The organism is Pseudoalteromonas sp. APC 3355, assembly GCF_030407615.1.
Classification (GTDB): Bacteria; Pseudomonadota; Gammaproteobacteria; order Enterobacterales; family Alteromonadaceae; genus Pseudoalteromonas; species Pseudoalteromonas distincta.
This window is the reverse complement of sequence record NZ_JASDDB010000014.1, coordinates 1-57,671: the sequence shown is the minus strand read 5'-3', so window position 1 is coordinate 57,671 and position 57,671 is coordinate 1. Positions and strand designations below refer to the sequence as shown.

The window sequence follows — 57,671 nt, the reverse complement described above, 5'->3', positions numbered from 1 at the left end:
TTAAGCTGTAACTACTTTTTTGCAGACTTTTATCTAGGTGAAGAATTTGCTAATGGCGAGTTTACTCATTACCCAAGCGAAAAATGGTTTAAAGTTGAAGGCGATGAAGTGCCAGAGGGCATTATGGATGAAAGCTTATGGGATTACTTTGACCCAGAGCGCGAACTAAACGCATCACACCTTTTTGATTTTAACTCAGGCAATATCGATCGTGGTATTTGTACCCTGCCATACACACGCCAACGCGATAACCAAGACGTATACATTCCGGTAAACGTTATCGGTAATATTTTTGTATCTAACGGTATGAGCGCAGGTAACACCAAGTTTGAAGCTCGCGTACAAGGTTTATCAGAAGTATTTGAACGTGCTATTAAAAACCGCATCATCGCCGAAGGTATTTGTTTACCAATCGTGCCTGAAGATGTTGTTAAGCAATACCCTAAAATTCACGAAGCGTGTGAAGAACTTCGCAGCCATGGCTTTCATTTACGTATTGCCGATGCATCACTTGGGGGCAAATACCCTGTAATGAGCGTAACGCTTATTAACCCAACTGATGGTTCTGTATTTGCTTCTTTTGGTGCTCACCCTTCATTTGAAGTTGCGCTTGAACGTACCGTGACTGAGTTACTACAAGGTCGTCGTCTTGATCAGCTAGATGTATTCCAACCTGCAACATTTGATAACGATGAAGTAGCAACACCAGAGAACATTGAACTGCACTTTATTGATTCAAGCGGTTTGATTTCGCATGATTTTTTCCGTGCAAAACCTGATTTTGAATTTGTACACTGGGACTTTAGCGGAACAACTGAAGAAGAATATAACTTCTGTACTGACCTAATTCATAGCATGGATCATGATATCTACATCATGGATTACACGCACCTAAACGTATACGCGTGTCGTATTTTAGTACCTGGCATGTCTGACATTTACCCTGTTGATGAGCTTATTTGGCGTAACAACAACGAAGGCGCTAAATTCCGCGAAACATTCCTATCGCTTGATCAGTACGATGCAGAGCAATGGATGGAAATTTACGACAGCCTTGAAGAAGCAGGCCACAGCGATATTATCCGCGCCGCAGAATTTATTGGCCTTGCAACCGATGCCGACACACCATGGCACACACTGCGCATAGGTGAGCTTAAAGCGCACCTATGTTTAGCTGCAGGCAGCGAAGAAGCCATTGATTGGGTTGATTGGATACTTCATACTGGCCAAGTAAATGAAGAGGCAATGCGCCACTTCCGCTGTTTAAAAGCAGTTCTTGAAATTAAATACGTTGACGAGCGCGAATACGCAGATTACCAAGATGCACTAGGCTTAATGTTTGGTGCTAATAATGTAGCGCTGGCTATAGAAATTGCCGAAGGTAAAAAGCAGTTTAACGGTTTAACTTTCCCTGGTTTATCGCTTGAAGGCTTTAAAAAGCATGCGGCGCTACTTGATGGTTACCGCAAGCTACATGTAGCAAAGCAAAATCACTGGGCGCGTGAAGTTAGCGACTCGTAACTCGCTAAACTACTAATTATAAAAAATAAACGGCGCATTTGTTAATGCGCCGTTTTCATTTGTGTAATAAATTAGCTATAGTTAATTTGCCTAAATTAACGCCACGATGTAGCTAATGCCACCATCTACTAACAATAAAAAAACGAACGTTCATAACTTTAAGTTGACCTTTTGGTTATCGCTTACGCTAACTGTACTAGTTGGTATCGTTCTTGATCGTATTAACTACAATCGTGTTAAAGATGCTCATCGCCTACAAATTCTTTCTGAAGTAAGTACATATCGAGCTCAATTAGAATCTATTTTAGTTTCTAATATCCAACTAGTTCGAGGTTTAGGTGTTGCCGTAGCGGCGCAGCCTGATTTACAGCAAACACAATTTGAACAAATTGCCCAACCACTATTTAAAACCTCAAATGAGCTTCGCAATATTGGTGGCGCTCCCGATATGGTAATTCGTATGACTTACCCCTTAAAAGGTAATGAAAAAGCACTCGGTTTAAACTTTTTAGAAGAAAAAAACCAACGCGCTGATGCTATTAGAGCTCGCGATACAAATACCATTGTAATGGCTGGCCCATTAAAATTAATCCAAGGTGACATAGCACTTATAGCCCGCGTTCCTGTTTACATACCGCCAGATAATCGCTTTTGGGGATTACTTTCAGTTGTTCTCAACATTGACAAAGTCTATGAAAATTCAGGTATTTATGAGCTAGAAAAAGAATACAACGTCGCTTTACAAGGCAGGCATGGACTTGGCAGCAAAGGGGAGTTTTTTTACGGTAATCAAAACATAATAGAGCAAGACCCCCTTGAGTTTACGTTAAGCTTTCAAGGTGGCAATTGGCAACTTTACGTAGCACCTAAAATAGGTTGGAGCCCACCAAATTCAGCTGTATGGCCACTTAGGCTATCAATTATAATTATTTGCGGGTTATTAATTTGGGCCTTTTTATTCTTTTTGAAAATGCTTAATCGTCAGCAACAAAACGAAAAAATGCTTGAGGCAATGAGTGATCTAGCCCAAATAGGCGCATGGTCATTTAATTTAGAAACGAAACAAGTGTATTGGTCCGATATGACCAAAAAACTATTTAAATACCCATTAAATAGCCAACCAGAATGGCCTAAAGATTTAAATTACTTTAAAAAAGGCACTAGCAGAGAAACAATTAAACCTTTAATTGAACGAGCTATAAAATATGGTGAAAGCTACGAAGTTGAATTAGAAGTAATGGATGAAGAAGGTGAATCTGTTTGGGTACTCGTTCATGGTGAAGCAGAACGAAAAAATGGACGATGCACACGTATTTTTGGCTCATTACAGAATATTGATACCCGTAAAAAGATTGAATTAGAAAATAATAAAACAGCATTACACAACGAAATTTTAGCTTCCCTTACCGTTAATAAATTAATATTAACTGGGCAACTGAGCCAATCAAAAGATATTATTACTAAAGCAATCTGCCAAGCATTTGATATTAAACGTGCTAGTATTTGGTTTTTTAATGAAGACAAATCCCAACTAAGCCCTTTTGCCATACATAGTAAACATTCGTCTAGTGATAAAATTGACTCTATTTGGCTAAGAAAAAATCTTCCCGGCTTTTTTAATGCAATAGATCACCAGCCTGTATTTAATGTGCCTGACGCCCAAGAACACCCAATACTCGAGCCAATTAAAGAACAGTATTTAATGACTCTCGAGATTAAATCCATGCTGTGCGTAATAATCCCTGCAGGAAGTGGCGCTATAGGAGTCGTTTGCGCAGAGCAATGCCAATCAAAACGCTACTGGTCTAAAAACGAAGAAAGCTTTTTAATTGCCGTTGCTGCGTTAATAGGCAGCTTGCACTCAAGCCAACAGCGAATTGAAACCGAACAAAAACTAGTTTCTGCCAAAGAAACCGCCGAACAAGCTGTTGAAGCTAAAAGTGAATTTTTAGCGAGTATGAGCCACGAAATTCGCACCCCAATGAACGGTGTTTTAGGTATGCTTAACATAATTAAGCAAACTCAATTGGACCTACAGCAAAAACATCATATTGAACTTGCTCAATCATCAGCTCAATCTTTGCTTAATATAATTAATGACATATTAGACTTTTCTAAAATTGAAGCCGGTAAGCTCGATATAGAAAACGTGCAATTTAATTTACCTCGGTTATTAGGCGAAGTGGTGGAATCCTTTGCTTTAAAGGTAGAACAAAACAATACAAAACTTATTCTAGATGCTACTCAAATAACTGTTAGCGAGATAATTAGTGATCCTAACCGCTTGCGCCAAATTTTAAATAACTTAATTGGCAACGCGGTTAAATTTACTATTGATGGCGAAGTAGTCATTACTGCCAGAATAGATGAAACAACGGATGGCTCGTTCCTACAGTGTTCGATTATTGATACTGGTATTGGTATTGACCCTAAAAAACAAGCGTCGTTATTTGACTCATTCACACAAGCCGATGCTTCAACAACACGCCAATTTGGGGGCACAGGGCTTGGCCTTGCCATAGTAAAACAATTGTGCGAACTGATGAACGGTGAAGTGAGTGTAAACAGTATGCAAGGTGAAGGAAGTACATTTTCTTTCACAGTACAAATACAACCGCGCTTAAGTAAAGAACAAGATTTACCGAGTCATTTAATTAAAAACAAACATATTTTAATTATTGATGAGTGCTCGTTAAATGCTAACACCGCTAATAAGCAGCTCACTGTTTGGGGTGCAAAAGTTAATTGTATACATAACTATCTTGAGGTTGATGATTACTTAAGTAATGTAACCACCCACCCTGGTGCTATTTTAGTTGATTACTACTTTTTTGAAAAAGCCCCACAAACGCATATCACCGCGCTCAAAAACTTTATAAATATGCATAGTTGTAAGTTAGTTATTATGGCGCCAATGAGTTATTCACCAGAGGAGTCTAAAGTAGGTATGGAGGTCGACTGTATGATTTTCAAACCTCTCACACCGTCTGATTTGTTTGACTCACTCACAAACGATAAATACATTGAACAACAGCAGCAACAAGCACAACTGCAAAACAAGCTAACTAAAGCGCCAGTACTCGATTCATCAGAACCACAACTATTGCTTGTTGAAGACAATAAAATAAACCAAGTGGTTGCCTCTGCGCTATTAAAGCAGGCGGGTGTTACTTTTGATATTGCCGAAAATGGGCTTGAGGCAATTGTAAAGCTTAATGCAAAACAAGGTAAACCATATAAGCTAGTTTTAATGGATTGCCAAATGCCCGAAATGGATGGCTACCAAGCCACTAAAGCCATTAGAGAAGGTGATGCAGGTAAAGATAATGAAAATATTACTATTATTGCGCTAACAGCCAATGCCATGCAGGGCGATAAAGAAAAATGCCTAGCCGCAGGCATGAACGACTATTTAAGTAAGCCTCTCGATTTAGCTGCATTACAACCAAAGCTTCAACAATGGCTTGGCATTCAATAAAGGTGTAAGCTAATAAAATACGCTTACTAATTTGAGATTATTTATGCAGTTATCAACAAATCAACAACGTATTCTTGGTTGCCTATTAGAAAAACAAAGCACAACGCCAGAGCATTATCCTCTATCGTTAAACGCTCTCGTGAACGCATGTAACCAAAAGTCTAATCGCGATCCTGTGTTAAGTCTTACAGATGAAGACGTGCAAAACGCACTTGATGAACTAATAGAAATGCGTTTGGTCACAATAGATGAAGGTCTTTCGGGTCGCGTAAATAAATACGATCACCGCTTTTGCAACACTGAATTTAGTAATCTGCAATTTTCTGCTCAGCAGCGTGCCATTGTTTGTTTATTACTTTTGCGTGGTGCTCAAACCCCTGGTGAATTAAGAACCCGCAGTGCTAGGCTTGCTGATTTTAATAACGTAAATGAAGTAGAGGCAGCGCTCAATAAACTGATTGAAAGCGAGTACGTCACAAAGCTAGAGCGTGAAGCTGGTAAGCGTGACAGCCGATATATTCATTTATTTGGCGAACAACAAAATAATCCCGCCGATGCCTTTGTTGCTCTACCAAGCGAAGTAATTAAAGACAAAGAATTAAGCGATTTACTTGAAGAAGTAGAAAAATTAAAAGCAGAGCTTCGCCAAATAAAAGCTCATTTAAAACTTTAATTAACTAAGACTAAATCACATAATAAGTTTATTGCGTATCACATATTAAATTTTATAAGGAGCTGGCAATGCGCGCCGAAATTATGGCTGAAATGAAGGTTCAGCCAACGATTGATGTAAATGCTGAGATAACTCGCCGAGTTAATTTTATTAAAACACGTTTGGTAGCAGCTCATTCACGCTCGTTAGTACTGGGCATTAGCGGTGGTGTTGACTCATCAACCTGCGGCCGCTTATGTCAACTTGCTGTAAACGAGCTAAATAAAGAACACGATACTGACAAGTATCAGTTTATTGCAGTGCGCCTACCTTATGGTGTACAAGCTGACGAAGATGAAGCACAAATGGCGGTTGATTTTATTCAGCCAAGTAAACGTATGACCGTAAACGTACAACCTGCGGCTGATGCATTGCATGAGCAAGCGATAGCTGCCGTAGTTGGCTGTGGTGAAGCACTGCCTGAGCAAGCTCAAATAGATTTTATTAAAGGTAATGTTAAAGCGCGTCAACGTATGGTTGCTCAGTACGAAATTGCAGGTTTTTGCCAAGGCTTAGTAGTGGGTACCGATCATAGTGCTGAAAACATTACTGGTTTTTATACTAAATTTGGTGACGGCGCTTGCGATTTAGCCCCTCTGTTTGGTTTATCAAAACGCCAAGTTCGTGCACTTGCTACTGCACTAGGTGCGCCAGCTTTATTGGTAGATAAAGCACCTACAGCTGATTTAGAAAGTGACCGCCCAGGTTTAACAGACGAAGAAGCACTTGGTTTGAGCTATGAGCAAATTGATGACTTTTTAGAAGGTAAACCTGTGTCTAATGATGTTGAACAAAAGCTTGTAAGCATTTACACGCGTACACAACATAAGCGTCAACCAATTCCGACAATTTACGATTAAGGTTTAGTAGCTAAAATAAAGCAATTAATGCCTTTGAGGATTAATTGCTTTTTTGATCGACAGATTAAGAAGCTGCGTATATTTTAATAAATTAACGCTTTGAATTTTATAATACCAATTGCATTAAATTAGTGAGCTATTATAGCCCTATGAAATAGCGATAGAGCGATGATATTTTTAATTATATTGGTATAACTACCCGCCAAAGAGAACACTGCCTTATATGACATCGCCCATTTTAATTACCGGCGCAGGCCAACGTATTGGTTTAGCACTCGCTCAGCATTATATAGCCCAAGGGCAGAGTATTATTATCACGTATCGTACTCGTCACGCCGCTGTTGATAAATTAGAGCAACAAGGCGCTGTATGTATTTATGCCGATTTTAGTACCGATGAAGGTATTAGTGCATTTATAAATACGCTTAAAGAGCATACAACATCGCTGCGCGCTGTTGTTCATAACGCATCAAGCTGGGACTGCGAAGCTAACAACCCTGACTTTGCAGCACTGTTTGATAATATGATGCGTATACATGCCAAAACACCGTATTTAATTAATTTAATGTGCGCAGAGCTGCTTTTAAACTATCAGCAAAATGAAAAAGTACCTGCCGATATAATACATCTTACTGATTATGTAGTTGAAACAGGCAGTCCTAAACACTTAGCTTATGCAGCAAGTAAAGCAGCACTCGACAACCTAACCAAATCGTTTAGCGCTAAATATGCGCCAAATATAAAAGTGAACTCGGTTGCTCCATCGCTCATTATTTTTAATGAACATGACGATGAGCAATATCGAGCTAAGACCCTTAAAAAATCATTAATGGGCATTGAACCCGGATGCCAAGAAATTATCAATAGCATTGATTTACTATTACAAAGCCACTACATCACAGGGCGCTCTTTGCCTATTGATGGCGGTCGTCATTTAAAGTAAATATAAATAAACTGAGATATTTATGCACAATGAATTAAAAGAAAGTTATGAAAAAATCATCACCGCTGTAGGCGAAGATGCTAACCGCGAAGGCTTACTTGATACGCCAAAACGTGCTGCAAAAGCAATGGAATATTTAACGCAAGGGTATCGTCAAACGCTTGATGAAATAACTAATAAAGCGGTATTTACATCTGACGCTGACGACATGGTGTTAGTACAAGACATAGAGCTCTACTCTATGTGTGAGCATCATTTACTGCCTTTTATTGGCCGTTGCCATATTGCTTATATACCAAACGGTAAAGTATTAGGCTTGTCTAAATTTGCCCGTATTGTTGATATGTTTTCACGCCGTTTTCAAATTCAAGAACAGTTAACGCATCAAATCGCTAAAGCAGTTGAAGAAGTTACTGGCGCTAAGGGCGTAGGCGTTATTGTTGAGGCAAAACACATGTGTATGATGATGCGTGGTGTAGAAAAGCAAAATTCAAGCATGCGTACATCAGTAATGTTAGGTAACTTTAGAAGCGATCCTAAAACACGTAACGAATTTTTGCAGCTTATAAAAGGTTAACCCTATGGCTAATGCAATCATTAACGTTACTAATTTACGCCTGCGTACGTTTATTGGCTTTAACCCCGATGAGCGTGAAAAAAAGCAAGATGTAGTGATCAATCTAGAGATTCACTACCCTGCTGATGACGCGTGTAAAACGGATGAAGTTGACCAAGCACTTAATTATAAAGTGATCACCAAAGAAGTTATTAGCTTAGTAGAGCAAGGGCACTTTTTACTGCTCGAAAAATTAGTTGCTGAAATTCTTGCCGTTTGTCACGCACACCCAAGCGTTCATTACGCTAAAGCACGTGTTGATAAACCACATGCACTGCGTTTTGCAGACTCAGTGTCGTTAACGCTTGATTGGGCTAAATAAGCACTTAAAAACTTATTTAAAAAAGCTTTTCGAATCCTACGGCAAGGGCGATAACCGCTAAATAGCGAGCGCCTTTGCCTAGTGTTACTAGTAATAAAAACATACTAAAGCGTACTTTAAATATCCCCCCAATTACAGTTAGCGGATCGCCTACTACTGGCAGCCAAGCAAACAACAAACTATACACACCGTATTTATTAAATTGCTTTTGTGCGCTATCAAGCCCTTTTTGCGATACAGGAAACCATTTTTTATCTTTAAAACGCAGTACCTGCGTGCCTAACCAATAATTAACACAGCTCCCTAACACATTTCCAACTGTTGCTACGCACCACATAAGCCATAAATTAACTTTACCTTGAGTAATCATTCCCACCATTATCACCTCAGAAGAGCTAGGCAGTAATGTCGCAGATATAAATGCGCTAATAAATAACGTGAGATAAAGCATAATGCCCTTATGGCTAAACGTAAAAACCCAGCCTATAGCTGGGTTTATAATACCAATTTTATTAAAAACATGAGCATTCTAGCGTATCAAATAACTCACTAACTACGTTAAAAATTATTTATATAGAACAACTATGTATCATAATTTTAGCCTTGTTATTGAGCTATTTTCTTATCGCTATAATAGATCACTAATTTAATGCAATTGGTATAAAAATAAACTGTGTGTTTATTTTATCAAATTTAAACTAAACGGGTAATTAAACTCTTTACCTTCATTAGCTTTAATACTTGCCATTACAACCATTACAAACCCAAAAATTGCCACTATAGGTAGTAATATTAAGCCGACAGCTACAAACATCAGTACAAAACAAACTACATATGCAATTGCCATCGTTATTTGAAAGTTAAGCGCCTTTTTACCGTGCACGTCAACAACTGGCATTTCATCTCTTTTAATTAACCACACAATTAATGGCCCAATTATTGAGCCAAACGGCACAACAAACCCAGCAAGCGCACTTAAATGGCATAACATAGCCCACGTACGGTCATCTTTATTAACTGGTTCAACCTGTTGATTTTCTTCCATAACACTCTCCTTTTTGTTTTATGTATGTTGCCTCTTAACTAAACAAATGTCTACAAATCAACCAACGTATTTATGTTTAAAAATCACAGCGTGAAATCTTGTGATAAAAAAGTGATAAGTTTGTGAGAGTTTCTGGAGACGATTATTCAATACTTAACTCGAATCATCACTTACAGGAAATAATAATGAAAACTTCTACATTAACAATCGCAATTCTTTTAGCGGCAGCTAGCCAATCGACTATGGCCGCAGAATTAGACCTAAAAGTAACTAACCTAACCAAAGGTATTCACTTTACTCCACTGTTAATTACAGCACACAACAGCGAAGACACACTGTTTGAAGTAGCAACAGAGGCATCTACAGCACTACAAACAATGGCTGAAGGCGGCAATATTGCAGAGCTAGTTGCACAAGCAACTGCAGCGGGCAGTGATATGGCTGCAAATCCAGCTGAAGGTTTACTTGCACCAGCCGCATCTACAACGGCAACACTTACCACTACCGACGGTAACGAGTACCTATCTTTAACTGCAATGATGCTACCAACTAATGATGGCTTTGTAGGCTTAAACAGCTGGAAAATCCCAACAGAAGCGGGTACTTACACAATTAATTTAAATGCTTACGATGCAGGCACAGAACAAAACAATGAGCTTGTAGTTGAAGGCTCTGGCGCACCAGGTACTCCGGGTATTCCTGCGGCTCCAGGTGGCGACGCTGGCACTGGCGGTACAGGTATATTAAGTGGTGATACAAATACTAACATTCATATTCACCCAGGTAGCTTAGGTGATGACGATTTAGAAGCGGGTAATAGCGATTTAAGTAATACAGTACACAGATGGTTAAACCCAGTAGCGCAATTAACCGTTACAGTTAAGTAGGAGCATGATTATGTCATCTGCTAACAACCTTAAAAAAAGTCTACTAGTGCTTGCACTTGCAACCACACTTGCAGCGTGTAGCGATAATGATAACGACCCAGTTGTTGAAGAGCCGGTCGTTGTTGAGCCAATTGTTGTAGAACCTGTGATCAGTGAGTTTACTATTACTTTTAGTAACTTAACTGCAGGACAGCCTTTGTCACCACTCTCTGTCATTGCTTTTGAAGATGAAGCACCTTGGACCTTCGGTACAACAGCTTCTGTGGGCTTAGAAATGCTTGCAGAAAGCGGTGCAAATGAAGAATACCTCAGCTACGAAAGTGCACTTGCTGCAGTTTCAGCTGAAGGCGCTATTGGCCCTGGTGAAACCACCACAGTGATCATTACTGTTGAAGAGCAAGAAACGCTTAATTTGTCATTTGCTGCCATGCTTGGGAATACAAATGATGCTTTTACCGGTCTTAGTTCTTTAGATGTATCAACATTAGAAGTTGGCGGTTCGTTATCACGCACTACGACTGCTTATGATGCGGGTACGGAAGCAAATACAGAAACAGCTGAAACTGTGCCAGGTCCTGCCGCTAGCGGTGAAGGGTTTAACGAAATACGTGACGATACAGCCGATATAATAACGATGCATCCAGGCATTGTTTCAAATCAAGATGGATTATCTACATCAGCACTTGGTGTTGAACATAAGTTTGATAACCCAGTATCGAAAATAGTAATTACGCGCACGCAGTAACGTTCCAGCTTGTAATGGGGAAGTAAGGGAGCACGGATGCCCCCCTTTTTACGAGGTAATACATGCGTCACGAAAAAATATTAGTAGTAGAAGATGACAGAGAAATAGGTAAGTTAATTACCACGCAGCTAACGTCGCTTAACTTACATGTTGATCATGTTGTGAGCGCAGAACTAGCCTTAAAAAAAATAGCTAAGCATCCCTACGGACTTATTTTACTCGATATAAACTTACCCCAAATGGATGGTTTGAGCTTATGCCGAAAAATAAAAGAGCATTACCCTACTACCTCCGTTATTTTACTCACCGCGCTGAGTAGCGATATGGACAGAGTTATTGGCCTTGAAATGGGCGCCGATGATTATATTTGTAAACCCTTTTTTGCACGCGAATTACAAGCCAGAGTAAAAACCCAATTACGCCACAGAGCACAACTACTCGCTGGCCAAAACAACGACAACTCTCCCGTTGATAGCGAACAAACACTAAATGTAGGCTCACTCAACATAGAATTTAGTTCGCACCAAGTGTATTTAGGTAAACAAGCCCTTAACCTTACCGCCACCGAATTTGATTTACTCGTTTACTTTGCACGCCATCCTAATCATGTTTTTAGCCGCCAGCAGTTACTCGATAAGGTATGGGGTTACCAACACAGTGGTTACGAGCACACGGTTAATTCACATATAAACCGCTTACGTGCCAAGCTAGAAGAACACCAACAAGCGCCTATCATCGAAACAGTTTGGGGTGTTGGTTACAAACTAAACCCTAGCCAACTCAATTAAGACACCTATTATGAAATTATCTTTGTATCAAAAATTAGCTATATCGCTAGTCGTGATTTTTTGCTTTATTTGCGCCCTAGTTTACGGCTGGAGCAAGCAATTAGAACTCACCTCAAAACATCATGCTGAGCAAAATTTACATTTGGCGCTTGCCGAGCACTTAGTACAAGATAATCCACTAATAAAAGAAGGGGTGTACGACTATAAAGCGCTTGAAAACCTCTTTCATACCTTAATGTTATTAGGTCCGGCGTTTGAATTTTATTTTGTAGACGAAACCGGAAAAATTCTTACTTACTCAGCAAAGCCGGGTAAAGTTAAACGCACGCATATTAGTTTAACGCCTTTAAAAAGGCTGATTAACGACCCAAGCGCTGCACCTATTTATGGTGATAATCCTCGTAATAAAGAGCAACAAAAAATATTTTCAGCCGCGCCAGTATTTAATCAAGATAAGCTACAAGGCTATTTATATGTAATTATTGGTGGTGAGGCTTACGATACCTCACTAAGCACTGTAAAAAATAATGATAAGTTATGGCTGGCCGCTTTATGGCTTGGCTCTGCACTCGCATTTTTATTTATTGCGATGCTAATTTTGCTACGCTTTTTTACCAACCCAATTCAGCGCTTAGCCCGCGATGTTAGTAATATTGAAGCCGCTAACTACAGCCTTACCGACACCAAGCTAAGTAATTACTCAACACAAAAAAGTAACGAAGTTCATAGTTTAGGGCGAAGTATTCAAGCCATGCTTACCCGTATTAACGAGCAGTTTAAAGCACTTGAGCAAGGCGATAAGCAACGCAAAGAGTTACTGACTCACTTATCGCACGACCTACGCACCCCACTTGCTTCACTGCAGGGGTTTTTAGAAGTTTTAAATCAGTCAGGTGAGCAATTAAGTCAAAAAGAACAACAAGAATACTTACAGGTATCGCTTAATAATTGTGGGCAATTAAAGCTACTCATAGAGCAAATATTTGAACTTGCTCACTTAGAAAATGGCGAAATAAGTATAAATAAAGAAACCTTTAATTTAGGTGAACTCATTTACGATTGCATGGCAAAATTTAGTTTAGCCGTTGACAAAAAAGGCATTAGTTTGTCGGTAGAACCTGCGATTTGTGATTTTCCTGTGGTTGCCGATATAGCTAAATTAGAGCGCGTGTTAAGTAACTTAATTGATAATGCAATTAGGCATACCCCTCGCGGCGGCAGCATCGCAGTACATGTAAAACGCAGTGACGATAATCAACTATTTGTGCATGTATCAGACACAGGCGTAGGTATAAAAGAAGATGAGCTGAATGCTATTTTTGATCCGCACTACCAAGCAAGTAATTCTAATAAAGAAGGGCGCCAGCAAGGTGGTTTAGGATTGGCTATTTGCAGAGGGTTATTAAAACTGATGGATAGCGAAATTTACGTACAAAGTGAAATTGGTAAAGGCACTATGTTTAGCTTTAACTTGCCACAAAAAAAGGTGCTTTCTTAAAAAGCACCTTATTGAGTTAAATCTATTTAAATATTAATTACTTTTTAATACCCGCTAAATCAAGCATAAATGCATAGTTTAGCGCGGTATCTTCTAAGCGTTTAAAGCGACCCGATGCACCACCGTGCCCTGCTTCCATATCTATTTTAAACAATAACTTATTGTCATCAGTTTTATAGTCACGCAGCTTAGCAACCCATTTTGCAGGCTCAAAGTATTGAACTTGTGAATCGTGCAAGCCAGTCGTCACTAGCATATTAGGATATGCTTGCTTAGATACTTGGTCGTATGGCGAGTAAGACAGCATGTAATCGTAGTACGCTTTTTCGTTCGGATTACCCCACTCGCCGTATTCATTTGTTGTAAGCGGAATACTCGCATCAAGCATCGTGGTTACTACATCTACAAACGGTACCGCTGCAACCATGCCTTTATAAAGTTCAGGCGCTTGGTTTGCTACTGCGCCCATTAATAAGCCACCAGCACTGCCACCTAACGCAAATATTTCATCTTTTGCGCCATACTTTTGAGAAACCAATGCTTTAGTTACATCAACAAAGTCATTAAACGTATTCTTTTTAGTGAGTAGCTTGCCGTCTTCGTACCAAGGACGACCTAGCATTTGCGAGCCACGTACATGGGCAATTGCGAATACAAAGCCACGGTCAAGTAAACTCAAACGCGTGCTTGAAAAAGTAGGGTCCATGGTTGCGCCATAAGAGCCGTACCCATATTGCAGTAGCGGGTTAGTACCATCTTTTTTAAACGCATCTTTACGGTAAACTAAGCTTACTGGTACTTTTATGCCATCACGTGCTGTTACAAAAATACGCTCTGAGGCGTAATTATCAGCATCAAAATCACCTAATACAGCTTGCTGTTTAAGTAGTTTTTTATCGCCAGTCGCTAAATCTACATCGTATGATGAGCCCGGAGTGGTCATGCTTGTGTAGTAAACACGTAACGTGCTGCTATCTATATCGTTATTACCATAAGTACCAATTGTATAAGCGCTATCGTTAAAGCTCAGTGGTAACTCTTTACCTGTTTTTAAATCACGCGCAATCAACTTTGATTGGCCCATTTCACGCTCTTGGTAAACTAAGTAGTCATTAAATAAATCAATGCCTTCGAGCTTAATATCATCGCGCGCTGGGATCACACTTTGCCAATTTGCTTTGTCACCTGCTTTATCAATATCCACTTTCATCAGCTGAAAATTTACAGCATCTAAGTTAGTTACAATGTAGTAAGTATTCCCTAGTTTAGATATTTCATATTCAAGCCCTGCTTCACGCTCAATTAAGCGTTTAGGCATTGCCTTAGCATCATCAGCACTTAGTACCGATACGCCTGATGCTGCTGTGCTGCTGTGCCAAATATAAATTTCTGACTCATCTTTGCTTTTACTCATACCCATGTAGTAACTGGTATCAGTTTCTTCGTAAATTAGCTCATCATCAGCTTGTGGTGTACCTAATGTATGACGATAAACTTGATAACCTAATAAAGTTTGTAAATCTTTTTTAATGTAATAAACAGTTTTATTATCGTTTGCCCAAACTATACCGCCGTTGGTGCCCTCAAGTGTATCTTCGAGTAATTTACCGGTTGTTAAATCTTTTATTTTTATACTATAAATACGACGGCTAACAGTATCTTCCCCATAAGCCATTAAATTGCCATTCGGGCTTACATTTAAGCCACTTACTGCATAATAATCATGGCCTTTCGCAAGCTCATTTACATCTAAAATAACTTGCTGATCGGTACCTGCAAAATCGCTGCTGCGTAAGTAAGTAGTGTACTCGTTATCGCCACGTGTTTGCGTTGAGTAAAAATAATCACCGTTTTTAACTGGGACTGAATCATCGTCTTTTTGGATACGCCCTTTTAGCTCTTCAAACAATTCACTTTGCAGCGTTTTAGTATGTGCAAGCATTGCATCTGTGTATGTATTTTCAGCTTCTAAATAGTTAATCACCTCTGGCGCTTTACGTTCGTCATCACGTAACCAATAGTAATTATCTACACGTGTGTCACCATGAATAGTCATCTCATGAGGCACTTTTTTAGCAACTGGGGCAATAGCTTGGGCTATTTGAACCGTTTTAACTTGTGTATTATTTTTTTTGGTTTCTTCAGGGGCTTGATTACAGCCACTTAAAATAGCTAGCGATAATGCAGCAAGTGCGAATGGAGTACGTTTCATCAGTCAAAGTCCTTGTTGGTTTTTATTTTTTATTAAGTAATTAAATATACCTAAAAATAATCTGTGTTGTGATTTAGTTTGTGAAGCTATGTAAAGTAAATCAACGTAATTCCTCTTTTCTTAATAAGCCTACATCAGGTACTCTGTAGATATATAAGTCATTTTCAAGCTCAACTGATTAAGGGTAGGAATGAATAACGAAGTAATAAATATTTTAACTATGGCTAAAGTAATTCAAACAGCTGTTGCCCCGGTATTCTTGATCACGGGTATTGCCGCTACTTTAGGTGTTTTATCTAATCGTTTGGCACGAATTACCGATAGGGCACGTCAGTTAGAACGCAGATTAAAAGTAAGTACTGACGAGGACTTTAATAAATCACTCGCTACAGAGCTGCGCGCTCTTTTAAAGCGTTCTCGATGTATACATATTGCTTTTAGTTTAAGTGTATTAAGCGCATTGCTTGTATGTGCTGTGGTTATGTTGTTATTTTTATCGCATATTCAATCTATAAACTTAGGCGTTACCATTGCAAGTTGCTTTGTAGCAGCAATGGCATTACTTATATGTGCATTTATGTCGTTACTTGGTGAGGTATTCTTAGCAACAAGAAGTATGCGTCGCGGGATGATATTTGCAGATATTGATATAAACGATTAATTTTTTATAAAAAAACCCCGAGCAACTAATGTTACTCGGGGTTTTTATTAAATAAGCTTATTTAATAAAATAACTTATTGTGCAGTATAAATCGTCTCTAGCACTTCAATTCTAGCTTCTTTAGCATAACCTGAAGCATTTAACTGCTCTGCTGCAACTAAAATATCTTGTCCATCATTCACTGCTAAAACGGCAATCTTAGTACCAGGAAATACAGACACCACTTTTAATCCAGCCACTGCAGCAATGTCGCTAGCAGTCATACCATCTTTTAAAAGTACCGTAATATTACCTGATAAAGAACTTAAGCTATTGGTTAAAACGTTACGCACTAAAGTTCCTTTAGTTACTACATCAGATGTGCTTGCAGCGTTTACAACCGCCATATCGCCTTTTTGCATAACTACATGCTCATCGGCAGCAACACTTGAAGGCACTAGGCGCAAATTTCTCTCTACCTTATAAGAACCAAAGTCAGCTTTAGTATACTTAACACTAGACACTTGTTTTTTTGGTAATTGAAGCCTTTCATCAAAGCTTGTGTTTGCCGTAGTGCTTAAAGAAATACACGCAGCAGTACTTAATACGATTAATTTATTTATTTTCATTTTGATAATCCTTACTCTTGACCTGCGTGACCGAATGCGCGTAAAGACACACCCTCTAAAATACTCGCTGAGCTATTGTTAGTAATACCCGTTATTACGCCACCAAAAATATTATCCGGAGCATCACTAAATGCATAACTATTTGCACTTGTATCTAGTAAACGAACTGTCCAAGTACCCTTAGTCGACTCACCATAAAACGCATTTGAAAGCATTACTGCATCTTTTAAAACATACCCACTAATGAACCCAATTGAAGTACTGTATGCTGGATATAACATCGCTTGTTTAGAAGATAGTAATACACTACGTGTACCTGCTGGTGATGTAACTTCAATAGCTAAATCTGTACCGGCTGAACTTTGTGTACCATCACTTAAACCAAAGCTCATTTCAGCATTGCTTACATCAAACTTAAACTGCATTGCTTCAATGCTAAGCTCTTCAGTCACTTCAATTTCTTGTGTAAGACCCGTTGCATTGTTATCAGGAATTTCAAGTGCAAGTGCATCTTCAGCAACTGCTGAACCAACACCACTCCACTGAGTAATAACTTGCTCACCTAAAGCAACATCGTAAGATTTAGCCATAGAAACCGCAGCTCCAGCATCTGCACGACCAAAACCATACAAGTTGTTGAAGTTATAACCGGCAGAGTTTTCAACCCAACCATCATGAGCAACAAACTCGCCTTCACCAACTGTTAATTTAACAGCAGCATTATCTCCATCAATTAAAGTGCTAGTTGATGCAAGGATATGGCGAACGTCACGCCATGTTAAATCAGGATTAGCTGAAAGAATTAACGATACTACACCCGATGCATTTGGCGCAGCAGATGATGTACCATTAAACGTTGAAGTATAGTTACAGCTTGCATTATCTGCATGGCCTGGATAGTTAAATGGATACTGACTTGCAGCAAACTCTTCACCGTAAGCTGCAGCCCATGCTGTAATAGAGCCACCATTGAAACCTGAATAGCCATTAATACACGTCATTTGATCTGTTGTTACCATTGCAGGAGCAAAACGACCATATTCACCTGCTGGAGCCGACACCATTACGTTAGCACCCGCTGTAGAATAGCTAGTATGCTCACCGTTCGCATTTACTGCAGCAACACTCAAGTAATAAGGATGCCCTTGGCTTGGCTCAAATGCGCCATTGTAACAAGTTAAACCTAAGTCATTTGCACCATTATCAGTACAAAACGAGCCTTCTCTGTTGCCATCAACGAATGAGTTACCGCTAGATTTCATATTTAGCGCACCTTTACCATCACGAAGGTTAAGGTTAGGGTAAGATTCAATTGCTTCATCTAATTCTGAATAGCCAAAGAATGCTGGGAACGTAATACCGTAACTACGGTTAAACGCTGAAATATTCTCAGACGTACTAATACCACTACCAGGGAAGCCATGAGCAAGTAAATCAGTTTGTGCTACTTTCTCTCCACCAAGGTAGTTCATACCGATTAAGCCTGCATCAGGTGCAACACCGCGGCCACCTTTGCCATTCCAACCTTTTGCTGCAATTAAGCCGGCAACACTTGTTCCGTGGTCACCACTGTTTGATGTACTTGTAGGGTCTGTACGATCCAGTGCTTCAGCGTTAAGGTTTAGAGAACGATTTGGTAATACGTTATCTACTAAATCTTCGTGGCGAATTTCCATACCCGAGTCAACAACAACAGCAGTTACACCAGCACCTGTAACGCCTTGAGCATAAGCGGCTGTTACATTCATATCTTCACCAGCAACCAAACCTGTAGCTTCTGCATTAGCAAAACTAGCATCAACATCTGCTTGCGCTGCTTCTTCGGTATCGCCAAATAGATTTACATATAAATTAACTAAGCCCTGCTTCATTTCATCGCTTAATGAGTATGCTTTTTGGCCTGTATTATTTAGGTGCCATTGTTGATTTGCTAATGGGTCACCAACAACTCCTGAAATGTTTATTTGTGCAGAAGCCGTTTTACCATTTGCGTTTACAGTGTAATCAATAACTGCATTATCATCCGTCATTGGAACATAAGTAAATGATGTTCCCTCTACAGTTAGAGTACCGTGACTAAATGTGAATACGCCATCTTCTCCAACCACTTCTTCACCATTTTCAGTGAAGCTAAATGTAAGTGCATCGCCATCGTTATCGCTGGCTTTAAATTCTGCAGTAACAGGGATCCATTGTTTTAAATCTACAACAACTACATCGCTCGCTTTAGGCGCTACGTCAGTAACTAATGGTACGCTACTTTTATTATCGTCATCACTACTTCCACAACCAGAAAGTGATACCACTATTGCAGCAGACAATGCTGACATTTTAAAAATATTACTTTTCATGAACTCTCTTTGTTAGTTATTTTTATGATGGGGGGGGAAGTTACACAACGGGAATCAAAATAACAACGAGGTGTTTACAGTCATTAACAATAAAGGCAATTGATGTAACGATACGGTAATCATTGTATGCTTAGTTAAAGAAACAATTATTATGCACATATATTAACTTGAACATTTAAAGAAGCTAATATAAAACAGGATTAACAATTACTTTAAAAGGGGCAAACATGAAATTAAAAAAAGTATTAGCAACAATAGCACTGGCAACGTGTGCATTTAGCGTATCGGCAAATTCTGCATTTAAAGAGCCAAGTGACGCGATTGAATACCGCCAAGCAGCGTTTTCAATGATCTCAGTACAAATTGGTGACATGGGCGCAATGCTAAAAGGTAAAGTACCTTTTGACGCAGAGCAATTTAAAAAGCGTGCTAACAACGCAGCTGCACTTTCAAAAATGCCATGGGAAGCGTTTTACGAAGGAACAGATAAAGGCGACACAGCTGCACTTGCTGCTGTTTGGTCTGAAAACGATACTTTTATGAAAAAAGCAACTGCATTTCAACAATACGCAGATGAGCTAGCAGTAGCGGCTCAATCAGGCGATAAGGCCGTAATTGGTAAAGCTTTTGGCGCATGGGCTAAAGGCTGTAAAGATTGCCATAAGCAATTTAAAGATTAATTATTGTTGTAGCCAGTTTAACAACAATAAATAGATAATAAAAAGCACTGAGCGTTAATAACGGTCAGTGCTTTTTTATGTTTTTTATCTACGAGACTTTCACAGCTCGGCTTTTAAATGGGCGTTTAAATACGGCACCAATATCACCTAAAATAATATATAAACACGGTACTAATATAAGCGTTATTAACGTTGCAAACATAACAGCAAAGCCAAGTGCTACTGCCATAGGTATTACAAACTTAGCCTGCAGGCTTGTTTCAAACATAATGGGCAATACACCAGCAAAGGTAGTGATTGATGTTAATAAGATTGCTCTAAAGCGGGCACAACCTGCTTCTATTACTGCATGTTTAACGCTAACACCCTCGCGGCGAACTTGGTTTACATAATCGGTCATTACTAGGGAGTCGTTTATAACAACGCCTGCAGCAGCAATTAAGCCAAAGCCCGACATTAAGCTCATATCTAAATCAAACCAGTAATGACCCCAAATAGCGCCAGTTAAGCTAAACGGAATAACCGACATTACAATAAGCGGTTGTGAATAGCTTTTAAGCGGAACAGCTAGCAGTATGTATACTAAAATCATTCCGCCAATAAAAAACATTATTTGCTCATTAGCTTGAGCTTGCTGCTCTTCAATGGCGCCACCAAGCTCTGATTTAACACTTGGGAATTCTTCAATTAGCTGTGGCAGTAAGTTTTCTTTTACTTGCTTAACCACTTCGCCTGGCTCAATTTGCTCTTCATCAATATTGCCATAAACATACACAGTACGGTAGCCACCTTCGCGGCGTATATAGCTAATACCTGGCGTTTCTTTTAGCTCTACTACATCACCAAGAAGCACTTCTCGACCTTGCGGGGTAGTAACAATGGTGTGTTTAAGCGATGAAAATGCCTCTCGAGTCAGTTTAGGATAACGTACCATTACGCGTACTTCTTCGCCGTTACGGATTACGCGCTGTGCTTCGCCACCATAAAAACTAGCACCCACTTGATTTGCAATACCTGCCAAATCTAAGCCTAAATCGTATGCAACTGGTTTAAGGCTCATTTGCACTTCTTTGCTCGCAGGATCTATGGTTGAGCTAATATCAAACAACCCTTTTTGCTGTTGAAGTAATTGAATAAAACGACGACCCGCTTGATTTAAAGTATCTATGTCTGAGCCATACAGTAAATAGCCAAACTCGCCGCCGCCATTACCACCGCCGCCACCAACATCGTCTTGAATAGTTAACGACTTAATACCAGCAATAGTCGGCATAGCCTCACGCCAGCGACGCGAAAGCTCAAATGCATTGTATGGACGTGAGTCTTCGTCAACCAATGGCGCAAGTAATTGCGACTCGGTTCTGCCTTGATTAAATACCAATACATCACGAATAATTTTTTGACCAAACTCACGCTCAGTTTCTTCATCGACTCTAAGTACCATAGCTTCTATTTCACGAATAGCAGCAATGGTTTGTAAGTCAGAAACGTTGTCGTTCATTTCTACTTGTATTTGTGGAAAGTCGTGCGGCACTTTAGGAGTTGGAACTGTACGTACTTTATTAGACGTAATAAGTGCAATACTGATTATAAACATTGCAATAAAAGCAAACAAAACAGTCCAGCGCCAATCAACACACTTAGCAATAAAACGTTTGTATGGGCCATTTACGAAACCAAAAAAGCGTGTATTGAAGCGATCGCGCCAGCCACCTTTTTTAATCGGCGAAAAGTGCGTATGAGCAATGTGAGCTGGCAGTATCAGCTTTGATTCAATCAAACTAAATACTAAACACAGCATTACTACAACAGCTATACCACAAAAGAAGGCACTTTCTGGCCCGCTCGACATTGTGAATGGTGCAAATACAGCAATCGTTGTTAACACACCAAAGGTTGCAGGGGTCGCGACTCGGTTAGCGCCACGCACAACATTTTCTACACCACCGCCGCTTTTTTCAACTTCGGTGTAGGCAGCTTCCCCTATCACTATGGCATCATCCACCACGATGCCGAGCACCATTATAAAAGCGAATAACGAAATAATATTAATGCTAATGCCAAATAGCGGCATCATCATCATGGCCCCTAAAAAACATACAGGTAAGCCAATCATTACCCAAAGCGCTAGTTTAAATCGCAAGAATAACGACAACATAATTGCCACCAAAATTGCACCTTGAAACAGGTTAGCTTTCATCATATCAAGGCGAGCATTTAGGTAGTAGGTCATATCCATTAATGGCTCTAATCGAATACCTGGCGGTAGCTGCTTATTTTTTTGATCAATAAACGCTTTAACCGAATCCGCAACGGGAATCATGTTTTGCTCTTGCGTTGCTTTTACCGATAAATACACCGCGTTTTCGCCATTAAACTTAAAGTAGCGCTCACCTTCGGTAAATTGATCTTTAATAACTGCAATATCTTGCAGTAAAACTTTAGCGCCATACTCGCCAATTTTTACCGGAATTTGCCTAAACTCTTCACCTGAGTAAAACTGATTCTCGACGCGAACAGAAATAACACCTGCGTCTGTTTTTAGCTGCCCCGCCGAAAAGTTAGCTGAGTAACGGCGTACCGCATTCATTACATCACTAAGGGTTAGATTATATTGGCGCAGCGTATCAGGCTCTATTTCAATTGCTATTTCATCAAGAGGAACATCGTTTACCACTAACGACACGTTAGATAACTGTAGTAACTCATCCTCTATTTGGTTTGCTATAGGCTTAAGCTCTGTAAGTGGTAAATCAGCAACGAGCGTCATACCTATTACGTCTTGCCTAAACTCAACCTGACTTATGGTGACCGGTTCCATACCGGCCGGAAAAGTCGCAATACCATCAACACGCAACTTTACTTTATCAAGCACATCAGTAAGTTTTGCATCGGTGTTTATTTCAAGACTTGCTGTACCGCCATTTCTAAATGCGCGATACACGCCTTTTTTAATTTCGGTTATATCTTTAAGTGACTCTTCAACTTTTATAAGAATACTTTCTTCTATTTCCTGAGGAGAGGCACCTGGGTAATTAGCCTCAATATTAATGTAGTTAATCTCTACATTAGGAAACATTTGACGCTGAATCGTAAAGTAACTTATAGCCCCCATAATAATGATAAAAAACATCATTAAATTAGCGGCTACTGAATTATTAGCAAAGTAGGCAATTAGCCCTGTTTGTTTTTGTTGTATTGACTCGCTCATAACTATTACACCCTACAGCTGTTGCGTGTTTGAAGTGCTCGTTTCTGAGCTTTCAGGTTTTGTAGCTCCACCTGCAATTTTAACCTGCATTCCTTTTTGCGGGTATTCAGGTAGAGTAATAACAAGTTTATCATCGGCATTTAAACCACTGCTAATGTAAAAATACTCCCCCTCTTCACGAATAACCGTTACTTTACGTGGCTCTAGTTCTTGGTTTTCGTTTACTACCCACACAGTTTGGTTGTTAACTAAAGCTTGCGGTAAGCGGTAAATATTATTAAGCATTGCACCTGCAAAATTTACCTGTACGTAGCTGCCAAACTTAATGGCTGGTTGTATGTTTTTAAGACCGTATGGGTCTTCTATACGCACTACTAAACTACTCATACGCGTAGCGTTATCAACAATCCCTAGGTCGCGGTCAATTACACCTTCACGGGTGAAGCTGTTTAGGCCTTTTTGAATAATCGTTGCGGTAATACCTTTAATACGTTCTGGCAAAAAAACGCTATCGAACCCTGCGATAGGAATAATCACTTCAGCGGTCTCAATATTATTGAGTTCAGCAACTTGCGAACCCATAGTGACAAACTGTCCAACACCTATATTTCGGCTAATCACCAATGCGTCGTAAGGGGCTGTAACATCACAATTATCCAAATCACGTTGCGCGCGCTTTAATGCTGCTTGCGCCGACTTAACAGATGCTTGAGCACTGAGCACTTGAGGTTTACGTAAAAATAAATCTGTGCGCGCTTTACTTGGAAAGCGCTTGGCTTCGTCTTCGGCTACTTGAGCTTGAGCTTGTTCCTCTATTAAACCCGCTTGTGCGCGAGCAAGCTCGGCCTCTGCAACAAGTACTGCTGCTTCATAGTTGTCTTTTTCGATAGTGAATAACGTTTCACCGCGAGCAACTATGCCGCCGGCTACAAAATTAGGATGCCAACTTAACACCTCGCCCGACACCTGCGCCGAGAGCTGTGTATTTTCAAGAGGCTTTACTTCACCGTAGCTATTAATAATAACTTGATGATCGTTTGCAGCCACGGGCTCAACTTGCACTGTTGGACGAGTATCAGTTACTTCTTTTTTTTCTGGTTCTTGTGCAATGGCATTTATTCCCATAAAGCCAACAACACCAACAATGAGCGCCACAAATGGAAAAACCCATCTAAGTGAATTTGTTTGCATATCCTATTATCCCCAAAATTCTATTAACGCCATAATACCAGAGCCATATGAAACATTAAGGTGACATTTGTAAGCAACTGTTGCAAATACATATAAGCCACTGCTATTTAGGGCTATAGAATATAACTTTACATGCAGCTCATCTCATTCGTTATATTTTGTTACAAACTTTTATTCACTAATATCAGTCAATTAGCGTTAAACACTTAAATTTCATCGCGAAGATGTGCGAAATTAAATTAATTTACGTACAGTCCAATTAAATTAACAAATATTAAAAGTCTCAAAATGAAATTAACGACCATCACCCTTGCGCTTAGCTTAGCGTTTGGCAGCCATGCATTTGCAGCCGATAAAAAAGACGAAAAAGAGTCAAAAACACTTAGCGAAATGATCAAAGGACAAACCGAATTTGCCGGTATATTTAGCCTTTATCAAGATGAAAAAACCGGTAAGCACCTTATGGTGATTAACGAATCCCAACTCAATACGCCGTTTGTGTATTTTGCGCACACTGTCGATGGCGTTACAGATGCAGGCCATTATCGTGGTTCTTACCGCGAAACTAAGTTAATTGAATTTAGAAAATACTTTGACCGTATCGATATTATTAGCAAAACACCTCGCTACAAATTTGACGAACGCAGTGCAATTTCAAAAGCAAGTGATGCCAATATTAGTGAAGCGGTACTTGCGAGCATTAAAATAGAAAAAGAAGAAGACGGTAAAATAGCATTTAATGTAAATAAGTTATTTTTAAGCGAAGCACTTCATAAAGTATCACCTACACCAAATCCAGCAGATAAAAACGCTAAAAAACGCTTTAAAGTAGGTAAACTAGACGATAAAAAATCACGCATTATTAAACAACGTCCATATCCTAATAACTTAGACGTGGTTGTTGATTACGTATTTACTAACCCAAGCCCAACGGTACGTGGCTCAAATGCAGTAAGCGACCCGCGTAGCGTATCGGTAAAAGTTCAGCACTCGTTTGTCGCTCTACCTAGCAATAACTACGCACCACGTATGGATGATGCGCGCATTGGTTATTTTACAAATCAATTCGATCAAATGACATCTACCGATTGGGCACCTTATCAAGATGTTATAAAACGCTGGGACTTACAAAAGAAAGACCCAAGTGCAGCGCTTTCAGAGCCAGTAAAACCAATTACTTGGTGGATAGAAAACACCACACCAATCCAATGGCGCGATACTATTCGTGACGCTGTTTTAACGTGGAATACCTCTTTTGAAAAAGCCGGTTTTAAAAATGCCTTAGAGGTAAAAGTACAACCAGACGATGCAGACTGGGATGCGGGCGATATCAATTACAACGTACTGCGTTGGACTTCGTCACCTAAGCCTCCATTTGGCGGATACGGACCAGCACTTGCTAACCCATTAACAGGTGAAATACTGGGCTCAGACATTATGCTTGAGTTTGTATTTATGAAAAACCGCTGGATTTACGACACGCTTTTCACACAAGGAACAATGAGCCACGGTGAAACAACAAATACCGGCGAGCTAAATTGCTCTCTTGGGCATGAGATTCAACAAAATCTAATGCTTGCCAAAGGCCTTGCTAGCGGCGACAAAATTGAAGATAAAGAAATGCTTCGCCAAGGTTTAACGCAACTGGTACTTCACGAAGTTGGCCATACTTTAGGTCTTAACCATAATATGAAATCATCAATTTTGTGGGATGAAAAAGAAGTACACGATAAAAACAAAACCCAAGGCATAGTAACCGGTTCTGTTATGGATTATGCACCCGCTAACATTGCCCCAATTGGTATGCAGCAAGGTGATATTTTTCAAACAAAACCTGGTCCTTACGATGATTGGGCAATTAACTATGGCTACAGCGTAGCGCTTGCAGATGAAGCTGCTGAGCAAGCTCGACTTGAAAAAATACTTGCTCGTTCAAGTGAACATGCCCTTGCCTTTGGTAACGATGCAGACGATATGCGCGCACCAGGTCGCCATATCGATCCACGTGTAATGATTGGTGATTTGTCGTCAAACCCTGCTGCCTATGGCGCAGATCGTATGGCACTAATTAATAAACTATTTACTGAGCTAAAAGATAAAGCAACGGTTAAAGGTGAGTCTTACCAACAGCTTGTTACCTCTGCTAATAGCTTATTTGGTCAATACAGAGCTCAAGCAGGTGTGGTTTCTCGCCAGATTGGTGGCGTATACGTTGAGCGCGCTGTAGTGGGTGATACAAATGCAGATAAACCATTTACACCGGTATCGCTTGAGCGTCAAACACAAGCAATGGATATACTAGCAAAGTTTGTATTTGCGCCAGATGTACTACAAAACATGCAACCTCTTTATAGCTACTTACAGCTGCAACGTCGTGGCTTTAATCACTTTGGCAAAAATGAAGACCCTAAAGCACACCAAATGATTTTAGGAATGCAAAAGTCTGTACTTGCACAGCTATTACACCCAGCGGTATTACTGCGTATTTCTGACACAGCTCTGTACGGTAACGAATATAGCCTAACTCAGTTTATGGAAGATTTAACTGCCAGCATTTTTGTGAAAAGCAAAGACGCAAACTCTATTAGCCACAACTTACAAATTGAGTATGTTAACCAGCTAATCGCGATTGCAGGCCTTGGTAAAGCAAGCAAATACGATAACTTAGCTAAAACAGCAGCGTTATATCAGCTAACTCAAATAGCCGATATCAGTGTTGCTTGGGGTGCAGATACAGCAACTAAAGCGCATAAGAAATATATTGATCGTTTAATTGCAAAAGCGCTAGAAGCATAAAATACCTCTACTAATAGAGTAAACCAAGGCCACGATTTACGTGGCCTTTTTTATAACTTAATTCACAGTTCAAATATAAATAGTGCCTTTTAAATACCTTACAGCATGCCCGGTCAAAGTGACGGTTGTATCATCCACTTTGCAAATTAAATGCCCGCCTCTGCTTGAAGCCTGATAAGCGCTTAACGTAGTTTTACCCAATTGCTGCGCCCAGTAAGGTGCCAAGCCAGTATGAATTGAGCCCGTTACATAATCTTCGTCGCCACCGCTTGCAGGCCAAAAATAACGAGATATAAAATCGTAATCATCACTAGGTGCTGTAGCCACTACATCTAGTGGATAAAGCATTTTTAAAAGCTCTGAGTTAGTTTTTAATTCAAGTATTTGATCGGCATTTTCATAAATAGCAAAGTAAGCTTGGCGATTTTTAAGCACTTTACTCGGTTGTATAGACAAGCCATCAAGCAATTGCTGCGGTACATTTTGTACCTCAACCGGTGCTTGCTTAGGAAAGGTCATTGCAAAGCTGCCATCAGCGTTTCTATTAACGATTAGCTCGCCCACCGCATCAGCAACAAAGCGAATTTGCGATATATTATGCTCTTCACATAAAACATAGGCAGCCGCAAGTGTGGCGTGACCACAAAAGTCGATTTCCATCAACGGCGAAAACCAGCGAATAACAAAACTTCCATCGTCTTGCAGGCAGGTAAAAGCCGTTTCAGATACGTTATTCTCAGCACCAATTTTTAGCATTAAATCGTCACTTAACCACGATTCTAGTGGGATCACTGCCGCATAGTTACCTTTAAATAACTCATTCGTAAACGCATCAATTTGATGAATAGCTAATTGCATTTTAATTCCCTAAACTATTTTATATACACGCTGAAGGTAAAATTTCTTTTGGTACTGTTGTTTTATTTTCGCCAACCGCTTGCATGCCAGTTACCGGCTCGTCAAACCCACATAACCACGCAATTGGGCTTGTAGGGCTTCCCGTTACAACAGCCGGTCTGAATGTTAAAACTGTATTTTGCAAAAGCTGTGAAGCTTTATTACCCAAGCTAATATGAATAGCACCATTATCAACTGTAATACCTGTTACTCGATTGCCAATCAAAAATTTACTTGCTGGTACACCTGCTTGTTCATTACTTGCTGGAAAACGCCTGTTTTCAAGATAATAAACCGTAACGTCTTCTCTAATGGCAGCTGCCATTGCAAGTGGGTCAACAAGTTCTGCTCGTTGTATATACTTACTGTATTGAGGTAGCGCAACCGCAGCTAAAATACCAATAATAGACACCACCACCATCAACTCTATTAACGTAAATCCTTTTGTTCTCATAGCACTTCTCCTAGCATAAATAGTGGTTGATAAGCTGCTTTCACAAATAAGCAAATAGACACAACAATGACCAAACCATAAACAATAACGAGCTTACTTATAAAGCTTTTAATATGTGTATTAAGTAACTTTAGCTGCTGCTTTAATAACGCTTTAAATTCTTCTTGGGTTTCTAAACCTAGCAGCTCGCATTGAGCTAAGTGCTGGGTTTGAGGTGTAGAGGCTTTAACACCCTTTTTATGATTACTTGGAAATAATAGCGTGGTAATTAAAGAGTTATGCTCATTAATTAATTGACGAGGAATAAGAAATTTAAATAAACCCGAAAAAGGCTTTAGCTCTGTGAGAGCACTTACATTTTTTAGCTTTAAAATAACGGTAAAAATAACACTCAGCAATAAAACGAGTAAAATAATTGGCACATACCAGTACGTAAAATAATCATCAAATACATGATTTAAAGAAATAGTATGCTTGCTATATATCTCTACAAAAGTAGGCACAACAAAAGACTGATACAACAAAGAGGATAAAACATAAATAACAAATACAATGGTTAAGTAACTAAGCCAGCCCTTGTGCTCAAACTTAAATTCGTTAACTAATTCCGGTAAACAGTGATAATACGTAGCTTGCTTTTGCGATGTTGCTTCATCTTGAGATGCAATTTGCATCACCAGATTATGCGCTAATTTACTATGCGACCCGCTATTGGCATACATATTTAAATGGGACTGTGTAGTTAGCTCATCTTTTTGCTCTGTACTTAGTGTTTTAGAGCTATTAACACGGCAAATATAGCCAAACTGATTCCAATTCATACTTTATCCTTTTGTTAGATAAAGTAATTTGCCATAAATTAGGTTAAATAGGAACTTAAGTAGCTTGTTTTTAAGCCATTACAGGTCGCATTCTATAGTATTGCATACAACCAAATTGCACAGCATTGGTAAGCAATAGCATAATAAACATAAGTAAGTGCGCCGTGCTTGGAGCAACTGTTGTAAGCTCAACAACTAAGCCGCAAATACCAGCAATAAACTGCAAGCTAAAGTAGCGCGCGCTTAAATTACTCACATTCCCCGTACGCAATGTTTTATAAGTTTGCGGCATAACACGTACCGAACTCATCACAAGGCCAACATACGTTAAAGCGCTTAATACCGTTGCAGTATCAAGGCTTGAATTTAAAAGCAGTGAAAAAGGCAGTAACGAAAAACCTAGCATAGTAACCAGCTGTACACGTTCTCGTTTAGCTGCGTTGAAACGTGCAAAAAAATATAAAATAAGCCCGTTTAACACACCGGTTACAATAAATGGTAACGCAATATAATAGCGCTCAAAGTAAATATTGTAGGTTATAAAATAAAGGCTTTGTGCTAATCCAAATGTCATCATTAATAGTGACAAACCAGAGACACTACGATTTTTTCGAATTTTGTTTAGTAATGGTAAAAAACTAAAAACCAAAATAAATGAAGACAATATAGGCAAATAATGCGCCAAAGTAACCTCGCTCGTTACATAAATGTTAATTAAAAACAGAAATAAAAACATTTAATAAACATCTGTTTTAAAAGGCTTTTACTATGAGCGCGGCATTGTAGAGCTGCGTAAATTTAACTCAACTAAATAAGATATTCTTATTTTAGGTACTGGCAAGCTAGGTATACAAAAACCGTAGAATTAAGTTCACGGTTTACCTATTTAAGGGGAAACCTACTCACAAACTATCAAATGAAAATGATAGTTGTTATCATGCGCAAGTCATTAGCTGCCATATATAAAACTATCTATGAGAAAAACTCTTTTTAAAATTCACAGTTGGATCGCTCTTATAGCTCTCATTCCCTTGATTGTTATTAGTATTACAGGAAGCGTATTAGTTTTTAAAAGTGAAATAGATGGCTTACTTATGCCAAGCAGTCACTATGTTGTAAAAGCACTGCCAGAGCGCATGCCAATCGACAAATTAATCGCAAAAACAGAGCTTGCTTACCCTGAGTATGTAGTAGGTAGTTGGGAGATATTTAACGATGATACTGCTGATCGGGTTTACTTAGTTAAACGCGGGACAGAGCAATGGTATAAGTTTCATTTAAACCAGTATACGGGTGACATTTTGTCGGAGCCTGTTGGTACCAGCCATTATTTTACTGATTGGTTTTTAGAACTGCATTACACCTTTTTACTTAACGACTTTAAAAACCTGCCAGGGCAAACAGGCACAGTACTAGGCTTCTTTTTTGCTCTGTTTTTATTGGTATTAGGTATTACAGGACTTATTATTTATCGTAAATTTTGGCAGCGCCTATTTAGTGTGCGCTGGCGTGCAACACTGCAAATTGTACTTAGCGACATTCATAAAATGACGGGGGTGATAGGGTCGCCCATCATTATTATTTTAGCTATTACAGGTGGCTACTTTAACTGGGCGGTGTGGTATCACGAAGTTATTGAACACGCTGAGGAAGAGCACTTTGTACTAACCAAAAACTTGCACAATAGCGATATTTCGTTTCAACACATACTCGATGACAGTAAAAAGCAAATACCCACTTTTAATGGTACGTTTTTAGTTATGCCACTCGAGCCTGACGAAAATATCACCTTATTCGGCCAAGTCGATACCGCCAACCCACTTGCGAGCGAATATGCCAATACGGTTAGCTACGATAAGCAAACAGGCAAACATTTAACTAACTGGGATATTCGCGAAGTTGGCGTTGGCTGGCAAGTAATTGATAGCTTTAGAAAACTTCATTTTGGCTACTTTGCAGGGCTAATAAGTAAAATACTGTGGTGCGTAATTGGTTTAAGCCCAGTGTGGCTAGCAGGGACTGGTTTTTACTTGTGGTTTACCCGCCGTAAACGTAAAAAGCAATCACAAAAAAATCGCTCAAGTAAACGCAGCACAGCAAGTGCTTGATTAAAAACCCACCACATTGTAATGTAAAATTTAACAATGGAGTGGGTTTATGATGTTTTATAAAATAGCAGTCTGTATTACTTTTTTATATTTAGTTGGATGTAACACAACCAAGGTTCAGCAAGCAGAACAAATAGAGCTTGAACAACTGTTAAACCATTCTTTGTTTAATAAACTCGACACTCCTTCTGAGTACAGCATTTTCGAGCTGCCAAATGCTGAAAAAGAAAAATTTTTAGCCTATGCCGAAAAACAAAAACAGTCTGAAATCCGTCATGACCGCATTATTTACAACTACCTCGAAAGCAACTTAGCTAACTTTAAATACCACGGCGATACACTTACTTCAGCCCAAGCCTTAAAACTTTCGCAAGGCAACTGCATTAGCTTAGCTGTTTTAACACAAAGCTATGCACAAGCTCTCGGATTAGAAACGAGCTTTCAAGAAGTAACAAGTCAGCCTGTATACGCAAAAGAAAATAACGTTGTTTATGTAGCAAGCCACTTTAGAACAAGAGTATACGCCCCAAAAGTAGAGAAAAAAGATGATAATATTGTTGAATTTTTCAGAGCGGGCACCTTAATCGACTACTTTCCTACCCGTCGCAGCTTTTATTCAAGCAGTGCAGATTATAACGATTTAGTTTCTAAGTTTTACAGTAATTTAGCTGCAACAGCGCTAGCAGACAAACAGCTGGATATTGCTTACTCACTTATTTTACAAGCAAACAAATACACTCCCAATGATCCTGAATTATTTAATATAGCGGGCGTTTTGCATCGTCGGGCAGGTGATTTACAAAGCGCTAAAAACATCTATCAAACAGCACTTAGTAATAATGAAATAAGCATTAATTTAATCAGTAACTATCAGCTTTTAGCTAAAAAACTAGGCGACAAAGAGCTTGTTAAAGAGCTCACTTCACAATTAGTTAATAAAGAAAAAGACCCATACGAATTACTAGTAATCGCTAAAAACGACTTACAAGCTGGCCACGCTCATCAGGCTAAAGCACACCTTGAGCAAGCTATTACTAAAGCGCCTTACATTGCTGAACTATACTTGGAACTCGCAAAAGTTCGCTATCAACAAGGTAATATTAAACAAACACAAACCTTACTTGAGAAAGCAATTGAACTAGAACGTGATAATCAAAAACTCGATGTATATCAAGCTAAGTTACTGTCGTTACAAATGAACAAATAACTTAGCCAAACCGTGGTTAACTTTAAACGCTAAAGGGAGTAATAAAAGCTCAGCCACGCTCGCATCTCATCCTCAAAACTGTCGCCTTCTACTCGCGACAGTCCCATATTAAACGTTAAGTCATTTATACCAGCAGGCCCCATTCCAAAACTAAAATCACCTTGGTGTTTTATCCCGTAACTTTGTGCGTATACGGTGCCGTCGAGTTGATATTGCTTATAATAAAGCCACGGCATGCCTTCTTTAAAGCTAAAGCCGCCACCGTAACCTTGATAGCGCTTTGTAGTTGCGCTATAAAAAGGCAGCTCAGATGAAAGTACATATTCACTATTTTGCTGCTGATTAATAAGATTTGAGCTAAAGCCACCTAATGCAAGGCTGCTGTCATCACGTTGCTTTTGAGAAAAGTTTGCATAAAGAGGAATACCAAACGCCTTACCAAAAATTTTGGCGGCTAAATCGTAACCTTGCCAATTACTACTTTTACTACTGCCATCGTACCAACTCGCATAAACACTTTGGCCTATCGCAAAATCTTGACGATCATATTGCCAATTTTGAGCAACGCCTAAACGCGTCCAATTTTTATGGCTTTGTTTGTAATCAGTGTAATTGTAGGCAAGCTCTGGCGTTAAACTTAACTGCCCAAATTTAACGGGGTAACTTATTGCAGCAAAACCACCACGGGCATCCATATCTGCATTTAGGCTTTGTTGATACTGGCGCGATGTATTTAAATTATAGTCAAACAGTGCAAGTTTCAGTTTTACATCAAGCGCATTATACTTTGCCTGCACATAACCACCGTGCAATGCCCCATCGTGTAAATCAGTGCTATAACCCGCTTGTAAGTCGAGCTGCTTTAATAAATCGCTACTTTTAATGCTTACATCTAACAAACTGGTAGAAGCCGAATAATACTGCGTTCCTAGTGCAAAAGTAGCGTGCTGGTCGAGCACGTTGTAATTTGTTTGCTGCGGTGTTTGGCGCGTATATATTTTAGCTTTTGGAAGCGTATGTTCGTTTACAATGAGCAGCGGTGCTTTTTTATTAGCCGAAAATTCATTAACTACAGTGCTGTTTATAGCTTTTGGCAATGTTTTTACATTTGGCCCATCTGCGGTTATCGAAAAATAGAGTAACGAGCCATCAGCCATTTCAATCGGGTGGGCAACGGCTTCCTGCCCCTGAGTTAACTTGCTGAGTATTTTACTCTCTATGTTGTAGTTATAAATATCAGTAGCGCTATTTAAGCCTGCAACAAAGTAAAGTGACTCGCCATTATGGCTAAAGCTAGGCTGACTTAAATATTGATACCCTTTTGGCATAGGTACTAATTGCTGTTGATTGTCGCCTACATCTTGTATATACAATTGCCAGTTTTCATTTAATGACGTTGATAAATAAGCTAATTTAGTTTCATCAGGACTGAGTATTGGGTAATCGTAAGTTGTCTCAAGGCTTTTTGTAAATAATGGTGTGATGGTTTGCGTATTGAGATCAACCTTTACTAATTCAGAGTAGCCATCCCTTATTTGCTCGCCATACAAGGTTTCACCGTTACTGGTTACGCTAAAACGACGTATACCAGCAAGTTCGGTAAGTTGTGTAATATTTCCAGTGTCAGTGTTATAGCTAAATATGTCAGACACTTTGTTATAAATACCCGACTCTTCATTGCTGTACGCATTAAAATACAACGTTGTATTATTTACCCATTGCGGGTTTGCAATACCAGCTCGGTTAATTTGATTAAGCACTTGTTTTTGTTCGCGCTTAAACACACTTGGCGCTGTATCGGGAATATCTTGTGCATCGTTTTCTAATAGCTCTTTTTGCGCTTTAGTAAACTCTTCTTGCGCTTTAATGTTGTCATCCGTGCTATAAATTATAAGCTTGGTATTACTCTCTTTATCTCGCTCAACAATCGCAATTTTACTACCATCTTTTGAAAGTACTGGGTTACTTGCATATAAGTTAAGTTCAAGCCAAAGTTCACTATTAAGTAACAGCTCTCCTTGCTCTATTTGCATTGCTTTATAGGTATATTCAGCTATAAATCGGCGATATAGCTTGGCTGCACTTTGCCCAAACACACCGCTAAATGCCTCATCAAAATCACGCGTTTTTACGCCTTGCATTCGCGTCCAAACACTATCGAGTGTTTGTTCTGAATAATTTTGCTCTAACCAATTTAAAAAGCGACTACCCATTAAATACGCCATTGAGCCGCCCATAAAGCCCTGCTCGCCATTTAATTGCCCATAGGTTGGCAATGCACCTTGCTGAGCAAATTCTCGCAGTATTGACTCTGAGTAGTTATCAAATAAACGCCCACGGCCCGTCATTTTAGACTCAATCAATGTGGCATAACCTTCGGCTACCCAGCGCGGTGTATCACTGTAAGTTAAGTCGTATAAATCCCATATGCCACGTACTTTTTGCTGCCAGTCATTGCGTGTAGGCTGTGCTAAGTGCACTAAGTGAATATATTCATGCAGTACAAGTAACTGCTGCCAGCCAGCGCTGTTTGATATAACGGTGTCGGATTGTGGTGGGGTTGTAAAAAGCGCCATTACAGGGTTATTTGAGGTAGGTAGCGCAAAGCCATTTGCCGCATTTAGGGGATCAAACACCACTACATCAACTGTTTTATCAAGTGCTCTGTTTTGCTGCTCAAGCACTTTGGTGCGTACTATTTCAAGCTCTGCTGCAGTTGATTTAGCAAAATCAGCATGCTCAACACTGTAGTGAATGTTGAAATTTTCGGTATGAATAGTTTGCCAATCGGCTGCAAAGCTCGGTGCTGCTAGTAATAAAGCCGATGCGATAAGTGTTTTTTTCATGAGCGTCCCTAAAAGAATTCCTTAATACCATCTAGGGTATTATTAAATGTCTTTCATGGGCAGTAAGAAAGTGTAATAAAGCATGTGCAAATGTGTATTTACACATGTTTTATTAGGGGAGTTTACATCCAGCTGCGAGTATCTGACTCAATCTGCTTAATTGTAAAATCAATAATAAAGTCAGCATCTTGCTGCTTTATGTAGGGCATAAATGCAAAGCCTGAAGCAAGTTGTATATACAGGCTTTTTAAGCCAGATTTTCTCATTAAGTACGTACTTATACTGCGCGCACTTTGCGCTTTATAAAGCTCAAAAACACGGTAATGAACGCCAATCATACCTTTGCGTACAACCATGTAAAATCGGCCATTATCCTCATGCATGTAATAACCATGACGCTTATACGACAAAGTAACTAAGCCAGAAAACACCACCAAAACACCAAGGCTTATCAAAGTATTAATATCAGCAATAAAACAAAAGCCAAACACGAGTGCACTCGGTAGCAATGAATAAAAGCCTAAATTTTTATACAAAAGCGCTCGCTCTGCGCGCTTAAAAGCGAGTTTTTTACTATTAAACCACGGGTAAATCCATTGGCATACACTATCAACTTGTTCGCTATTTAATACAGGTAATACTAACGTTTGTTTATTTTTCTTAGCTGCAACACCTGCTGCTATTCCGCCGCTACTTGCTTGTAAACACTCAACGGTAAATCGCTTTAGTAATCGCCCCATTAGGTTTTGTTTAATAACAATAGATTGCACTTTATCCATGCTCATAGAAAGCTGATGGCGCTCTAACAAGCCAGCAATACGTTTAAACTTTTGACCTTTGAAATAAAGCTCAAAGTTATAAAAACGAATAAGCGACATAGTCACCGATAGCATTACAGCCACCACAACTAGCAAAACAATTAAGGTGATCATCGCAAAAGTAGCAGCGCTGGCCAGCATACCAAGCTCTTGTTGGTAAAAGCCTTCTACTTTCGCAATAATTTGCTTCTCTAAAAAATCGATAATCAAGTTTATAAAAGGAGCAAAAGCAGCGATTGCTAAAATAGCCATATTCGACATCAAACCAAATTTGGCTATTTCTTTATTGCTAATGCTTAGGCTGTTTTCGATAGTGTCTGTTTCGCTTTGTTCAGTATTTGGTGCTTCTTGCTGTTGCTGCGCTTTAAAATCAAATATTTGTTTACGCATTTGCTGTGCATAATCTTTAGTGACACCTGGTAAAACAACTTCTTGCGACACACTGCCAGCGGCATCAAAAATACAATTAACTAAGTTTACGGGGGTAAAATAAAACGGCTCGGCAATATTAACGTTTTGCACACGGCCAAATTTAAGCGTAAGTCGCTCTTTTTTAAATACACCTTTGTTAAGCAATATTTCGTTGTCGCTACTAATACTAAACTTAAAATTTAAATAATATAAAAATGAGTAAATAAGCAACGAAATTAGTGCAATACCGCCTGCAACCTGCGCCCAAAACAATTTATTTTCTACTTGAGTAACAAATACGACTAGCATGGGCAGTAAGTTTAAAAGGCCATCTTTTACAAAGCGCACACTAAAGTGCACAACAAAATATAAAAGTGCCCAGGGCGATACTTTTTGCCAGTAAATAGGGCTGGCTTTATCTTCGATAGTTGTATTACTCATCGACTAAAGCTGCCTGAGTAGTTGCGTCGTCTTGGCGGTAGTTTTGTACAAATTGGCGCATATTTTTACAATCATCATGGGTTAGCCCACTAATTTGTAAATCGGCACTTACACCGCCAGCGCTAAATAATTTAATACTCGCAAGGCTAAGTTTTCGCTCTATTGGCCCTTGGTGTATTTCCATATGCTGTACACGCGCTAAAGGTAATACCGTCACTTGTTGCCAAATAACGCCTTTTTTAAAAGCAATGTCATGATTTCGCACTGCAAAACCTCGCAACCTCACACTTATTATGTTGTACGCCATAGATACGGCCACCAAAATTGGCATACCAATTAGCAAATACGTTTGTGCATTATTAGCAAAGGCTTCATTAAAATAACAAACAGCAATAAGCGCTCCAATTAGCGGTACATAAAACAGAAGCGAGCTAAGCTGTGTATGTAATAAGGCTTTATCAGCCAATGGCTTAAAGCTAATATCACTATGCTTTGGTAAATCCATTATTTGTTGATTGTTAAACACTATTTGTCCCTATTCCTGCTTTTAATTATGACTAGCTTACCAACTAATGGTGGTTATTAAGGTGTGGCTTTGTTTTGGCTCAAGCGTTACTTTATCTATCAGTACATTAGCAGCCTCTAAGCAGAGCATTGTTTTATATTCATCATCAGCAAAGTTAGATAAGCGTTTTGATTTTTCTATCCATGGGTTCCACAGTACACACGAACTTGAGTTTTCGCGGCTCACATTAATAACACCTTCTGGCGTATTAATAGTTTGCATTGTATTTGCTTGGGTATAAACCATGTCGGTTTCGCGATTGAAGCTTACAACATCATTTTGTACAAATGGCCCTTCACTAAACTCAATATATTGCGCGCCTTGCAAACCATCTACATGGGTATTTGTAATGTCTGATGTAGGAAAATAGGTATGCAGCGCTTGAGTAAAGCTAAATGGCACACTCCCTAAATTAGTGGTAGTTAAGCGAACCTGTAATTTATCGCTTAATACAAACTCAACTTTTAATGCGCACTGATGCGGCCAATACGTTGTATTAACAAGCTTCATGGGGAGCTTTAAACTAACTGTAATTTGCTCATCAGATTCGTGTACCTCATCGGCTTGCCATACGCTTGTGCGCGCAAAACCGTGGGCAGGCCACCCATCATTAGCGTGTGTACCAAACCACGGCCAACAAATAGGAATACCGCCTCGAATACTCGCCCCTTCTTGATAGGTTTCCTCTTGTGAAACCCAAATAAGTGGCTTGTTATTTTTAGGGATAAACTCGGTAATTTGCCCACCTTGCAAAAATATTTTTGCGTCGCACTTTTCACTAGCTACTTTAATAAACTCAAGTCCGGATTCGCTTTGCTCAATGCTAACTGATGGCGATAATTTCATACCTTCCCCTATAATACTGATACTAAAGATTTTTAATGTTTACATCTAAACAATAATGCATGCTTAAAGTATACGCTATTGATATTAAATATTGATTGCTGAATTTGTTCATTGCCGATTAATACATATACAGTAAACTCACAAACAATTACTTTGTACTAACAGCTGTAAATGAATAATACTAAAGTCTATACAATAAGACTTGCCAATTATTCACAACATACGTACTGTGCGCAACTTAATGCACACAAGGTGCTAAGAAAATTTACCAATATTTAAACAATATAATTTTACATTAGTTACTGCTCTAACTATTAAAAACCAATAAAAGCGGGCTAAAGTACAATATATTATTTGAATTCAATTTATTTGATGTGTAACATTTCGCGATTACGGCAAACTACCGCCCCATCGACGAGATAAGCAAATGCAAAAATATGACGAGTTATTGGTTTCTTTACGTAAAGTTATCCGCGCGATTGACTTACATTCTAAGCAGCTAAATAAAACTTCGGGTTTAACTGGCCCACAATTGCTTATAATGCAAGAAGTGCAAAAAACCGATGGAATAACGGCGAGCCGTATTGCTCAAAATGTAAATTTAAGCCCAGCAACGGTCACCAATATTCTCGACAGAATAGAAAGCAGAAACTTAGTAACACGCGTACGCAGTCAAATGGATAAACGCAGAGTGAGCTTATACCTCACCGATAAAGGAAAAGAGTTACTTGATAAAGCACCTCAGCCATTGCAAGAACACTTTATTGAAAAGTTTTCTGCACTTGCTGAATGGGAACAGAGCCTTTTACTCTCATCAATGCAGCGTGTAGCCGCAATGATGGATGCAGATAAATTAGATGCATCGCCCCTTCTAGAAGTTGGTGCGCTTACTCAAGCTCCTAAAGAATAAATAATAAAAAAAATACATAGTTTTTGTACTTACCCTAAACGTAAGGCGTTTTTTTACGTCTTGAATTTTTTATTTTTTAATCAAAATCTGAGCGGCAATTATGACTAAACTCTCAAAATTAACACTAGCACTAGTTCTAGGTGGTGTTACAAGTACTTCTTATGCGTCTGATGATCTAGACACGTTACAAAGCCAACTTAAGCAGTTAAAGCAACAAATGCAACTGCTTGAAAATAAGTTAGCTGATGAAAAAACAAAACAGCAAAAAATTAATGAGCAACACAAGCAAGAAGTTGCAAAAATTAGTAAAAAAGCTGATAACAAAGAAGTTGTTGTTGCTGCCGCTGAATCTGAGAAAAAAGACGAAGGTGTTAAAATTGGTGGCGCAGTGCGTTTTAATTACAGCACTAATTCATACGATGAAGACACTCAAGATCGTAGCGGCGACTTAGACTTTGAAGTATTTCGCATTAACTTATCTGGCGAAATAAACGATATTTCTGTTAATGGTGATTTTCGCTTTTACGATTACATGACCATTGTTAAGTATGCATACTTAGGTTACGAATTTACTGATGGCTGGGAAGCACAAGCAGGTATTGCACCAGTCCCTTTTGGTAATGGCCCATACAACTCACACAGCTACTTTTTTAGCACTAACTACTATGTTGGCCTAGAAGACGACTTTGATTTGGGTGTAACAGTAAACCGTAAACTAAAAGATAACTGGAAACTAGACCTAGGCTTTTTCAAAAATGATGAAGTAGGCGGCGTTGATGGCAGCTCTGAAGTTAACGAGCGTTACTCTTTTGATATAGTTGGTAGCCGTGCAACAACCGAAGGCACATACGATGCACCTGGCTCTCGCCTTGGTGAATACAACACATTTGCAGCTCGTACGGTGTACCAAATTGAGCATGGCGAAAACGCTAAAACCGATGTGGGTGTATCACTATTAAGCGGTGGCTTACATGATGGTAACGACCGTGCAGGTAACTACGGCGCATGGGCGTTCCACGTAAACAGCCAAATTAATAACTGGAATATTCAATTTCAGCACGGTGAGTACGACTACGATCTAGACGACAACAGCAACCGCTTTGTTGTAGGTGCGTTTGACTACTACGACACCGTATCAAGCGAAGCTACCATGACTAACTTTAACGTAGCTTACGATCTATCGGTTGATTTAGGCCCTATAACAGGCGTACAGTTTTACAACGATTACGGCATCATTTACGACAAATCTGACGACAGTGCAGATACATGGATGAACGTAACAGGTATGAGCGTATCAGCAGGCCCGTTATTTACGTACTTTGACTTTATTCAAGCACGTAACCAGCCATTTATTGGCGGAACAATTATTGGTGATGGCGATACAGAGCGTCGCTTTAACATCAACGTAGGTTACTACTTCTAGATAAGTAAAACCTATTTTATAAATTTAAAAGGGCAAACTTAGTTTGCCCTTTTTTATGTTTTTACACTTCGATTTTATAACTATTTGGCCTACAATCCAAAGTATCAGCCATTACTAAAAAGAGCCTAAGTGAATATAAAAGCAGTGTTTATTTGTTATAAAAACTTATGGTTTAAAGCACTTGGCTTAATACTTGTAGCCTTGGGCATTATTGGCATTGTGCTGCCGGTCATGCCTACCACTATATTTTTTATTTTAGCGCTCACTTGCTTTACTCGCTCATCACCCGCGCTTGAACAATGGCTGTTAAACCACCCTCGTTACGGTGCAACTTTGCAGCAATGGCAAGCTCATAAAGTAGTGCCTGTAAAAGCCAAATGCTACGCCGCCATTGGCATGTTAATTGGATTTATATTTTTACTGTATTCAGCCGCCCCTATTTGGGTTATTTATCTCGTTGCAGTAATAGAAGTATTGGTAATGATTTACCTTATTTTAAGACCTTCCAGCCCTCCTAAGCATTAAATATTCATTTTTTACCTGCATACCACCTTTGTTTTAAAGTTTTTATGTAAAGATAAGTAAGTAAATTTGTAATGGCTAATGCAAATCATTATCATGTTGTAAATTTAATTTATTTACTGTTTTTATGTCGTTTATTAACAAGCGGGCTTTGTATAGCACAAGCCGTGCTCTACATATTTATATTTCTACAGCTTTGTTTTTTTTGCTTATTTTATTTTGCGTTAGCGGCATTGTGCTCAACCATATTGATTGGCTTAAAAACGATAAAAATAACGGTCAAGTAACTGCAATAATTCCAGCAGAGCTAGTTACCAAAGCCAATGAGCAGCTAAATACGCTGCCAACGCTTTACCCTGAAATAGAAGCTTACCTAGCCGAGCAATATGCACTTACAAAAGTAAAAAGCATTGAGTGGGAAAAAGAAGACGCGCTTGTCATGCTCGACTACCCACTGCCTGCTGGGTTTGCCTACGCAGAGCTTGATTTTACAACTGGCGAACTAAATCTTGATTACCAAAAAGGTGGCTTTTTAAGCCTCATTGGCGACTTACATAAAGGCCGCCACAGCGGTGAAGTATGGAGTTGGGTAATTGATATATCTGCCGTACTAATGATTTTATTTGCCATCACCGGCATGATTATTTTGTTTCAAAATAGAAAAAAACGCTTAGCAGGAATATGGATAACCTTACTAGGAGTCGCAACTCCACTGGTTATTTATTTATGTTGGGTTCCACAAATAAAAGGAGTGTCTTAATGGTTAAATTTAAATTATTTATAAGCGCCGCATTACTGCTCGTAGCTGCGTTTTTTCAAACAACGGCGCATGCAAAAACACCACAGCTAGAGGTTGAATTAACACTTCCTGACTTAGAAGTACAACCGTATCACCGTCCATACGTTGCAGTTTGGCTTGAAACACCAGAGCGCAAACACGTTACAACGCTTGCACTTTGGGTGCAAAAAGCAGAATGGTTTAAAGACTTACGCCAATGGTGGCGTAAAGCCGGTAAAAGCGATGCCAACTTTGACGGCATTAGCGGCGCAACAAAACGCGCAGGTACTTACACCATAAATTGGCAAGGTAATGATTTAGACGGTAACCCAGTAAAACCAGGTAAATACTTACTAAATATTGAAGTTGTACGCGAAGAAGGCGGCAGAGACTACACCCGCGTTGAGCTTGATTTAACTAAATCAGGCAAACTAACAATTGATGGTAAAAACGAGTTTTCTAAAAGCTTCGTCACTGTAAGCACTAAGTAGCTGCTACTTAATCATTTGAATTTAAGGAAATACAATGAAAATTAATTTATTAAAAACGGCATTAATCGGCGCATTGAGCTTATCTGCTTTAGTGTCAACTTCAGCAAGTGCACACGGACGTTGGTTACTACCTTCGCATACATCTTTATCAGGCGATAAAGCGCATTACGTAATGATTGACGCTAGTATCTCTAACGAAATGTTTGCACCAGACAAAGCCTTTAAGCCTAAAGAAAAAGGCGCCGAGTACGACGACACATTATTAATGGCACTTGCGCCTAATGGTGAGCCAGTAAGCGACACCATTCGTGCTTATTACTTAAAGCGTAAAAGCTCAGCTGCGGTAAGCTTAACAGAGCAAGGCACTTACCACATTGCAATGACCCAAAAGCCAATGTACATGACCTTCTATAAAAACGAAGAAGGTAAGCGCAAGCGTGTATTTGGTAAAAAAACAGAAGCCGAGTTACCTAGCAATGCAAAAGATGTAACGACAACGAAGGTTGTTTCAACAGTAGATACATTTGTAAGCCGAAATGGCACCTCAAAACCTGCACAGCTAGGTTTAGGCTTAGAGCTTAGCGGTCCAACGCATCCAAACGATTTATTTGTAGGTGAACAAGCACGTTTTCAGTTACTACAAGATGGTAAATCTGCTGGTGAAGGCGTTGAAGTAAGTATTTTAAAAGGCGACACACGCTACCGTAACGAGCGTGGCGAAGTAAAAGTAACGACCGATAAAGACGGTATGTTTACAATTACGTGGAAAGAGCCAGGCCTATACCTAATCGAAACCTCTAACAAGGTTACCGTAAATGAAGAAGGCGTAGATGCAGGACGTTATGCATTATTTACAACGCTTGAAGTTGCCCCTGAATAATTTAAATTACTAACTTTAAAAAAATTGAAAGGCCAAGCATTTGCTTGGCCTTTTTACGTCTTACTAACTTTTATCTAAAATTCCCTTGAATTCGCAACCATTCGACACAAGATTGCAACTACAACGATCCAAACGCCTATATCGCGCGTAAACAGTGACCTTATATGTTAACAACTTAGAATATCTTAGATAGTTTTTATCTTTGCACTAGGGTAGTCGCTTCTATATGATGCGCTCCTTTTCGACTAGCAGCTCTTGGGGAACAATTAATGACTTTTAAGCGTTTATCTGCAAATAAACTAGCACTTAGCTTGGCCGTTACCACTGCACTTAGCACACCTTACTCTATGGCCGTAGCCGCAGAGCAAGATAATCAAGCAGAAAAGAATATCGAAGTGATTTCAGTAACAGGTACTCGCCGTAGCTTACGCAGTATTGCCGAAAGCTCAGTACCTGTAGATATTATTACCAGCGGTGATATGCAAAGTACGGGTCAGCTAGAAATAAGCCAAATACTAGCAAACCAAGTACCTAGCTTTAACTACCCAAGTGCCACTATGGGTGATGGTACTGACCATGCAAAACCAGCTGTTTTACGTGGATTAGCACCCGATCACACATTAGTACTTATAAACGGTAAGCGCCGCCATGCCGGTGCGCTATTAAACTTAGCAGGTGTTGTTGGTCGAGGCTCTACCGCTGTTGATTTGAACATGATCCCAACCTCTGCAATTAAACGTGTTGAAGTACTACGTGATGGCGCAGCCGCACAGTACGGTTCTGATGCAATTGCTGGGGTAATTAACATTGTACTTAAAGATGCCTCAGAAGGCGGCAGCGTTAGCGTAACGTACGGTAAATACAATACTCAAATGGCTGGCGTACCTCAGCTAGAAAGCACCTATGCAGATGCAAACGGCGACTTAGCGTTTAATACCGGTGGCGACAGAGAAGTAAACGACGGTGCAACACGCACTGTTAGCGCAAACTCTGGTTTTGCGTTATCTGATAACGGCTTTGTAAACGTATCAATTGAATACCGCGATAACGACTCAACACAGCGCTCAGGCTTTGACCCACGCGAACAATACAGCCGCCTTGATGATGGCAGCCTAGACCCACGCGAATTTACTATCGATCGTTACAACCACCGCTTTGGTAAAGCCGACCTTGAAGATTACGCGTTGTTTTACAACATGGGTTACGATTTAGATAACGGCTTAAACCTTTATTCATTTGGTAGTTACTCAAAGCGTGAAGGTAATTCAGGTGGTTTTTACCGCCGTGCAAAAGACAGCCGTAACGTTTTAGAAGTGTACCCAGATGGCTTTTTGCCGCAAATAGAAACTGACGTACAAGACTACTCATTTGCACTGGGCTTAAAAGGCGAAACTAACGACTGGACATGGGATGTAAGTACCAACTACGGCCGTAACGACTTTGGCTTCGGTGTTGTAAATAGTATAAACACATCACTAGGTGCCGACAGCCCAACTGAATTTGACAACGGTGCATTGGTTTACGATCAGTTTTTAGTAAACGCAACGGCCAATACCACACTCGATTTAGGCTTACCTGATGACGTATTTTTTACCGTAGGTACTGAATACCGCCACGAAAGCTACAAAATAGAAGAAGGTGAAGAAGCGTCTTACATCACCGCACTTGATAGCGACGGTAACCCAATTGCAGCCGGTGGCGCGCAAGTACTTGCTGGTTTTGGACCAGAAAGTGCGACTGACGAAAGCCGTCATAACATCGCTTTATTTGTTGAGTTTGATACCTACTTAACAGAAAAATGGAACGTCGTTTTAGCGGGTCGTTATGAAGATTACAGCGACTTTGGCGACACATTTACCTCTAAACTTGCCTCGCGTTACAGCATTACAGAAAACCTATCGCTGCGTGGTGCAATTAGCACAGGTTTCCGTGCACCATCTTTAGCGCAAAGCTCGTACCGCCAAATCTCTACTGTACTTGAAAACAACCAACCATTTGAAGTTGGTTTATTCCCAACCGATTCAGCCGCAGCGCAAGCACTCGGTGCTCAGCCGTTAGATGCTGAAGAGTCAGTAAACGTTACTGCGGGCTTTATGTACACGCAAGGCAGCTTTAGCTTAACCGTTGATGCGTACCGTATTGATATTGATGACCGTATTGTATTGTCTGAAAACTTAGAGGGCGATGCAGTTGTTGAAATACTACAAAATGCCGGTGAGCTAAATACCGAAAGCGTACGTTACTTTACCAACGCTATCGACTCACGCACGCAAGGTGTAGATATAGTTGCCACTTATAATTTAGATTTAGACAACTTAGGTGATTTACGCCTAAACGTAGCAGCTAATTTTAACGATACCGAAGTAACACACGTAAACGACAACCCAAGCGAACTTAACTCACTAGGTGACGACTACGTAGTGTTTGCGCGTCGTGAAGTAGGTCGCTTTGAAGAGGGCACGCCAGATAGCAAATGGAACCTATCAGCAGTGTGGAACTTTAACGAATGGCAAACAACGCTTCGTGCCACACGTTATGGTGAAGTCGCTGATATATCAACAACAGCTGATCGCGATGAATACCTAGACCCTAAATGGATCACCGACCTAGAAGTGGCATACCGTCCAGACGAATATTGGAAATTTGCCGTTGGCGCAAACAACTTGTTCGATCAATACCCACAAGCAACCGTGGATAACATTGGTTACTCTGACTTTGGTCAAATATTCCCGTACACACCGTATGCACCTTACGGATTAGACGGACGTTTCTTATACGGTAATATTACTTACAGCTTTTAATTAGTTTACTAATAAAAGCAGAGCAATTATAAAAGGATGCATCACGCATCCTTTTATATTAATAATTAGTTATTTTAACCACTTATTAGTATTTCAACTTTCATAAAAAACCACCACCCTATATAAAACAACAGCTTACATTTCGGTCTCATTTTTGCTCTATATTGTTTATATAAATACAAACAATAAATACCAAAGGACTAAACATGAGCTCATCAACTGTATCTAACATTACAAAACCACTTTCGCTTATTGGCGGCATTTTATTATTAAGTGGCTGTGTATTTCATATATCGCCAAGCGTTGCCTCAGTAAAGCAAACTCAACAGCTATCACTGCCAAGCAATAATCTTGAATATTTAAATGTGTTAAGCGGCGCAGGTAGCCTTGAAATAAAAGGCTCAAAAACGGCCACCAGTATTAGTGTTGATGCCACTATTTACACAGCCGACATTGAAGACGAATACGAACTAACGCTCGAGCAAGACGGTAAACAGGCAAAGCTTGTTGCCCAAAATAAAAGCCGTAATGGTATTAGCTTTTACAGTGGTCAATCTCCAAGTATTAATTTAGTGGTTACTGTGCCAAGTAATCTAAATTTAGATATTGATGATGGCTCTGGCGACATTTTTATAAGTGCTATGCAAAGCAATATTGATGTAAAAGACGGCTCAGGAAATTTAACAATAAGCGGTGCTAAAAACCTAACTGTTGACGATGGCTCAGGTGAAGTAAACCTTGAAAACATCGCAGGTAATTTAGAATTAACCGACGGCTCTGGCAGTATTCATATAAACAATGTAAGTGGCAATGCAACTATTGAAGATGGTTCTGGCGAAATGCACGTGAGCAACATAACCGGTTCGCTAAACGTTGAAGATGGATCGGGTGATTTAGTGATAAGCCATATAAGCGGTGCTGTTAATGTAGATGATAACTCTGGCGACATGGTCATTGAGCATATTGGTTCAAACGTAACAATTGAAGACGGTTCGGGTGATATTCGCGTTAATCATGCAAAGGGGCTGAGCATTACTGAGTCGGGCTCGGGCGATGTAAGTATCGATAATATTAGCGGTTCAGTAAAAGTAGCTGACTAACAGTATGAGCTAAAAATAACGTATTTTCAGCCACATGAATTATTGTATTTTATAAGAACCTAAGTCATTCTATTTATGCTCAAATACCTTGAGCATAAATAGAATGACTTAGGATAAACGCGTGTTAGAAATTGCTTTAATTTACTTAGCAGCAGCCATTGTAGCTGTCCCTATTGCAAAACGAGTCGGACTTGGCTCTGTGTTAGGTTATTTAATTGCCGGCATACTCATTGGCCCTTATGCACTGGGTGTTGTGGGCGATCAAACAGATGTAATGCACTTCGCTGAATTTGGCGTAGTAATGATGCTTTTTTTAGTAGGCCTTGAGCTACAACCTTCGCGTTTATGGACATTGCGCCACTCTATTTTAGGGCTTGGCGGCTTACAGGTTGTGCTATCGGCAGCGGCTATTTTTGCGTTTTGTTATTGGTTTTTTGCTATGCATTGGCAAACCGCACTCGCCATTGGTTTAATGCTCGCGCTCTCCTCTACCGCTATTGTGCTGCAAAGCCTTGAAGAAAAAGGCTGGCTAAAGCAAGAAGCCGGACAAAACGCATTTTCGGTATTGCTGTTTCAAGACATCGCCATTATTCCTATTTTAGCTCTATTGCCACTGCTTGCATTTGCCCCGCAAAGTAGCTCAAAAGAAATTAGCGATTCGATTATTGCGAGCTGGCCTGTATGGCAACAAGTATGTGTATCGGTTGCGGTTATTGCCGCTATTATTGCCGGCGGTAAATATGTATCGGCACCGTTATTTAGATACATTGCCCAAACACACATGCGTGAAATATTTACTATTTTTGCACTGTTTTTAGTGGTCGCTATTGCGCTAGTTATGCAAAGTATTGGGTTATCACCAGCTTTGGGGACTTTTTTAGCAGGCGTAGTACTTGCCGAAAGTGAATTTAGACACGAATTAGAAGCCGATATAGAACCCTTTAAAGGCTTACTTTTAGGATTGTTTTTTATAACTGTTGGCGCTTCAATTAACTTTGAACTGCTATTTAACGAGTTTAGTACTGTTATAGGCTTAGTGGTTTTACTCATTGTGGTTAAAGCCTGCATTTTATTTGCCCTTGCCGTTACCTTTAAAATTAACAGCAAACAGCAATTATTATTTGCCTTAGCCCTTGCCCAAGGGGGTGAGTTTGCCTTTGTACTGCTAAGCGTAACCACCACCTTAAGTATTTTAACGCCCGAGCAAACCAGCCTTGTTACCTTAGTTGTGGCGGTATCAATGCTAATAGCGCCGTTACTACTTATGGTTTATGAGCAAATACAAAAACGCAGCAGCAGTGCTCTGCCTGAGTTTGATAAGCCAGAGCAAATTAGCACCGCTAAACACGTAATTATTGCGGGCTACGGACGTTTTGGCCAAATTATGGGGCGTTTACTGCACGCGCAAGGCTACGAAATTACCGTACTTGATCACAGCCCTAGCCAAATAGAATTACTACGCCGTTTTGGCAATACTGTATTTTATGGCGATGCAGCACGCCAAGAACTCCTTGAAGCCGCAGGCGCACACACCGCGCAAATGCTAGTAATTGCAATCGACAACCCCGATAAAACTATTGAGATAATTAAGCTCGCGCATAAAAACTACCCGCAGTTAAAAATTGTTGCTCGCGCAATCGACCGCCGCCATGCGTATCAGTTACTTAATTTAAAAGTAGATGCGTTTAACCGCGAAACCGTCGACTCAGCTATTAACCTTGCCGTAGATGCACTCGAGTTACTAGGTAACACTAAGCAAGATGCAGAGCGTGCTGGTAAGCTGTTTAGAGACCACGACCGCGCTGCAGTACTGCAACTTGCTGCATTATGGGGAGACGACGCCAGCTACGGCGTAGCCGTGCGCCAACGTATGGAAGATTTAAAACAAGTGCTGCAACAAGATAAACAAGCACAAAGCAATTTAAATACCTGCGACAGCGGCGATTGCGAAGACGGCTTAACAGAAGTAGCGAGTAAACCTAAAAAGCCTGATGATGCTCATCTTGAATAGCGTCTAAAAACTGATATGTGCTATTAGCGAAAAGTTAATAGCACATCGTTGTTCGGACTAAAATAGTGGGTTAAATATGAAATAAAGCATGACGTAACATTTACTTCGTTTAATACATTATTAGTCATTTATGCGAAGTTCAGCTTCTTAACCTTTTTAAACAAGAAATTACAGGCCCATAAATAAGGAAATATTGTTGAAAATAAAACAAAGTATTCAAACGCACTAAACCATAAGTTTGACCAATCAACATTAACTCCGACGAGTAAATTTAAAGTCACTAAAGGCAGTAGTACACCAAACACCATATTAAACATAATCAGGGTAATAACCTTGAGCGTTGTTTCTTTAACTCTAAAAGTTTCATTGTAAGTGTTGAAACTAGAAATAGAAGAAGAAAGCAATGGAATTACATCCCTTTCAACAACATGCGCTTTTTCAAAGTAACTGGCAAATACCTCTTGAAAATCGCTAACTCTATCTACCTGAGGTAAATAAAACTGTTTCCAAATTCGCTCTTGTTCACTTTTAGGCATTTGGTGTTGCATATTAAGTACTTGCTCTTCAAACATTTCGGTTTGTTCTTTCAATTGTTTCTGACGGGTAAACTCTATACCTCGGCTCGCTAGTGTCATAAGAGAGCGATTACTCGTACTCCAGGTCCAATTCAAATATCCGACGATTCTTTGCATTTCATGAATGCGGTTAGTATCAAACTCCTTAGAACACAACTGAGTTACCTTATCTGTCTGCCCCATAATGTGCACAACGTTGTTATTCCAAAATGGGTAGGTCGTGAAGATTGTTGTAAATAGAGAAAAAAGATCATTGCATGCTGCAATTACTTCCTCTGGATTAGGTTCTCTTTGATAAGGGCTCGGTGGTACTCCATACTTTTCTTCATAGTCTAGGTATGAATACAACATTACTGCCCTACGTAACGCTTCCTTTCCTCTATCGTCCCAGTTTAAAGTTCCATCTTGACTCAAGAAAACATTGTTACCACTGAACATCATTGAATTGGGTATACTAACGGACATACTGTGATGTAAAGCTTCATCTAGCTTTTCTTTCGCATCATTCACTTTTTGATACGCATAAATAGCGAAAGCTGAAAAGAAAGCTGCAATAACACCAATCACAGTGACATGTAATGCGGGAAGAGCTTCTAATATTGGCGAACTCAATTCGATCCCTCCAGTTTAAAATCCAACAATAACGACTAATAGAACTATTAGAGGGCATTTTCTTCTTTTCACGAAAATGTCCCTATAGTGTGAACTTCTATTAATATCAAATAGCGTAAGTTATTGCGAACTATAAATAATTAGCAGCAGGCGGTGCTTATTTATAAGATGAGGCGATTATTCGAAGTATTATTTAGGCGGAAGTATTTTAAATTCACTTTATTTTAGAGGGCGGTTGGTAGCTCACCACAGCTTGCTGACTGAAGTATAAATTTACCCCCAACACAGCAAGCTCGTCCTACGCCACATTAAAACTCAATTAAAACCTAGTGGTGGTGCCCGCCTTGAATAGCCTCGCCCTGCTGGTTATAAAAGCCAGTTGCGCCATGCTCAATAAAACCAAGGTTTATCATTTTAGCTAAAAATGGGTCGCCTTCGTTATCGCCAATGTCGGCGTAATCGGTGGTTTGAAAGCGATCCCACTGTGCAAATTGAGCACTAATTAATGGCTCATTAGTGTTTACATTATTAAGGCTTAGCAATGTACTTGTTTGGCTTTTTTTATTACTAATACTAAATGTTTTAACTAATTTTGAATGCGTAAAAAAGGCGAGGTTAAAGTCGTTGCCATTTTCGCTCAGTGTATAGTTTTTTACTTCATCGCAGCCTGTGCCTTGTGTGCTTACTAGAGTCATTTTTTCGATTAGGTGGTTATCCACCAGCTGACTTTTAGCACTCCAATTTTGTACGCCGCGTACCTCAGATGGTTGATATTCAATGCCGCGTTGCTGGGCGTTAAAGTAACGTATTGGTCGTATTTGATTATTGGCTAAGTGCTGCCAAAGCTCGGTTATTACTTCACTTTGATGTGCTACTTGCTGATCGTTTCGCCAAAGGGTAAGTGACTCGCTACTTTGCTGCGCTTTATGGCTGTTGGTAATTTTATAATCGGCTTTTAAATGCTTGGCATCAATATCACATTGCGAGGCAAAGCTACTTGTACTTACAAGCGTGGCAATTATTAATAACGCTTTTTTCATTTAGCTATCTCTTATTTATATTTCAAGTTTATGGCAATAACATAACGATTAAAAATGTCAGCTTAATGACAAAAACCCCGCAAAGTAGGCGGGGTTTTTTTATTTAGATATATTTAACTAAATTTATAACTAGCCGGTATTTATTGCGCTAGTTTTTCGTCTGCGGTTTTTACAAAGTCAGCGGCAAAGTCCATTACATGGAATAAAAAGCTTTGCTCGTTTGTGCCTGTTACCAAGTGTGCACCAGGTCCCATTGCATAAACGCCTACGTCTTCACCGGCATGTGTTTCAGAGCCCATTGGTACCAGTGCTTCTTGATGAAAACCAGGTGTTGTTGTATCAACATCAGTTAAATCAACACGCCCTGTAACCGGTGCAAACGCGTAACCTGCATCGGCATCGGTCTCGCTACCTAGGTTTCTAAAACCACCACCATTGGTGTAACCAACCGTTGTATAAGGCATATCGTCGGCAGCTAAGCTTGGCTCAGTAGCGCCTACTGCAACCACTTTACCTAAAATTGGGTTACCGCGTTTAGGGTAACCGGCAATGGTAAATACATGGCTGTGATCGGCAGTTACAACTATTAATGTTTCTTCTGGGTTGGTGTTTTCCATCGCCACTTTAACGGCTTTGGCAAGCTCAATAGTGTCGTTTAACGCGTTATAAGCGTTACCCGCATGATGCGCGTGGTCAATTCGACCCGACTCAACCGTTAAGAAAAAACCTTGCTCGTTGTTATCAAGTACGTTTATTGCTTTTTCGGTCATTTGTGAAAGCGAAGGCTCGCCTGCTACATCGTTTGCACGGTCAGCTTCGTACTGCATGTGGGACTCGTTAAATAAGCCAAACACTTTAGTGGCGTCGTCACTTATTGCATCAAAACCGGTTTGATCCATTACGTACGTGCCATTTGGATATTGCGTTTTCCACTCTGCGGTTAAGTCGCGGTTATCTGTACGATCCCCTTCAACAGCACTTACTGCATCGGTTGAATTAAACGCGGCATCTTTTGGTAAAAAGTGACGACGACCGCCGCCCATTACTACGTCAATACCGTCTACATCAACACCACTAAAGCGTGCTTCTAGGTTGGCTTCAAAGTTAACTAGTTGCGATGCAATGTCTTCACACGTTGCAGCACTTTCTGGCATATCGGAGATATCTTCCCAATTACGCTCTGCCGATTTAGCATACGTTGCAGCGGGTGTTGCGTGAGTAATACGCGCTGTCGAAATAATCCCTGTTGCTTTGCCTGCAATTTCAGCAAGCTCTAACGAGGTAACAAGTTCGTGCCCTTTGCCTGATGCACAATTACCACGTTCAACCGCTTCATCAATACCAATAACGCCTGCGTCGGTTTTAACACCCGATGCCATTGCGGTCATAGTTCCTGCCGAATCTGGCGTTTGCGCATCTACGTTGTATGTTTTTACAAAGCCCGAAAAAGGCATAGTTTCAAAGCTTAACTGGTGATCTTCACCCATTTCGCCCTCTAACTGCCCCGCTAAAATACGTGCTGCGGTTATGGTAGAAATACCCATACCATCGCCCACAAATAAAATTACGTTTTTAGCTTTGCCTGATTCAGTAACAATGTTGCTACTGGCTGTTTGTGCTGCACCTAATTTTGTTTGTGCTTCACTAAACCACGTATTGCTAGTGAGCGAGGCTAACTGCTCGGTAGTTAACGACGTTGCAGGTGCATTACACACTAAATTAGTTGAGTTAACTTCGTCGCTATCTAGCACGTCGTTATTATTGGTATCTGCGCCTACTTGCGTCTCTACACCACCATTAATACACTGCTCAGAGCCCACTGCAATAGCGTTATCTACTGCGATAATATTATTTTCATTTTTGTTATCGTCACTCGAGCAACCTGCTAGCGCGACCATTACTGCCAAAGAAAGTACCGTTAATTTGTTCATGTTAGCCGCCATTATTGCTGAGTTAGTTCAAGAGCTTGATTAATTAAATGAAATACAACGTTTTGTTCAATTACGCCCTGTGCTAGCTGAGCACCAGGACCTTTAGCATGTAAAGATATGTCTTCACCTGCGTGTGTTTCTGAACCCATTGGTACGGTTGCTTCTTGGTGAAAACCTGGGGTTGTTGTATCAACGCCATTTAGCTCAACACGCCCTGCTACAGCAGCACTTGTGTAGCTTGCATCAGCATCAGTCTCGTCGCCTAAGTTTCTAAAGCCTAAACCATTTGCGTAACCGACTGTGGTGTACGGCATATCGTCGGCGGCTAAGCTTGGTGTTGTTTCGCCTACTGCAACTACCTGACCTAAAATTGGATTACCACGCTTAGGGTAGCCTGCAATAGTAAATACATGGCTGTGATCGGCGGTTACTAAAATAAGGGTTTCTTCTGGGTTGGTGTTATCTACCGCTGCTTGCACGGCTTTAGCAAACTCAATGGTGTCGTTAAGCGCGTTGTACGCATTACCCGCGTGGTGCGCGTGGTCAATTCTTCCCGACTCAACCGTTAAGAAAAATCCGTTATCGTTTTTACCAAGCACTTCAATTGCTTTAGTGGTCATATCGGTAAGTGAAGGCTCGCCCGCTACATCGTTTGCACGGTCAGCTTCGTACTGCATGTGGGATTCGTTAAATAAACCAAATACTTTAGTGGCGTCGTCTGCTATTGCATCAAAGCCTGTTTGATCCATCACGTACGTAGCATCTGGGTATTGTGTTTGCCACTCAGTCACTAGGTTGCGCTCGTCTGTACGGTCGCCTTCTATAGCGCTTACTGCATCTGTTGAGTTAGCTGTTTCGTCTTTTGGTAAAAAGTGACGACGACCGCCACCCATTACAAAATCAAGACCGTCTACGTCGGTCCCTACAAATCGTGCTTCTAGGTTTTTTTCAAAGTTAACCAGTTGCGATGCAATGTCTTCACAGCCGCCCGTTACGGCATCTTCTGGCATATCTGATACGTCTTCCCAGTTACGGTCAGCCGATTTAGCATATGTGGCAGCAGGAGTTGCATGAGTAATACGTGCTGTAGAAATAATACCGGTAGATAGCCCTTTAATTTCAGCCAATTCGGTCGCGGTAATTAGCTCGTTACCTGCCACTGTTGAACACACGCCACGTTCAATATCTTCATCTACACCAATAACGCCCACATCGGTTTTTACACCCGAAATAATAGCCGTCATCGTGCCTGCTGAATCAGGAGTTTGTGCATCTACGTTATACGTTTTAACTTGTGCAGAGTATGGGAACTCTTCAAAGCTTAAATAACCTTCTTCGCCAGATTGGTTATTACGCTGCCCTTGTAAAATGCGCGCGGCGGTAAGTGTAGAAATACCCATGCCATCGCCCACAAATAAAATGACGTTTTTAGCTTTAGTGGCTTGTGTAGCCTGCGCTTGTGCTGTTTTTGTTGTTAGTTTAGTTTGCGCAGCGCTATACCAGCTGCTGTCTTTTTGGCTTTGCGGTAGTACATCAGCATGGCTAACTGCGCTAAACGCAAATGTTAGCGCGATTGCCGCAGCGACTTTTTTAATTTTCATCCGTAATTCCCATTGTTTAGTGGTTATTTTTTGAAATGTGTAAACACAAAAAAGATCAACCGCTGCACTATAGAAAACAGATGTGACTGATAAAGGTAATTTTGATGAAAGTAAGATGACTAAACTATTACAAAAATAAGTCACAAAAAAAGCGCAACGTGTTAAACGTTGCGCTTTTAAGGGAAATTATTGGGGGAGTTATTTAAAATCTGGCGAAAATGCTATATCTAACCCAGAACGCCTGTACATGAAACCACTACTACCTCTGCCGGACAGTTAAATTAGTCAATTTCAGCTTTAGTGTAAGTGATATCACCGGTACTACGGGTAAATTTAATCGAGTAATTGTATTTATAACACTGAAAAACGAGTGGCAAACCCAGTGAAAAAACAATCCATCAAGTAATGTGGTTACTTCACCTGAGATTAAAATGAATAAGGACGATTTTTAAACATAATATGCAGTTTGCCTCAATAAGAAATTACTGCGGTAGCTCACGTTTAATCAAGAAACGCAAATATGCGTAAAAGGCTTCACCTATGATATAACTACAAGTGGATTAAATTTAATGGTAAATAACAATGAGTAACTCTATGTTTGATCACAAATTAAGTAGCCCAAGCTTGGATTTTCAACCACTCTACTTACAAGTGGCTGATAGTATAAAACAACTCATTGTTAAACGGCATTGGTTGCCCGGCGAGGCTTTACCAAGCGAATTTCGCCTTGCTGAAGAATTTAACGTAAGCCAAGGTACTGTTCGTAAAGCGCTTAATTTATTAACCGACAATAAAATAGTAACTCGTCGCCAAGGCGTTGGTACATTTGTATCTGAGCATACCTCGCAAGATGCCTTATTCAGGTTTTTTCCTTTACAAGCCGACGGTAAAAGTGACAACTCACCAAAGGCAGAACTGCTATCGGTTGAGCTTTGTGCAGCGCCTGCTGAAGCTATAAAGGCTTTGCAGCTAAATAAAAAAGACAAGGTTACTAAGCTAGTTCGCAGACGTACTCTCGATAACGAATTTTGCATGAGCGAAACTATATACCTACCGCAAAGCTACTTTCCTGATATACATAAAAGTAGTGATATACCGCACACTCTATATCATTACTATCAGAGTAAATTTAACCAAACGGTACACAAAACCCAAGACAGTATTAAAGCCGTACTTGCTACAATAGATGATGCAAAAATGCTTGCTATAAAAGCAGGCGATCCACTGCTGTTAGTATCGCGCATTACCGAATCAATCGAAGGTAAGCGTATTGAATACCGCCTAAGTAAATGCCGTAGCGATCACTATCATTACCAAATTGAGCTCGACTAGTTAAACGTACTTAAACTACTAATTAGCAATCTTAGCGCGTAACCATTAAATATTTTTTAAAGGCACCATAATGAATTAGGTGGTGCACTTCCAATTAGAATCTATGAAGCCTTATCTTGATGGCTTTCTGCAGGCTTTCCATCCACTAATCAGCCGCTTTGCTGTAAACGCAGCATGATTCACTTATTACATAACGCATCTTCGAGATAAATGCCTATTGAAATAATTAAGTACCCTCCTTCCAGTAGGGGTCTATTTATTAAGCTTAGAGTAATAATATTGTGTACAAACGGTATGAAAACTAATTTAGGAAAACTAACCGAAGTAGGTATGAAACCCATTATTTTAATTGTGGCTGAAACACTTTGGATTGCGTTATTAATACTTGGATTTGTAATTTGGAGCTAAAGAATTACATTATTTAGGGTATATCTCAAAAAAATTAGTAGGTAATTAGGTCATGTTTTAACCAATTAAAAGCTGTGTTTTGCCTACTTTAAAACTACGCATAAAAACAGGCTTAACGCATTGATTAAACAAAGCTTACCTTTATTTTAAAAGTATAAAATATCATCTTAATCATAACTAGTTAGTTAAAAAAACAACAAACAAATAAAGTACTTACTCTAAAATAAATTTACAATAGGGCTTGGTATATACTTTAATTTACTGTTATCCTGCCTCGCATCGGGTTGACAGAAAACCCTATTTATTTGTAAGTACCACGTTGTTTTAGTAATAATCCTTCGCGTTATCCTCAGTTAAATGTATGTTTTCTTCCTGTTAAATTGCCTAATTTAAGGCGCACTTTTATTAATCCTTAGGATACTATTATGTCTACAACTACAACTGGTACAGTTAAATTTTTCAACGAAGCAAAAGGTTTTGGTTTCATCGAGCAAGAATCTGGTCCTGATGTTTTCGCACATTTCAGCGCAATCTCTGGCGACGGTTTCAAAACTTTAGCTGAAGGCCAACGTGTACAGTTTACTGTTACTCAAGGTCAAAAAGGCCCACAAGCTGAAAACATCGTTAGCATCTAATTGCTTTCGTTAAATGGGTTAGCAATAACCCATTTTGAATACTAGTTTGAAAGAAGTTTTGTTTTATTTGTTAGTACCGAGT

46 protein-coding genes and 1 pseudogene (1 of these 47 running past the window's edge) are annotated in these 57,671 nt (G+C 39.8%); 28 read left to right on the top strand and 19 right to left on the bottom strand.

Annotated features, from left to right (window positions below; all coding sequences use genetic code 11):
- From ycaO to folX, 7 genes are all read left to right on the top strand, one after another.
- A protein-coding gene (gene ycaO / locus QMA08_RS16705) for a 30S ribosomal protein S12 methylthiotransferase accessory factor YcaO (RefSeq protein WP_290174995.1) crosses the window boundary here: on the top strand, nt 1–1,521 show its 3' portion. Its footprint begins 240 nt before the window's first position; 1,521 of the gene's 1,761 nt are visible here — the last part of the coding sequence; its start codon lies beyond the left edge, outside the window; it ends in the stop codon at nt 1,519–1,521.
- 115 nt (nt 1,522–1,636) lie between these two features.
- Nucleotides 1,637–4,999, top strand: a complete 3,363-nt coding sequence (locus QMA08_RS16700) for an ATP-binding protein (RefSeq protein ID WP_138489822.1) — start codon at nt 1,637–1,639, stop codon at nt 4,997–4,999.
- A 43-nt stretch (nt 5,000–5,042) separates the two neighbouring features.
- Nucleotides 5,043–5,672 carry a YceH family protein gene (locus QMA08_RS16695; protein ID WP_002962344.1) on the top strand — a complete coding sequence of 210 codons (630 nt, stop codon included), beginning with the start codon at nt 5,043–5,045 and terminating at the stop codon, nt 5,670–5,672.
- A 68-nt stretch (nt 5,673–5,740) separates the two neighbouring features.
- Complete coding sequence (nadE, locus tag QMA08_RS16690; RefSeq protein WP_024589633.1) at nt 5,741–6,571, top strand: ammonia-dependent NAD(+) synthetase; 831 nt, start codon at nt 5,741–5,743, stop codon at nt 6,569–6,571.
- A gap of 223 nt (nt 6,572–6,794) precedes the next feature.
- Nucleotides 6,795–7,514, top strand: coding sequence for a dihydromonapterin reductase (gene folM / locus QMA08_RS16685; RefSeq protein ID WP_290174994.1), 720 nt, complete (start codon nt 6,795–6,797; stop codon nt 7,512–7,514).
- Nucleotides 7,515–7,536: 22 nt separating this feature from the next.
- Nucleotides 7,537–8,091 (top strand): GTP cyclohydrolase I FolE, encoded by a 555-nt coding sequence (gene folE / locus QMA08_RS16680; protein WP_002962341.1) that lies wholly within the window; start codon nt 7,537–7,539, stop codon nt 8,089–8,091.
- Nucleotides 8,092–8,095: 4 nt separating this feature from the next.
- Nucleotides 8,096–8,452: a dihydroneopterin triphosphate 2'-epimerase gene (gene folX, locus QMA08_RS16675; protein ID WP_002962340.1), complete on the top strand. Its 357-nt coding sequence runs from the start codon at nt 8,096–8,098 to the stop codon at nt 8,450–8,452.
- A 16-nt stretch (nt 8,453–8,468) separates the two neighbouring features.
- Here folX and QMA08_RS16670 read toward each other — a convergent pair whose 3' ends face one another.
- Nucleotides 8,469–8,903 (bottom strand): YqaA family protein, encoded by a 435-nt coding sequence (locus tag QMA08_RS16670; protein WP_033021866.1) that lies wholly within the window; start codon nt 8,901–8,903, stop codon nt 8,469–8,471.
- 228 nt (nt 8,904–9,131) lie between these two features.
- The gene (locus QMA08_RS16665) at nt 9,132–9,497 is read right to left on the bottom strand and encodes a DUF4870 domain-containing protein (protein ID WP_002962338.1); all 366 of its coding nucleotides are present in this window, start codon (nt 9,495–9,497) and stop codon (nt 9,132–9,134) included.
- 185 nt (nt 9,498–9,682) lie between these two features.
- On the opposite strand from QMA08_RS16665, the gene QMA08_RS16660 reads away from it, so the two are divergent.
- The 4 genes from QMA08_RS16660 to QMA08_RS16645 all read left to right on the top strand — a co-directional run bounded on the left by QMA08_RS16660 (nt 9,683) and on the right by QMA08_RS16645 (nt 13,415).
- On the top strand, nt 9,683–10,384 hold the full coding sequence (locus QMA08_RS16660) for a spondin domain-containing protein (RefSeq protein WP_290174993.1): 702 nt from the start codon (nt 9,683–9,685) through the stop codon (nt 10,382–10,384).
- A 10-nt stretch (nt 10,385–10,394) separates the two neighbouring features.
- Nucleotides 10,395–11,129 (top strand): spondin domain-containing protein, encoded by a 735-nt coding sequence (locus QMA08_RS16655; RefSeq protein WP_024607274.1) that lies wholly within the window; start codon nt 10,395–10,397, stop codon nt 11,127–11,129.
- Nucleotides 11,130–11,191: 62 nt separating this feature from the next.
- Nucleotides 11,192–11,917 carry a response regulator transcription factor gene (locus QMA08_RS16650; protein ID WP_166377902.1) on the top strand — a complete coding sequence of 242 codons (726 nt, stop codon included), beginning with the start codon at nt 11,192–11,194 and terminating at the stop codon, nt 11,915–11,917.
- Nucleotides 11,918–11,927: 10 nt separating this feature from the next.
- Nucleotides 11,928–13,415, top strand: coding sequence for a HAMP domain-containing sensor histidine kinase (locus tag QMA08_RS16645; RefSeq protein WP_033021861.1), 1,488 nt, complete (start codon nt 11,928–11,930; stop codon nt 13,413–13,415).
- A 37-nt stretch (nt 13,416–13,452) separates the two neighbouring features.
- On the opposite strand, the gene QMA08_RS16640 is transcribed toward QMA08_RS16645, so the two are convergent.
- The gene (locus tag QMA08_RS16640; protein ID WP_290174992.1) at nt 13,453–15,627 is read right to left on the bottom strand and encodes a S9 family peptidase; all 2,175 of its coding nucleotides are present in this window, start codon (nt 15,625–15,627) and stop codon (nt 13,453–13,455) included.
- Between the two features lie 190 nt (nt 15,628–15,817).
- On the opposite strand from QMA08_RS16640, the gene QMA08_RS16635 reads away from it, so the two are divergent.
- On the top strand, nt 15,818–16,288 hold the full coding sequence (locus QMA08_RS16635) for a DUF2721 domain-containing protein (RefSeq protein WP_002960170.1): 471 nt from the start codon (nt 15,818–15,820) through the stop codon (nt 16,286–16,288).
- 74 nt (nt 16,289–16,362) lie between these two features.
- Here QMA08_RS16635 and QMA08_RS16630 read toward each other — a convergent pair whose 3' ends face one another.
- Nucleotides 16,363–16,896, bottom strand: a complete 534-nt coding sequence (locus QMA08_RS16630; protein WP_290174991.1) for a hypothetical protein — start codon at nt 16,894–16,896, stop codon at nt 16,363–16,365.
- An 11-nt stretch (nt 16,897–16,907) separates the two neighbouring features.
- Nucleotides 16,908–19,247 carry a S8 family serine peptidase gene (locus QMA08_RS16625; protein ID WP_290174990.1) on the bottom strand — a complete coding sequence of 780 codons (2,340 nt, stop codon included), beginning with the start codon at nt 19,245–19,247 and terminating at the stop codon, nt 16,908–16,910.
- 227 nt (nt 19,248–19,474) lie between these two features.
- Between QMA08_RS16625 and QMA08_RS16620 the strand changes: the two genes are divergently transcribed.
- Nucleotides 19,475–19,927, top strand: coding sequence for a cytochrome c (locus QMA08_RS16620; RefSeq protein ID WP_024595584.1), 453 nt, complete (start codon nt 19,475–19,477; stop codon nt 19,925–19,927).
- Between the two features lie 88 nt (nt 19,928–20,015).
- Here the strand turns inward: QMA08_RS16620 and QMA08_RS16615 are convergent, their stop codons facing one another.
- On the bottom strand, nt 20,016–23,138 hold the full coding sequence (locus tag QMA08_RS16615) for an efflux RND transporter permease subunit (protein ID WP_290174989.1): 3,123 nt from the start codon (nt 23,136–23,138) through the stop codon (nt 20,016–20,018).
- Nucleotides 23,139–23,150: 12 nt separating this feature from the next.
- Nucleotides 23,151–24,329: an efflux RND transporter periplasmic adaptor subunit gene (locus QMA08_RS16610; protein WP_290174988.1), complete on the bottom strand. Its 1,179-nt coding sequence runs from the start codon at nt 24,327–24,329 to the stop codon at nt 23,151–23,153.
- Nucleotides 24,330–24,617: 288 nt separating this feature from the next.
- On the opposite strand from QMA08_RS16610, the gene QMA08_RS16605 reads away from it, so the two are divergent.
- Nucleotides 24,618–27,125 carry a zinc-dependent metalloprotease gene (locus QMA08_RS16605; RefSeq protein WP_290174987.1) on the top strand — a complete coding sequence of 836 codons (2,508 nt, stop codon included), beginning with the start codon at nt 24,618–24,620 and terminating at the stop codon, nt 27,123–27,125.
- Nucleotides 27,126–27,194: 69 nt separating this feature from the next.
- Here QMA08_RS16605 and QMA08_RS16600 read toward each other — a convergent pair whose 3' ends face one another.
- From QMA08_RS16600 to QMA08_RS16585, 4 genes are all read right to left on the bottom strand, one after another.
- Nucleotides 27,195–27,983 (bottom strand): PhzF family phenazine biosynthesis protein, encoded by a 789-nt coding sequence (locus QMA08_RS16600; protein WP_290174986.1) that lies wholly within the window; start codon nt 27,981–27,983, stop codon nt 27,195–27,197.
- Between the two features lie 19 nt (nt 27,984–28,002).
- Complete coding sequence (locus QMA08_RS16595) at nt 28,003–28,476, bottom strand: pilin (protein WP_010554538.1); 474 nt, start codon at nt 28,474–28,476, stop codon at nt 28,003–28,005.
- The gene (locus QMA08_RS16590) at nt 28,473–29,297 is read right to left on the bottom strand and encodes a hypothetical protein (RefSeq protein WP_290174985.1); all 825 of its coding nucleotides are present in this window, start codon (nt 29,295–29,297) and stop codon (nt 28,473–28,475) included. Before QMA08_RS16590 ends, QMA08_RS16595 begins: the two co-directional genes overlap by 4 nt.
- 70 nt (nt 29,298–29,367) lie before the next feature.
- Nucleotides 29,368–29,982, bottom strand: coding sequence for a PQ-loop repeat-containing protein (locus QMA08_RS16585; RefSeq protein WP_290175013.1), 615 nt, complete (start codon nt 29,980–29,982; stop codon nt 29,368–29,370).
- Nucleotides 29,983–30,271: 289 nt separating this feature from the next.
- On the opposite strand from QMA08_RS16585, the gene QMA08_RS16580 reads away from it, so the two are divergent.
- Both QMA08_RS16580 and QMA08_RS16575 read left to right on the top strand, forming a co-directional pair.
- A complete protein-coding gene (locus QMA08_RS16580; protein WP_290174984.1) occupies nt 30,272–31,405 on the top strand; it encodes a PepSY-associated TM helix domain-containing protein in 1,134 nt (377 codons plus the stop codon).
- Between the two features lie 49 nt (nt 31,406–31,454).
- Nucleotides 31,455–32,612: a tetratricopeptide repeat protein gene (locus tag QMA08_RS16575; protein ID WP_290174983.1), complete on the top strand. Its 1,158-nt coding sequence runs from the start codon at nt 31,455–31,457 to the stop codon at nt 32,610–32,612.
- Between the two features lie 29 nt (nt 32,613–32,641).
- Here the strand turns inward: QMA08_RS16575 and QMA08_RS16570 are convergent, their stop codons facing one another.
- The 4 genes from QMA08_RS16570 to QMA08_RS16555 all read right to left on the bottom strand — a co-directional run bounded on the left by QMA08_RS16570 (nt 32,642) and on the right by QMA08_RS16555 (nt 38,539).
- Nucleotides 32,642–35,458: a hypothetical protein gene (locus tag QMA08_RS16570; RefSeq protein ID WP_290174982.1), complete on the bottom strand. Its 2,817-nt coding sequence runs from the start codon at nt 35,456–35,458 to the stop codon at nt 32,642–32,644.
- Nucleotides 35,459–35,580: 122 nt separating this feature from the next.
- Nucleotides 35,581–37,128 (bottom strand): PH domain-containing protein, encoded by a 1,548-nt coding sequence (locus QMA08_RS16565; RefSeq protein ID WP_290174981.1) that lies wholly within the window; start codon nt 37,126–37,128, stop codon nt 35,581–35,583.
- Nucleotides 37,121–37,654, bottom strand: coding sequence for a PH domain-containing protein (locus QMA08_RS16560; protein ID WP_182696060.1), 534 nt, complete (start codon nt 37,652–37,654; stop codon nt 37,121–37,123). Before QMA08_RS16560 ends, QMA08_RS16565 begins: the two co-directional genes overlap by 8 nt.
- A 36-nt stretch (nt 37,655–37,690) precedes the next feature.
- Complete coding sequence (locus QMA08_RS16555; protein ID WP_290174980.1) at nt 37,691–38,539, bottom strand: D-hexose-6-phosphate mutarotase; 849 nt, start codon at nt 38,537–38,539, stop codon at nt 37,691–37,693.
- Between the two features lie 427 nt (nt 38,540–38,966).
- Here QMA08_RS16555 and QMA08_RS16550 point away from each other — a divergent pair, with 427 nt between their 5' ends.
- From QMA08_RS16550 to QMA08_RS16510, 9 genes are all read left to right on the top strand, one after another.
- Nucleotides 38,967–39,449 (top strand): MarR family transcriptional regulator, encoded by a 483-nt coding sequence (locus QMA08_RS16550; protein ID WP_002960189.1) that lies wholly within the window; start codon nt 38,967–38,969, stop codon nt 39,447–39,449.
- Between the two features lie 100 nt (nt 39,450–39,549).
- Nucleotides 39,550–40,872: a hypothetical protein gene (locus QMA08_RS16545; protein WP_002960190.1), complete on the top strand. Its 1,323-nt coding sequence runs from the start codon at nt 39,550–39,552 to the stop codon at nt 40,870–40,872.
- Between the two features lie 129 nt (nt 40,873–41,001).
- Entirely contained in the window at nt 41,002–41,397 is a 396-nt protein-coding gene (locus QMA08_RS16540) for a YbaN family protein (protein WP_193226745.1), read from the top strand.
- A 124-nt stretch (nt 41,398–41,521) separates the two neighbouring features.
- Entirely contained in the window at nt 41,522–42,154 is a 633-nt protein-coding gene (locus tag QMA08_RS16535; RefSeq protein WP_290174979.1) for a PepSY-associated TM helix domain-containing protein, read from the top strand.
- The gene (locus QMA08_RS16530; RefSeq protein ID WP_024596098.1) at nt 42,154–42,663 is read left to right on the top strand and encodes a DUF2271 domain-containing protein; all 510 of its coding nucleotides are present in this window, start codon (nt 42,154–42,156) and stop codon (nt 42,661–42,663) included. The genes QMA08_RS16535 and QMA08_RS16530 overlap by 1 nt, the downstream gene beginning before the upstream one ends.
- Before the next feature lie 34 nt (nt 42,664–42,697).
- Nucleotides 42,698–43,543, top strand: coding sequence for a DUF4198 domain-containing protein (locus tag QMA08_RS16525; protein ID WP_002960196.1), 846 nt, complete (start codon nt 42,698–42,700; stop codon nt 43,541–43,543).
- A gap of 269 nt (nt 43,544–43,812) precedes the next feature.
- The gene (locus QMA08_RS16520; protein ID WP_290174978.1) at nt 43,813–46,344 is read left to right on the top strand and encodes a TonB-dependent receptor; all 2,532 of its coding nucleotides are present in this window, start codon (nt 43,813–43,815) and stop codon (nt 46,342–46,344) included.
- A 206-nt stretch (nt 46,345–46,550) separates the two neighbouring features.
- The gene (locus tag QMA08_RS16515) at nt 46,551–47,444 is read left to right on the top strand and encodes a hypothetical protein (protein ID WP_290174977.1); all 894 of its coding nucleotides are present in this window, start codon (nt 46,551–46,553) and stop codon (nt 47,442–47,444) included.
- A 121-nt stretch (nt 47,445–47,565) separates the two neighbouring features.
- Nucleotides 47,566–49,455, top strand: a complete 1,890-nt coding sequence (locus tag QMA08_RS16510) for a monovalent cation:proton antiporter-2 (CPA2) family protein (RefSeq protein ID WP_290174976.1) — start codon at nt 47,566–47,568, stop codon at nt 49,453–49,455.
- A 128-nt stretch (nt 49,456–49,583) separates the two neighbouring features.
- Here QMA08_RS16510 and QMA08_RS16505 read toward each other — a convergent pair whose 3' ends face one another.
- The 4 genes from QMA08_RS16505 to QMA08_RS16490 form a co-directional block, all read right to left on the bottom strand.
- Nucleotides 49,584–50,642, bottom strand: coding sequence for a hypothetical protein (locus tag QMA08_RS16505; protein WP_290174975.1), 1,059 nt, complete (start codon nt 50,640–50,642; stop codon nt 49,584–49,586).
- 326 nt (nt 50,643–50,968) lie between these two features.
- Nucleotides 50,969–51,682, bottom strand: a complete 714-nt coding sequence (locus QMA08_RS16500; protein ID WP_149603391.1) for a hypothetical protein — start codon at nt 51,680–51,682, stop codon at nt 50,969–50,971.
- Between the two features lie 140 nt (nt 51,683–51,822).
- Nucleotides 51,823–53,613: an alkaline phosphatase gene (locus QMA08_RS16495; protein WP_138489838.1), complete on the bottom strand. Its 1,791-nt coding sequence runs from the start codon at nt 53,611–53,613 to the stop codon at nt 51,823–51,825.
- A gap of 11 nt (nt 53,614–53,624) precedes the next feature.
- Nucleotides 53,625–55,214: an alkaline phosphatase gene (locus QMA08_RS16490; protein ID WP_039486975.1), complete on the bottom strand. Its 1,590-nt coding sequence runs from the start codon at nt 55,212–55,214 to the stop codon at nt 53,625–53,627.
- Between the two features lie 582 nt (nt 55,215–55,796).
- Here QMA08_RS16490 and QMA08_RS16485 point away from each other — a divergent pair.
- The 3 genes and pseudogenes from QMA08_RS16485 to QMA08_RS16475 all read left to right on the top strand — a co-directional run bounded on the left by QMA08_RS16485 (nt 55,797) and on the right by QMA08_RS16475 (nt 57,589).
- Nucleotides 55,797–56,546, top strand: a complete 750-nt coding sequence (locus tag QMA08_RS16485) for a GntR family transcriptional regulator (RefSeq protein ID WP_200219673.1) — start codon at nt 55,797–55,799, stop codon at nt 56,544–56,546.
- A 291-nt stretch (nt 56,547–56,837) separates the two neighbouring features.
- Nucleotides 56,838–56,954 (top strand): annotated as a pseudogene (locus QMA08_RS16480) (putative sulfate exporter family transporter); the annotation flags it as partial.
- 425 nt (nt 56,955–57,379) lie between these two features.
- Nucleotides 57,380–57,589, top strand: a complete 210-nt coding sequence (locus QMA08_RS16475) for a cold-shock protein (protein WP_024595869.1) — start codon at nt 57,380–57,382, stop codon at nt 57,587–57,589.
- The last annotated feature ends 82 nt before the right edge of the window (nt 57,590–57,671 follow it).

Coding starts and splice junctions, on each gene's coding strand:
- QMA08_RS16700 (WP_138489822.1), top strand. CDS start 1,637: ATGCCACCATCTACTAACAATAAAAAAACGAACGTTCATAACTTTAAG.
- QMA08_RS16695 (WP_002962344.1), top strand. CDS start 5,043: ATGCAGTTATCAACAAATCAACAACGTATTCTTGGTTGCCTATTAGAA.
- nadE (WP_024589633.1), top strand. CDS start 5,741: ATGCGCGCCGAAATTATGGCTGAAATGAAGGTTCAGCCAACGATTGAT.
- folM (WP_290174994.1), top strand. CDS start 6,795: ATGACATCGCCCATTTTAATTACCGGCGCAGGCCAACGTATTGGTTTA.
- folE (WP_002962341.1), top strand. CDS start 7,537: ATGCACAATGAATTAAAAGAAAGTTATGAAAAAATCATCACCGCTGTA.
- folX (WP_002962340.1), top strand. CDS start 8,096: ATGGCTAATGCAATCATTAACGTTACTAATTTACGCCTGCGTACGTTT.
- QMA08_RS16670 (WP_033021866.1), bottom strand. CDS start 8,903: ATGCTTTATCTCACGTTATTTATTAGCGCATTTATATCTGCGACATTA.
- QMA08_RS16665 (WP_002962338.1), bottom strand. CDS start 9,497: ATGGAAGAAAATCAACAGGTTGAACCAGTTAATAAAGATGACCGTACG.
- QMA08_RS16660 (WP_290174993.1), top strand. CDS start 9,683: ATGAAAACTTCTACATTAACAATCGCAATTCTTTTAGCGGCAGCTAGC.
- QMA08_RS16655 (WP_024607274.1), top strand. CDS start 10,395: ATGTCATCTGCTAACAACCTTAAAAAAAGTCTACTAGTGCTTGCACTT.
- QMA08_RS16650 (WP_166377902.1), top strand. CDS start 11,192: ATGCGTCACGAAAAAATATTAGTAGTAGAAGATGACAGAGAAATAGGT.
- QMA08_RS16645 (WP_033021861.1), top strand. CDS start 11,928: ATGAAATTATCTTTGTATCAAAAATTAGCTATATCGCTAGTCGTGATT.
- QMA08_RS16640 (WP_290174992.1), bottom strand. CDS start 15,627: ATGAAACGTACTCCATTCGCACTTGCTGCATTATCGCTAGCTATTTTA.
- QMA08_RS16635 (WP_002960170.1), top strand. CDS start 15,818: ATGAATAACGAAGTAATAAATATTTTAACTATGGCTAAAGTAATTCAA.
- QMA08_RS16630 (WP_290174991.1), bottom strand. CDS start 16,896: ATGAAAATAAATAAATTAATCGTATTAAGTACTGCTGCGTGTATTTCT.
- QMA08_RS16625 (WP_290174990.1), bottom strand. CDS start 19,247: ATGAAAAGTAATATTTTTAAAATGTCAGCATTGTCTGCTGCAATAGTG.
- QMA08_RS16620 (WP_024595584.1), top strand. CDS start 19,475: ATGAAATTAAAAAAAGTATTAGCAACAATAGCACTGGCAACGTGTGCA.
- QMA08_RS16615 (WP_290174989.1), bottom strand. CDS start 23,138: ATGAGCGAGTCAATACAACAAAAACAAACAGGGCTAATTGCCTACTTT.
- QMA08_RS16610 (WP_290174988.1), bottom strand. CDS start 24,329: ATGCAAACAAATTCACTTAGATGGGTTTTTCCATTTGTGGCGCTCATT.
- QMA08_RS16605 (WP_290174987.1), top strand. CDS start 24,618: ATGAAATTAACGACCATCACCCTTGCGCTTAGCTTAGCGTTTGGCAGC.
- QMA08_RS16600 (WP_290174986.1), bottom strand. CDS start 27,983: ATGCAATTAGCTATTCATCAAATTGATGCGTTTACGAATGAGTTATTT.
- QMA08_RS16595 (WP_010554538.1), bottom strand. CDS start 28,476: ATGAGAACAAAAGGATTTACGTTAATAGAGTTGATGGTGGTGGTGTCT.
- QMA08_RS16590 (WP_290174985.1), bottom strand. CDS start 29,297: ATGAATTGGAATCAGTTTGGCTATATTTGCCGTGTTAATAGCTCTAAA.
- QMA08_RS16580 (WP_290174984.1), top strand. CDS start 30,272: ATGAGAAAAACTCTTTTTAAAATTCACAGTTGGATCGCTCTTATAGCT.
- QMA08_RS16575 (WP_290174983.1), top strand. CDS start 31,455: ATGATGTTTTATAAAATAGCAGTCTGTATTACTTTTTTATATTTAGTT.
- QMA08_RS16570 (WP_290174982.1), bottom strand. CDS start 35,458: ATGAAAAAAACACTTATCGCATCGGCTTTATTACTAGCAGCACCGAGC.
- QMA08_RS16565 (WP_290174981.1), bottom strand. CDS start 37,128: ATGAGTAATACAACTATCGAAGATAAAGCCAGCCCTATTTACTGGCAA.
- QMA08_RS16555 (WP_290174980.1), bottom strand. CDS start 38,539: ATGAAATTATCGCCATCAGTTAGCATTGAGCAAAGCGAATCCGGACTT.
- QMA08_RS16550 (WP_002960189.1), top strand. CDS start 38,967: ATGCAAAAATATGACGAGTTATTGGTTTCTTTACGTAAAGTTATCCGC.
- QMA08_RS16545 (WP_002960190.1), top strand. CDS start 39,550: ATGACTAAACTCTCAAAATTAACACTAGCACTAGTTCTAGGTGGTGTT.
- QMA08_RS16535 (WP_290174979.1), top strand. CDS start 41,522: ATGTCGTTTATTAACAAGCGGGCTTTGTATAGCACAAGCCGTGCTCTA.
- QMA08_RS16530 (WP_024596098.1), top strand. CDS start 42,154: ATGGTTAAATTTAAATTATTTATAAGCGCCGCATTACTGCTCGTAGCT.
- QMA08_RS16525 (WP_002960196.1), top strand. CDS start 42,698: ATGAAAATTAATTTATTAAAAACGGCATTAATCGGCGCATTGAGCTTA.
- QMA08_RS16520 (WP_290174978.1), top strand. CDS start 43,813: ATGACTTTTAAGCGTTTATCTGCAAATAAACTAGCACTTAGCTTGGCC.
- QMA08_RS16515 (WP_290174977.1), top strand. CDS start 46,551: ATGAGCTCATCAACTGTATCTAACATTACAAAACCACTTTCGCTTATT.
- QMA08_RS16500 (WP_149603391.1), bottom strand. CDS start 51,682: ATGAAAAAAGCGTTATTAATAATTGCCACGCTTGTAAGTACAAGTAGC.
- QMA08_RS16495 (WP_138489838.1), bottom strand. CDS start 53,613: ATGAACAAATTAACGGTACTTTCTTTGGCAGTAATGGTCGCGCTAGCA.
- QMA08_RS16490 (WP_039486975.1), bottom strand. CDS start 55,214: ATGAAAATTAAAAAAGTCGCTGCGGCAATCGCGCTAACATTTGCGTTT.
- QMA08_RS16485 (WP_200219673.1), top strand. CDS start 55,797: ATGAGTAACTCTATGTTTGATCACAAATTAAGTAGCCCAAGCTTGGAT.
- QMA08_RS16475 (WP_024595869.1), top strand. CDS start 57,380: ATGTCTACAACTACAACTGGTACAGTTAAATTTTTCAACGAAGCAAAA.